At 56.9% G+C, this 57,671-nt stretch carries 49 protein-coding genes and 3 pseudogenes (1 of these 52 running past the window's edge); 19 read left to right on the forward strand and 33 right to left on the reverse strand.

The window, feature by feature from the left end; all coding sequences use genetic code 11:
• Positions 1-774: aconitase family protein (locus EGH24_RS12470; RefSeq protein ID WP_246057991.1), on the reverse strand; the 774-nt coding region annotated here is incomplete at its 3' end.
• 103 nt (positions 775-877) lie between these two features.
• A complete protein-coding gene (locus EGH24_RS12475) occupies positions 878-1,546 on the reverse strand; it encodes a S16 family serine protease (protein ID WP_185903323.1) in 669 nt (222 codons plus the stop codon).
• A 130-nt stretch (positions 1,547-1,676) separates the two neighbouring features.
• On the opposite strand from EGH24_RS12475, the gene EGH24_RS12480 reads away from it, so the two are divergent.
• The gene (locus EGH24_RS12480) at positions 1,677-2,291 is read left to right on the forward strand and encodes a hypothetical protein (RefSeq protein WP_246057993.1); all 615 of its coding nucleotides are present in this window, start codon (positions 1,677-1,679) and stop codon (positions 2,289-2,291) included.
• On the opposite strand, the gene EGH24_RS12485 is transcribed toward EGH24_RS12480, so the two are convergent.
• Both EGH24_RS12485 and EGH24_RS12490 read right to left on the reverse strand, forming a co-directional pair.
• Positions 2,284-2,709: a hypothetical protein gene (locus tag EGH24_RS12485; RefSeq protein ID WP_142980475.1), complete on the reverse strand. Its 426-nt coding sequence runs from the start codon at positions 2,707-2,709 to the stop codon at positions 2,284-2,286. The genes EGH24_RS12480 and EGH24_RS12485 overlap by 8 nt on opposite strands.
• Before the next feature lie 60 nt (positions 2,710-2,769).
• A complete protein-coding gene (locus tag EGH24_RS12490; protein WP_142980476.1) occupies positions 2,770-3,417 on the reverse strand; it encodes a plastocyanin/azurin family copper-binding protein in 648 nt (215 codons plus the stop codon).
• Between the two features lie 116 nt (positions 3,418-3,533).
• Between EGH24_RS12490 and EGH24_RS12495 the strand changes: the two genes are divergently transcribed.
• The 3 genes from EGH24_RS12495 to EGH24_RS12505 are packed head-to-tail and all read left to right on the forward strand — an operon-like array spanning position 3,534 to position 4,453.
• Positions 3,534-3,884 (forward strand): winged helix-turn-helix domain-containing protein, encoded by a 351-nt coding sequence (locus tag EGH24_RS12495; RefSeq protein WP_142980477.1) that lies wholly within the window; start codon positions 3,534-3,536, stop codon positions 3,882-3,884.
• Positions 3,885-3,886: 2 nt separating this feature from the next.
• A complete protein-coding gene (locus EGH24_RS12500) occupies positions 3,887-4,174 on the forward strand; it encodes a DUF7521 family protein (RefSeq protein ID WP_142980478.1) in 288 nt (95 codons plus the stop codon).
• A gap of 3 nt (positions 4,175-4,177) precedes the next feature.
• Entirely contained in the window at positions 4,178-4,453 is a 276-nt protein-coding gene (locus EGH24_RS12505; RefSeq protein WP_142980479.1) for a DUF7521 family protein, read from the forward strand.
• 12 nt (positions 4,454-4,465) lie between these two features.
• Here EGH24_RS12505 and EGH24_RS15640 read toward each other — a convergent pair whose 3' ends face one another.
• The 3 genes and pseudogenes from EGH24_RS15640 to EGH24_RS12520 all read right to left on the reverse strand — a co-directional run bounded on the left by EGH24_RS15640 (position 4,466) and on the right by EGH24_RS12520 (position 6,645).
• A complete protein-coding gene (locus tag EGH24_RS15640) occupies positions 4,466-4,606 on the reverse strand; it encodes a universal stress protein (RefSeq protein WP_394348377.1) in 141 nt (46 codons plus the stop codon).
• A gap of 204 nt (positions 4,607-4,810) precedes the next feature.
• A pseudogene (locus EGH24_RS12515) lies at positions 4,811-5,674 on the reverse strand (PLP-dependent transferase); the annotation flags it as partial.
• On the reverse strand, positions 5,671-6,645 hold the full coding sequence (locus EGH24_RS12520) for a PLP-dependent cysteine synthase family protein (protein WP_142980530.1): 975 nt from the start codon (positions 6,643-6,645) through the stop codon (positions 5,671-5,673). The gene EGH24_RS12520 and the pseudogene EGH24_RS12515, both read right to left, overlap by 4 nt.
• Positions 6,646-6,656: 11 nt before the next feature.
• On the opposite strand from EGH24_RS12520, the gene EGH24_RS12525 reads away from it, so the two are divergent.
• The 8 genes from EGH24_RS12525 (at position 6,657) to EGH24_RS12560 (ending at position 11,805) form a co-directional block, all read left to right on the forward strand.
• The gene (locus EGH24_RS12525; protein WP_246057994.1) at positions 6,657-7,001 is read left to right on the forward strand and encodes a DUF411 domain-containing protein; all 345 of its coding nucleotides are present in this window, start codon (positions 6,657-6,659) and stop codon (positions 6,999-7,001) included.
• A gap of 222 nt (positions 7,002-7,223) precedes the next feature.
• Positions 7,224-7,424 (forward strand): hypothetical protein, encoded by a 201-nt coding sequence (locus EGH24_RS15915; protein WP_394348376.1) that lies wholly within the window; start codon positions 7,224-7,226, stop codon positions 7,422-7,424.
• Positions 7,425-7,431: 7 nt separating this feature from the next.
• Positions 7,432-8,313, forward strand: a complete 882-nt coding sequence (locus tag EGH24_RS12535; protein WP_142980481.1) for a class I SAM-dependent methyltransferase — start codon at positions 7,432-7,434, stop codon at positions 8,311-8,313.
• Positions 8,314-8,659: 346 nt separating this feature from the next.
• Complete coding sequence (locus EGH24_RS12540; RefSeq protein ID WP_142980482.1) at positions 8,660-8,800, forward strand: YHS domain-containing protein; 141 nt, start codon at positions 8,660-8,662, stop codon at positions 8,798-8,800.
• Between the two features lie 83 nt (positions 8,801-8,883).
• Positions 8,884-9,486, forward strand: a complete 603-nt coding sequence (locus tag EGH24_RS12545) for a winged helix-turn-helix transcriptional regulator (RefSeq protein WP_142980483.1) — start codon at positions 8,884-8,886, stop codon at positions 9,484-9,486.
• Between the two features lie 216 nt (positions 9,487-9,702).
• Positions 9,703-10,326, forward strand: coding sequence for an ABC transporter ATP-binding protein (locus EGH24_RS12550; protein ID WP_142980484.1), 624 nt, complete (start codon positions 9,703-9,705; stop codon positions 10,324-10,326).
• 127 nt (positions 10,327-10,453) lie between these two features.
• Complete coding sequence (locus EGH24_RS12555; protein WP_241659229.1) at positions 10,454-11,056, forward strand: ABC transporter permease; 603 nt, start codon at positions 10,454-10,456, stop codon at positions 11,054-11,056.
• On the forward strand, positions 11,053-11,805 hold the full coding sequence (locus EGH24_RS12560; RefSeq protein WP_142980486.1) for an ABC transporter permease: 753 nt from the start codon (positions 11,053-11,055) through the stop codon (positions 11,803-11,805). The genes EGH24_RS12555 and EGH24_RS12560 overlap by 4 nt, the downstream gene beginning before the upstream one ends.
• 135 nt (positions 11,806-11,940) lie before the next feature.
• Here EGH24_RS12560 and EGH24_RS12565 read toward each other — a convergent pair whose 3' ends face one another.
• From EGH24_RS12565 to EGH24_RS12600, 8 genes are all read right to left on the reverse strand, one after another.
• The gene (locus tag EGH24_RS12565; protein WP_246057995.1) at positions 11,941-12,786 is read right to left on the reverse strand and encodes a plastocyanin/azurin family copper-binding protein; all 846 of its coding nucleotides are present in this window, start codon (positions 12,784-12,786) and stop codon (positions 11,941-11,943) included.
• A 134-nt stretch (positions 12,787-12,920) separates the two neighbouring features.
• Positions 12,921-13,274: an SHOCT domain-containing protein gene (locus EGH24_RS12570; protein ID WP_004048653.1), complete on the reverse strand. Its 354-nt coding sequence runs from the start codon at positions 13,272-13,274 to the stop codon at positions 12,921-12,923.
• A 6-nt stretch (positions 13,275-13,280) separates the two neighbouring features.
• Positions 13,281-13,697: a DUF302 domain-containing protein gene (locus EGH24_RS12575; RefSeq protein ID WP_142980487.1), complete on the reverse strand. Its 417-nt coding sequence runs from the start codon at positions 13,695-13,697 to the stop codon at positions 13,281-13,283.
• Between the two features lie 104 nt (positions 13,698-13,801).
• Complete coding sequence (locus tag EGH24_RS12580; protein ID WP_142980488.1) at positions 13,802-14,149, reverse strand: SHOCT domain-containing protein; 348 nt, start codon at positions 14,147-14,149, stop codon at positions 13,802-13,804.
• 63 nt (positions 14,150-14,212) lie between these two features.
• Positions 14,213-14,530 (reverse strand): hypothetical protein, encoded by a 318-nt coding sequence (locus EGH24_RS12585; protein ID WP_142980489.1) that lies wholly within the window; start codon positions 14,528-14,530, stop codon positions 14,213-14,215.
• A gap of 272 nt (positions 14,531-14,802) precedes the next feature.
• Positions 14,803-15,507 carry a DUF7546 family protein gene (locus EGH24_RS12590; RefSeq protein WP_142980490.1) on the reverse strand — a complete coding sequence of 235 codons (705 nt, stop codon included), beginning with the start codon at positions 15,505-15,507 and terminating at the stop codon, positions 14,803-14,805.
• 25 nt (positions 15,508-15,532) lie between these two features.
• On the reverse strand, positions 15,533-16,123 hold the full coding sequence (locus tag EGH24_RS12595) for a helix-turn-helix transcriptional regulator (RefSeq protein ID WP_142980491.1): 591 nt from the start codon (positions 16,121-16,123) through the stop codon (positions 15,533-15,535).
• A 125-nt stretch (positions 16,124-16,248) separates the two neighbouring features.
• On the reverse strand, positions 16,249-17,643 hold the full coding sequence (locus EGH24_RS12600) for a permease (protein ID WP_142980492.1): 1,395 nt from the start codon (positions 17,641-17,643) through the stop codon (positions 16,249-16,251).
• Between the two features lie 328 nt (positions 17,644-17,971).
• Between EGH24_RS12600 and EGH24_RS12605 the strand changes: the two genes are divergently transcribed.
• The gene (locus tag EGH24_RS12605; protein ID WP_142980493.1) at positions 17,972-19,438 is read left to right on the forward strand and encodes an amidohydrolase family protein; all 1,467 of its coding nucleotides are present in this window, start codon (positions 17,972-17,974) and stop codon (positions 19,436-19,438) included.
• Between the two features lie 374 nt (positions 19,439-19,812).
• Here EGH24_RS12605 and EGH24_RS12615 read toward each other — a convergent pair whose 3' ends face one another.
• The 4 genes and pseudogenes from EGH24_RS12615 to EGH24_RS12635 all read right to left on the reverse strand — a co-directional run.
• The gene (locus EGH24_RS12615) at positions 19,813-20,499 is read right to left on the reverse strand and encodes an NAD(P)-dependent oxidoreductase (RefSeq protein WP_142980494.1); all 687 of its coding nucleotides are present in this window, start codon (positions 20,497-20,499) and stop codon (positions 19,813-19,815) included.
• A complete protein-coding gene (locus tag EGH24_RS15645) occupies positions 20,496-20,807 on the reverse strand; it encodes a hypothetical protein (protein ID WP_241659241.1) in 312 nt (103 codons plus the stop codon). The genes EGH24_RS12615 and EGH24_RS15645 overlap by 4 nt, the downstream gene beginning before the upstream one ends.
• 659 nt (positions 20,808-21,466) lie before the next feature.
• Complete coding sequence (locus tag EGH24_RS12630; RefSeq protein WP_142980495.1) at positions 21,467-22,624, reverse strand: DUF63 family protein; 1,158 nt, start codon at positions 22,622-22,624, stop codon at positions 21,467-21,469.
• A 72-nt stretch (positions 22,625-22,696) separates the two neighbouring features.
• A pseudogene (locus EGH24_RS12635) lies at positions 22,697-22,918 on the reverse strand (Lrp/AsnC ligand binding domain-containing protein); the annotation flags it as partial.
• Between EGH24_RS12635 and EGH24_RS15855 the strand changes: the two are divergent.
• Positions 22,907-23,447 (forward strand): annotated as a pseudogene (locus EGH24_RS15855) (hypothetical protein); the annotation flags it as partial. The pseudogenes EGH24_RS12635 and EGH24_RS15855 overlap by 12 nt on opposite strands.
• Before the next feature lie 35 nt (positions 23,448-23,482).
• On the opposite strand, the gene EGH24_RS12645 reads toward EGH24_RS15855, so the two are convergent.
• The 13 genes from EGH24_RS12645 to EGH24_RS12705 form a co-directional block, all read right to left on the reverse strand.
• Positions 23,483-24,733 (reverse strand): tyrosine-type recombinase/integrase, encoded by a 1,251-nt coding sequence (locus tag EGH24_RS12645; protein WP_142980496.1) that lies wholly within the window; start codon positions 24,731-24,733, stop codon positions 23,483-23,485.
• A gap of 25 nt (positions 24,734-24,758) precedes the next feature.
• Positions 24,759-25,268, reverse strand: a complete 510-nt coding sequence (locus tag EGH24_RS12650) for a DNA-binding protein (RefSeq protein WP_185903324.1) — start codon at positions 25,266-25,268, stop codon at positions 24,759-24,761.
• Complete coding sequence (locus EGH24_RS12655; protein ID WP_246057999.1) at positions 25,261-25,758, reverse strand: nucleotidyltransferase domain-containing protein; 498 nt, start codon at positions 25,756-25,758, stop codon at positions 25,261-25,263. Before EGH24_RS12655 ends, EGH24_RS12650 begins: the two co-directional genes overlap by 8 nt.
• Before the next feature lie 298 nt (positions 25,759-26,056).
• The gene (locus tag EGH24_RS12660; protein ID WP_142980497.1) at positions 26,057-26,638 is read right to left on the reverse strand and encodes a DUF7342 family protein; all 582 of its coding nucleotides are present in this window, start codon (positions 26,636-26,638) and stop codon (positions 26,057-26,059) included.
• A 391-nt stretch (positions 26,639-27,029) separates the two neighbouring features.
• The gene (locus tag EGH24_RS12665; protein WP_142980498.1) at positions 27,030-27,431 is read right to left on the reverse strand and encodes a hypothetical protein; all 402 of its coding nucleotides are present in this window, start codon (positions 27,429-27,431) and stop codon (positions 27,030-27,032) included.
• Positions 27,424-28,362: a ParA family protein gene (locus tag EGH24_RS12670; protein ID WP_142980499.1), complete on the reverse strand. Its 939-nt coding sequence runs from the start codon at positions 28,360-28,362 to the stop codon at positions 27,424-27,426. The genes EGH24_RS12665 and EGH24_RS12670 overlap by 8 nt, the downstream gene beginning before the upstream one ends.
• A 136-nt stretch (positions 28,363-28,498) precedes the next feature.
• Positions 28,499-32,137: a UvrD-helicase domain-containing protein gene (locus EGH24_RS12675; protein WP_142980500.1), complete on the reverse strand. Its 3,639-nt coding sequence runs from the start codon at positions 32,135-32,137 to the stop codon at positions 28,499-28,501.
• Entirely contained in the window at positions 32,130-35,186 is a 3,057-nt protein-coding gene (locus EGH24_RS12680; protein WP_142980501.1) for a PD-(D/E)XK nuclease family protein, read from the reverse strand. Before EGH24_RS12680 ends, EGH24_RS12675 begins: the two co-directional genes overlap by 8 nt.
• A 573-nt stretch (positions 35,187-35,759) precedes the next feature.
• The gene (pglZ, locus tag EGH24_RS12685; RefSeq protein WP_142980502.1) at positions 35,760-37,913 is read right to left on the reverse strand and encodes a BREX-5 system phosphatase PglZ; all 2,154 of its coding nucleotides are present in this window, start codon (positions 37,911-37,913) and stop codon (positions 35,760-35,762) included.
• The gene (locus tag EGH24_RS12690) at positions 37,910-41,602 is read right to left on the reverse strand and encodes a hypothetical protein (RefSeq protein ID WP_142980503.1); all 3,693 of its coding nucleotides are present in this window, start codon (positions 41,600-41,602) and stop codon (positions 37,910-37,912) included. The genes pglZ and EGH24_RS12690 overlap by 4 nt, the downstream gene beginning before the upstream one ends.
• Positions 41,595-42,221 carry a BREX protein BrxB domain-containing protein gene (locus EGH24_RS12695; RefSeq protein ID WP_142980504.1) on the reverse strand — a complete coding sequence of 209 codons (627 nt, stop codon included), beginning with the start codon at positions 42,219-42,221 and terminating at the stop codon, positions 41,595-41,597. The genes EGH24_RS12690 and EGH24_RS12695 overlap by 8 nt, the downstream gene beginning before the upstream one ends.
• Complete coding sequence (locus EGH24_RS12700; RefSeq protein ID WP_221886744.1) at positions 42,218-45,910, reverse strand: hypothetical protein; 3,693 nt, start codon at positions 45,908-45,910, stop codon at positions 42,218-42,220. The genes EGH24_RS12695 and EGH24_RS12700 overlap by 4 nt, the downstream gene beginning before the upstream one ends.
• A 5-nt stretch (positions 45,911-45,915) precedes the next feature.
• A complete protein-coding gene (locus tag EGH24_RS12705) occupies positions 45,916-46,755 on the reverse strand; it encodes a BrxA family protein (RefSeq protein WP_321167813.1) in 840 nt (279 codons plus the stop codon).
• 120 nt (positions 46,756-46,875) lie between these two features.
• Here EGH24_RS12705 and pglX point away from each other — a divergent pair, with 120 nt between their 5' ends.
• From pglX to EGH24_RS12725, 4 genes are all read left to right on the forward strand, one after another.
• Positions 46,876-51,147 carry a BREX-5 system adenine-specific DNA-methyltransferase PglX gene (gene pglX, locus EGH24_RS12710; RefSeq protein WP_142980506.1) on the forward strand — a complete coding sequence of 1,424 codons (4,272 nt, stop codon included), beginning with the start codon at positions 46,876-46,878 and terminating at the stop codon, positions 51,145-51,147.
• A 9-nt stretch (positions 51,148-51,156) separates the two neighbouring features.
• Positions 51,157-54,066, forward strand: coding sequence for a helicase-related protein (locus tag EGH24_RS12715; protein WP_142980507.1), 2,910 nt, complete (start codon positions 51,157-51,159; stop codon positions 54,064-54,066).
• Positions 54,067-54,431: 365 nt separating this feature from the next.
• Entirely contained in the window at positions 54,432-55,460 is a 1,029-nt protein-coding gene (locus tag EGH24_RS12720) for a Cdc6/Cdc18 family protein (protein WP_142980508.1), read from the forward strand.
• An 89-nt stretch (positions 55,461-55,549) separates the two neighbouring features.
• On the forward strand, positions 55,550-56,347 hold the full coding sequence (locus EGH24_RS12725) for a hypothetical protein (protein WP_142980509.1): 798 nt from the start codon (positions 55,550-55,552) through the stop codon (positions 56,345-56,347).
• Positions 56,348-56,510: 163 nt separating this feature from the next.
• Here the strand turns inward: EGH24_RS12725 and EGH24_RS12730 are convergent, their stop codons facing one another.
• A complete protein-coding gene (locus EGH24_RS12730) occupies positions 56,511-57,128 on the reverse strand; it encodes a hypothetical protein (RefSeq protein WP_142980510.1) in 618 nt (205 codons plus the stop codon).
• A gap of 197 nt (positions 57,129-57,325) precedes the next feature.
• Between EGH24_RS12730 and EGH24_RS12735 the strand changes: the two genes are divergently transcribed.
• On the forward strand, positions 57,326-57,671 hold the 5' portion of the coding sequence (locus tag EGH24_RS12735; RefSeq protein ID WP_185903326.1) for a hypothetical protein. The gene runs 599 nt beyond the window's last position; 346 of the gene's 945 nt are visible here — the first part of the coding sequence; it begins with the start codon at positions 57,326-57,328; its stop codon lies beyond the right edge, outside the window.

Consider the following 57,671-nt stretch of genomic DNA (forward strand, 5'->3'; position numbering starts at 1 on the left):
GAGTTCNCCNGTAAGNCGNACNCCGACNACCTCGGGNAGCTTCATCGTGATGGGCTGGCCGAGCATGGCGGCCTCGGCTTCGATGCCGCCGACGCCCCAACCGACGACGCCGATGCCGCCGATCATCGGCGTGTGGCTGTCCGTGCCGACAAGCGTGTCGGGCAGGAGCCAGTTCTCACCGTTCCGCTCGCGGGCGTGAACGACCTGCCCGAGGTATTCGAGGTTCACCTGGTGAACGATACCGGTGCCCGGCGGGACGACGCGGAAGTCGTCGAAGGCCTGCTGAGCCCACTTGAGCGCGCGATAGCGTTCGCCGTTGCGCTCGTACTCCAGCTCGACGTTCTTCTCGTAGGCATCCTCGGAGCCGAAATAGTCGACCTGGACGCTGTGGTCGATCACGAGGTCAATTGGAATCTCTGGCTCGACGATCGCGGGCTCCTTGCCTTTCCGGTCAACCGCTGATCGGAGCGCAGCGAGGTCGACGACGGCAGGGACACCGGTGAGGTCCTGCAAGACGACCCGCGAGGGTGTGAACGGGAGTTCGACATCTGGGACGGCAGGTTGCCACGACGCGACGTTTCGAACGTCCTCGGCGGAGATCGTGTCACCGTCGACGTTCCGGAGGACGGATTCGAGGAGGACACGGATGCTGACCGGGAGACGGTCCAGTTCACAGAGTCCCGCCTCTTCGAGGGCGGTGAGGTCCGCCATCCGATAGGCATCTCCGTCGAACTCGAACTCGCGTATCGCGTCGAAAGGATCGGTTTCGGCCATACCCTGAGCTACGCCGACCCGACTCTTGAATCGTTTCCCGTAAGCCATCGGCTAGGCTGGACCGATTCGCTCCTTGGACCCAATCAGCAGTGAGACGCCCCGGTCACAGAATCCGGTCGAGTGCATCTGTAATCGAGGGAGATTCGACGATTCGGAGCCCTTGAACAGCCACGTCCGTCGGTTCGCTTGCCGGGATGATTAGCTCCCGTGCGCCGACTGCCCGCGCCGCGCGCGCTTTCGTCTCGATCCCGCCGACGGGGAGCAACGCGCCCTCGTCGTCGACGATTCCCGTCATGAGCGTCTCCTGTGAGAGCGACTGCTGGCGGAGGCTAGCAACGAGTGCGACGGTAAGCCCGGCCTCCCAGCTCTTCCCGCGGAGTGCAAGCACGCCGGACGAGGGGGGCTCGAACGTGATGTGCGTCGCCATGTTGGTGAGCGACTCTCCGGTGAGACGTGTGGCCGTCTCCCTCGCTTCTCGGAGCGAGAGCTGGAGGTCGTGACGGACTTCGATTCCGTTCAGGTTGACGAACAGCTCACCGTCCCCGTCGGTGAAATCGAACTCGAACGGGACGACGAGCCCGTCGCCCGAGCCGTCGACCGCTGGAAGATAGTAGCGTGTTGTCGCGGGAAGCGTGGCTCCACCCGCAAGCGTCGCCAGCGACTGAAATCCTTCTCCCGCTCGCGTGAGACCGAGAACCACCCCAGCGCCGCCGACGCCCCCCAGGCCGAGTCCTGCGAGGAACCCTCGCCGTGACAGAATCGTCTCTTCCACCCGTCCTACAACGTCTCTTTCCGTATCGGACGGGCGAGAGACGGACGCGGAGTCATCGGTGGGCATAGCAGTATGGTGCGTGGCTACGCTGGGGTTTGCGTGTTACTATGTAACACGGGTGCAGTAATAAATGCTCTTCGTGTACGCGTTTCGAACGGGTACGCCTATTTCGGTCGCGCACCGACGGATAGACACAGTCTCATCACCACTCATGACGCTCCAGTATCGGTCGTTGGTCGGGCTCGTGGGCGTGAGCAGCGTCGTGACCGGGGTCGGCGTGTGGATCGCCTACCAGTTCGAACTTCTCTTGCTCGGAGTGACGACCCTCGCGACCTGGACACTTCTGGTCGGACTCGTCGAGGAGGCATTCGTCCGGTTCGTCCCATTGATACTCGTCTTCTACGGCTGGAGTTACCGTCGGGGGACGCTCCTCTCGAAGACCGAGGGGTTGCTCGCGACCGTGGCCTCCGGGCTGACCGTTGCGCTCCTCGAACTCGTGCTCAAACTCGAGTACCTGTCGCGGCTGGAGGCGACAGTCCGGTTCGACTCGCTCGTGCTCCCGCTGGTGTTCGTCCACCTGCCGTTCGCGTTACTCGCCGGGCGGTTCGCGTACGCACTCGGCGAGCGGATTCACGGCTCCGACGACATCGGGTTCCCATCACTCTCTCGGCGAACCCTGGCGGCACTCGTGCTCGGGTATCTCGCACTTTCGCTCGCCCACGTCGGGTACAATCTTCTCATCTGAGAGCCGCTCGAACAGAGGGAAGAACTGAAAGACCGACAATCACCACACCCTGGATTAGGTGGGGATACTGCAACCGTTTCCCGAATCCGATGACGGCCCCTTCGACGAGGACCCAGACGACGAGCGCGACGCCGACGGCGATGGCCGCCGGCCACGCCCATCGTTTTCGACGGAAGAGGCCGTACACGACGACCAGCGGGAACACACCGAGGATACTGAAGAGGATGACCCCGGGAACCAGATAGCTATCGAACGGGGAACCAGCCAGAAGCGTCGGCGAGATTCCAATAAGACGCCCCGAGGGAGCGAGGATGAACTGGCCGCCGCCGGCGAGTCCCGACACGCCGAGCACACCAATCGTCGCGATGAGTGCCCAGAGCGCGAGTGGTCGATCTTGGTGCTGTGTTGAAATACCCATCCGTCGACGCTCCTCCGTCCTGATGAGAAGTGCTTGCTACGGTGGGAAAGCTATGTGGGTCTACTGGCTGTCCTCTTCGTGGTCGTCGCCGAGTGCCGTCCGAATCATCCCATTGAGTTCTTCGAGCTTCTCGCGGACGCGCTCGGGCTTGTCGGCCGGCGGCTCTTCGAGTGCGACCTGCTCGTGGGGGTCCGGCTCACCGACGATGACGCTACCGATCATCCCGAGGCTCTCGTGGGGCGTACAGTAGTAGTGGTAGACACCCTCGGTCTCGAAGGTGTGTTCGAACGTCGCACCCTGCTCGGAGACGATGCCGCTGTCCCAGGCCGCTGCGCCGTCGGGGACGAGCTGGGGCTGGTCGTTGTCGGGGTGGTAGGCGGTCGTCGAGTGACTCCCACTCTCGTTGTTCCAGGTGACCGTTCCCCCGACGTTCACCCGCACGACGTGGGGCTCGAAGTGGTAGCCACCGTCCTCGGTAATCATCCGCACCTCGGCCGTATCGGACGGTGCCCCGACTGCTTCGTCGTGGTCATCCTCGTCGTCGCTGTGACCGGACTCCGTGCCGCCGTCGTCGTGGCCAGTCTCAGTCGGCGTGCCGTTTGCCGCTCCGCCATCGTTGTTCTGCGTTCCAGTGCACCCGGCAAGCCCAACGACTGCCGCACCGCCAGTCAGCTGGAGCATCCGTCGACGCGTGAGTGAATCGGTCATGGCATCGGTCACCTTACAGGTGAACCTACACGGTCTGGGCATATAGTCCGGAAAGCAGATTTGCTGGGTCAGCAAATCGGCGTTCCTTTATATACCCACCCACAACAACACGGATTGTGAGTGAGGAGCGAGACATCTCGGGGATTCTCGAAATCCTTGACGACGACTATGCACGCGCCATCCTCGAGGCGACTCGCCCAAAACAGCTGTCCGCCAAGGAACTCAGCGAAGAGTGTGACATGTCAGTCTCGACAGTTTCCAGACGGGTCAACACGTTACTGGAGTACGATCTGCTTATCGAGCGAACGCACGTTGATCCCGACGGTCATCATTACAGCGAATACGAAGCCCAACTCGACCGCGTCGAGGTCCAGCTCCTCGAATCAGGATTCGACATCCGTATCGAACTTCGAGAAGACGCGCCCGACAGATTTGCTCGGTTGTGGAACACAATGAGGAACGAATAACCATGCACCCCGGACTCATCGTCGCAAAGCTCGTCACAATGGTTCTGGGATTCGTGATCGCCTATCAGGCCTATCGAGGGTACCGACGTAGCAACAGTCAATCGATGCTGTACCTCGCGGTCGGGTTCGCCATTATCAGCTTCGGCGCGATCGTCGAAGGAATCTTGTTCGACGTGGTTGGCCTGACCTTACATAATGCGGGAACGGTGGCAACAACCATCGTCGCGATTGGTATGCTCACGATCCTCTACGCTCTATACGGACGTGACCCGCAGAAACTGGAGAACTGACTAATGGTGGATACGACAACAGCCGTTCTCGTGGCCGTCCGCCTGGCTGTCCTTGCCCTCGGTATTCTGATCACGTACTACAGTTTCGAGGCTTATCGACGAACGGGGACGTACTATATGAGAAACGCTGCAATCGGATTCGGGATCATCACCCTCGGTGTGTTCATCGAAGGAGTACTGTTCGAGTTCGGGGGGCTCGATCTCGCTTTCGTCCATATCATCGAATCGGTCGCCATCGGTCTCGGATTCGTGGTGCTTCTCATCTCGCTTCGCCAGTAGCTCGAGCCACGGCTATACTCCTCGAATGGTTAAAATGAACTCATCTGAGTTCCGGAGATCCTGTTCGGTCACACTTCCGAGGAGCCGTCGTGAAAGGCCGGATCGTCCGTGTGTTCCCATCACGACGAGGTCGATTCCGTGTTGATCCAGTATTTCCTTATTGCCTGATGAGGAACAGCGTGAGTGATCTCAGCAACGACTGAAACATCGTCGGCAGCTGCCCGGGACTGGACATTTTCGACGACAGTCTCTCCGTTTTGCTCCAATACTTGCTGCAGTTTGTCCCACGTCCATTCCGGACGAGACGCGTAGGCACTCTATCCACAATGTAGGGGGCATGAGGTGTCGGATCGTACGTCCGAGCCAAATCAAGAGCGTGAGTGACTGATGATCGTCGAGCCACGCCGCAAGGTCGCGGGCGTTCCCACTGTGTCGGTCCATCCGGACGGGGAGCGTCTTCGTTCCGCGAAGGACGAGGAAGCACGCGAACGGGTCCGGTGTCGCTCCCACGCTGTTCTGGTAGAACCCCAACTGCTCGTCCAGACCTTCGTCGTCCGTGACCAGGGCGCCGCCGACGACATCGGAGTGTTCGCCGAGGTACTTCGTCAACGAATGAGCGACGATATCTGCGCCTAACTCTAATGGGCGCTGGAGATACGGTGTCGCGAATGTGTTGTCCACGGTACAGAGAGCGCCGTACTCGTGTACGATTTCGGCGGTCTCCGCGATATCGACGCCCTACATAAGTGGATTCGTCGGCGTCTCGAGCCACACGACTTCCGTCGCCGAGGAGACCGCCTCTCGGACTGCGTCGCGGTCGGTCGTGTCGACGAAGTCGAACGTGAGGTCGTAATCCTCGTAGACCTGCGTGAATAGCCGATGGGTCCCGCCGTAGACGTCTTCGCCGACCACGACGTGATCGCCTGCTTCGAGCAGATTCAGGACCGTGTTGATCGCGGCCATCCCGCTGGCGAACGCCCGCCTGTACGCTCCGTTTTCGAGGCTGGCGAGATTCGCTTCCAGTGCCGCTCACGTCGGGTTGTCGGTTCGCGAGTACTCGTAGCCACGGTGATCGCCGGGCGCGTCCTGGGCGAACGTCGAGGAGGCGTAGATGGGCGTCATGACTGCGCCGGTATCCGAGTCCGGGCGCTGGCCTGCGTGGATCGCCCGCGTGTCGAACCGGCCAGCATCGTGCGTCTCGTCTCTCTGGTCGTCGCTCATGCTTTCCCCTCCCAGGCCTCGAAGGAACCGTAGATGTTCTTCGAGAGGTACCGTTCGCTGCCATCGGGAAACACCGTAACGACAGCCGGTGCCGGGAGATCGAGTTCACCAGCCGCGGCCTCTTCGGCGACCTCGCGTGCAGCGACGCTCGCCGCACCAGAACTGGAGCCGACAAGATGCCCCTCTTCAGCGGCGAGACGAGTCACTCCGGCGTGTGCGTCCCGGTCGCTAACCGTCCGAATGTCGTCAATAGCGTCTGGATCGAGCAGCCCGGTCACGTCCGGGTCGTGTGTGCCGATGCCTTTGGTCTTGTATGGTGCCTCTTCGCGTTCTCGGTTCAGGAGTTCGCCAAACGTCGAACCGGAGGGCTCGACGGCTACGACGTGGACGTCGGGGACACGCTCACGCACGGCCCGGGTGACGCCCATCAGCGTCCCGCTGGAACCGACGCCCGCAACGATTGTGCCGACGTGCTCGCCGAGCGTATCGAGGATCTCCCAGCCCGTCGTCTCGTAGTGGGCCTCGACGTTCAACGGCGTCGCAAACTGCTGTGGGACGACGGCATCGTCGCGCCGGTCGGTAATCTCGTGGGGCGTTTCGGCAGCCTCCCCCATCCCCGCATCACCGGAGATGTGAACGATCTCCGCACCGAGCGCGGCCATCAGTCGTTCTTTCTCCTTGCTGAATCCGCGGGGAACGACGAAGACCGTCTCGAGGCCGAGTCGAGTGGCGGCGATCGCCATTCCGATGCCGGTGTTTCCGGCTGTCGGTTCGACAATCGTGCCGCCGGGAGAGATGTCGCCGCGTTCGAGGATGTGCTTGCCGATTCGGTCTTTCACGCTGCCGCCGGGGTTGAACATCTCCAGCTTCGCGTAGACGGACACGTCGCTGGGCGTCGCGTCGAGTTCGACGATCGGGGTGTTGCCGATTGTTTCGAGGAGCGATGCGTCGGAGTCGGTGTAACGAGTCAGGTCTCTGGGTCGTGTGGTGGGCAATCTGTGGACGGTACGCGTCGTATCTCCGTGACCATCTCGACACGTCGCTCGGGGAAACCGAAATCGAGGACGTGACGGATCTCAAGCGCCAACACGAGATTCCATCGGATCTACAGAGCTGTCACACACTCGTCCTCGATGAGTACGTCGTCGAAGGACATGTTCCTGCCGAGGTTATCGCGACGATGCTCGATGAAGAGCCGGCGATTGACGGCATCGCGTTGCCCGGTATGCCGTCCGGATCGCCGGGGATGGGCGGGACGAAGTCCAATACATTCACCGTCTACAAACTCGGCGGCGGAAAGACAGGTGACGTGTACACCGAAATCTGAACAGAGAAGACCTGGTCAAGATACTTTGGGACGGCAGTCCACACCCAGAACGATGATTCGACGACTCCTCCACGATCCCGGGTATGTGCTCGCGTACGTACTTTTCCTCGGTGCGAATACGCCAGAATCGGTCGTCACCCGTCTTCGCATTGCGTATCGCCTTGTCGGTGTCCGGATCGTCGAGACGCCACAGGTCGATTCGGTCGAGCGGACGATCTTCCTGTGCCGTACCGAAATCTGGGCACCACCTGGTACGGGGAGAAGTGGATCTGTCACGACATCCTCGACCGCGTCGACGACGGTTACGTGACGTATCTCCGACGGCACAAAGGAATCGACTACCAGCGTCCTCGCGGGTGTACCGACCTCGCGTACTGCGACGAATCCGAGTACTGCTATTCAGAGGTTTTCGAACTCGAGTAGGTGACCGATGGATCAGAGTACTCTACGCAACCGAGTCACCGACCAGTTCTCCTACCGCGGCGAGCGAGCCGATATCTGGCGGATCTTCGATCTCCTGCTCGACACTGACGAGTTCCTCAATCTCGGCTACTCGGAGTGGTACCAGCCACATATTGTCGGCTCGAGTCAGCGTCGCCTCGTCACGGAAGTCGGCTCGAGGGTCGTATCGCACCTACCTGCAACGGAGGGAGTACGACTTCTCGATGTCGGCTGCGGTCGGGGTGGTCCAGCGCTCCATCTCGCCGATCGGTTCGGCTTCAACGCCACTGGTGTCGACCTCGTTCCGTACAACATCCAGATGGCAACCGAGAACGCACGGGGTATGCACCTCGATTCCGAGTTCGTCGTTGGCGACGCGACACAACTCCCGTTCACCAGGGACTCGTTTACCGCGTGTACTGCAATCGACGCGCTTGTATACCTCCCCGACCGAAACCGCGTTTTCGCTACAGTCGCAGATACCCTCGTACCCGATGGGGTTTTCGTAGTCTCCGATCTCGTGACACAATCCGACGCGATTGAAACGGAACGGAGATTAGTCGATTCATTTTCGGATGCGTGGGATATGCCGCCGTTAGGTACTGTTGAAGGATACAAAGCCGCTCTCGACGATACCAGCTATGAGCTCAAAGCGGTCGAAGATATCACGAAACACAGCGTCGGACGCTTCCGAAAGTGGACGACGCTGTACCTCCAGCTACTCACGAGCCCGCTCCGGGCACTCATTGAACGACTGTTGGGAACGTATGATCTCGATCCCGCAGCGATTACTGAGCAGGTGAGGAAGGCTCACCACGCGCTGCCGTTCCTGCGGCACGTTATCTTCGTTGCGGAAATAGAGGCCACTTGACTGCTACTCACACGACGTGAAAGAATCGAATCGTCATGTCGACGCTTGAGCATCCTCCGGACTTGGATGGACCTGCGGGATCTTCATCGCCCGTGATTGTCGGTGTTGGATCGTGACCCATAGATTTAGAATTGGTCCAGACTCTAGTATTTATAAAAACACGGATAGGAATCCATTGGTATGCTCGGACGATAGTTCGGTATTGTGAGGTACTAATCCTTGATTCCGGGGTCGGACAAGCCAAACTATGCAGCACGGCTCAAATCGCTCAATATCTCGACTTTGGAGTACTAAGAACAAATTGCTTGATTTAGGCCCTCGTACGTATGATGTGGGGTGAAACCGAATGGCAACTGACCCAGTCTGTGGAATGGACATCGATGAAAAGGATGCGGCGGCCACAGCTGAGTACGACGGTCAAACGTACTACTTCTGTGCCGAGGGCTGCAAGGAGACGTTCACCTTGACACCGGAGGATTACGTCTAACCGTCACACCCCACACCTGCGTCGTAGCTCCCCCCACACCCACCCCCATTCACCCGATCCCCCCACCCCCATTCCGCCTTTCGATGACCCAACCAGAACTTGACGACACGGATCGCGAAATCCTCCGTCTTTTAGCGAAGAACGCGAGACGACCATACAGTACTATTGCTGAGGCAGTAAATCTTTCAGCCCCGTCGGTTTCAGCACGCGTCCGTCAACTGGAGCAAGAAGGTGTCATTCGTCGATTCACCGTTGATCTCGACCTCACACAGTACGAAAACCGGATACACGTCATGGTACGCCTCCAGCCTGAGTTCGGAAAGACGGATTCTCTTCGAGAATCGATCCTCGAGACCCCATCCGTAGAACACGTATTCACAACTGCGGAGGGCGAAATCGTAGCTGTTGCGACGCCGTCGCGGACTACAGTCGGAAACTGGGCACAGCAATATCTACCACTGACTGACGTGCGGCGATACGACGTACAACTGCTGTCGAGCACTGCTCACTCAGCGTATGCCGAGGGGACAGAATCCGCACTCAAATGTGCAAATTGCGGAACCACTGTCGGTGAAGACGGACTAGCCACCCGTGTCGGTGGTTCACTCCAGCAGTTTTGCAGTGAGAACTGTGAAACAACGTATAGGGAACAGTATACAGAAAGTCAAGAGAAATCTGATGCTTAGAGTCTAGCATTAGCTGTGTACTCAATCCCTGATTACTCACGAGTTTGCTGCTAATAGTTTGGATTTGAAACAGTAATCGTAGTGAATTAGGAGCGTGTGTATACACCTATGGAAGCGTCCACAACCACCACAGGAGAAGCTACAAGCAACAAGGTACTCGTCCGTGCTAATGAGATTGAAAAAACGTACGGATCGAGTTTTCCATTTACGCGGTCAGTGACCGTCCTCACCGATGCCGATCTCGAAATTCGGACGGGGGAAATCGTCGGGATCGTCGGCGCGAACGGGTCGGGCAAATCCACGCTCATGAACATCCTCGTCGGTGTCCTCGAACAGGATTCCGGAACAGTCGAACGGACGGGAACCGTTGGCTGGTGTCCACAGGAACCACTGCTTTACGACCGCTTGACGGTCGGAGAGACGTTCCGACTGTTCGGTTCCGGATACGGAATGACCGCCGAAGAAATCGACGAGGCCAAACACCGCTTGGCGTCGAAACTCGATTTCGAGCAGTACCTTGACTACCGAATCGACCAACTCAGCGGTGGTAACCGGCAGAAAATCAATCTCAGTATCGCCCTGATGCACAACCCGGACGTCCTCATGCTGGACGAGCCCTACACTGGATTCGACTGGGAGACGTATCTCACGTTCTGGGATCTCGCAGAGGAACTCGCTGCTGACGGAACAGCTGTCACGATGATTTCACACCTGATCGAGGAACAAAGTCGTCTCGACCGCATCTACGAGGTTCGTGACGGACAAGTCTACGACGTGACTGATCAAGAAGCCGAGACTGATGCAACGGCCAGTGAACGGGGGGAAGCGACCGATGAATAGGGTTCGAACAGGGATTCGATCGAACGTCTCCACCTTCCTCAGAACCCCCCTGGATGTCGTCTTAGCACTCCTACTTCCGGTTGTCGTTATCGAAGGCTGGGGACAAGCGATGGCGGGGTTGCCAACTATGCCGACAGTTGAGGCGATTCCGATCGATCTGGGTCGCCTCCTCGGAGCGATATTCGGGATCGCTATCATCGCCGGCCTGATGGGACTCACCCAGATGATCAGTGCGCGTACAGCCGATCGTCGGCTCGTCCAGACGGGCTATCCACCTCGGACATTGCTTGCGACTCGATTAGCGACGCTCGGAGGGGTCACGGTCGTCGTGGCTGCCGTGAACTACGGCGTGCTTTGGCTGACAATTTCACCGGAAGCCCCTGTCCTGACGTTCGTATTCCTCGTCCTTGCTGGCCTCGTCTATGCGTTTCTCGGCGCACTCGTCGGTGCGCTCCTTCCACGACTGTTCGAAGGCTCGCTCGTCGTGGTGTTCCTCGCGATGATGGATGCGTTCCTCAGTGGCGACAGCCCGCTGGCTGCTGACATTCCTGAGTTCGTGGAATACTTCCCGCTCTATCATCCGAAGGAACTCCTTCAGGAGGCGATGTTCCAGGGCACATATACGACAGGTAATCTCGGCTTCGTTGCCGGATACCTGTTGGTCTTGCTCGTACTCGTCACCGTAGTGTTCGGAATGACGATGCGCACCAGTGGGGGGTGGTCCGCATGAACCGCACGACAACGGCGTTCTCAATCGGTATCAAAGAACAGGTGCGAAACTACGTCCTCGTCGCTCTGCTGGTCGTCTTACCGGTCTCGTTCATCACGTTGGCGTTCGCAGTCACCCAAAATGTCGAGATGCCGGTTCGAACGCTCGTCGACGGTGAGACGGTGACGGTGATGCGGGGAATGCCGGAGGTCCACGGCGTGATTATGACGCCGATTACGAGTGCTCTCATCGCCGGACTCGCCGGGTTGTTCCTGATGCGAGAAGCCAAAGACACGGACGGTCGTCTGGCAGTCGCGGGCTATCGTGCACGACAGGTAATCGCTGCCCGGTTTGGGGTTCTCGCAGCAATTACTCTCATCGTCACCGGTGTCTCAGTTGGTGTGATGCGCGTCGATTTCCAGCCCGAGTATCTCTGGTGGTTCGTCGCAGCGATGCTCGTCGTCTCGCTCACGTATGGCCTCATCGGGATGCTCGTCGGGGCCGTCTTCAACCGCCTAGCCGGGATGTGGCTAATGCTGATTCTCCCGATGCTCGATATCGGACTGTTTCAGGATCCGCTGTTCATTCAATCTGAACCTGATTGGTGGATGAAACTCTTTCCGGGCTATTGGCCAGTCCGTGTAATGGTCGATACCGGACTCACAACCGACGTAGATACGGCTCTCTCGTTGGTGTGGGCTACTGGATATCTTCTCCTCGTAGCCGTGCTCGCAATTGGTATATATTACAGAGTCACGCAGGCGAGTTGATCACAAGAGAGATCAGTCATAAATAGAACAAAACAGGTCACGGGATCGTTCTGAAATCAAAGGTATCGGTGAGGACGGTATTCTCTAATCCCCGAATCACTTGACCCCGATCAGTTCACCCTCTCACGGTGGCAATCAGTTGGAGAAGTCCTCATCAGTAGCATCTAATCGCTCACGGCGGCGTCTATACTCCTCCTCGTCAATTTCGCCCCTGGCATAGCGGTTCTGGAGCGTTTTTCTGGCTGAGTCGTCGGTAGCCGATCGAGGAGAATTTTGGTTTCCAAGCCAGTAGAGCCCCCCACCGAGAACGCCCAGCATTCCGAGTACACCACCAACAGCTGGTAGCCCTCCAACTCCTCCGTTGCGGCCACTCATCATTCCAGAACCACCTCGTCCCATCATTCCACCACCAGTATTCCCGCTTCTATCGCTGCTTGAGCCGTAGGCGACTGTACCCTGGTCAACAATCGTCTCACTCGATGGGACCTCACCATCCGGGATTGGACCCTCCTCTGCCGGTCCGCTAGGACTGCCAACCACTATCCGTCCGACCATCCCAATCGACTTGTGCGGGATGCAGTAGTAATCATACGTCCCTGGCGTTTCGAACGTATATTCGAAGCTCCCGTCTGAGATCGTCCCACTATCGAAGGCGGAAGCGCCCTCCGGAATACGATCTGCGTACGCCGTAGCGGAATGTGCCCCCGCTGCGAGTTCAAATTGAACGGTTGTCCCGGGATCAACACGTAGGCCGATTGGGTCGAAATAATTGTTTCCCATCTCCACGATGGGCGTCTCCTGTGCGTTCGCTGACTGAGCAAAGCCGGTGCCGGCGACCGCGCTGGCACCGACAATGCCTAAGAATTGACGTCGGCTGTGATGTGTCATGTGGTCTGTATCATTCGTCAGGGGGTAGCTACGCGCGATACTGGTACGAAGACTTCGGACGTGACTCACTCCGAACTTGTCGCTTGTTCCCATTACTACTCATAACCATATGCTGAATCGAGCACACCATTTCGATGTAACGGAACGATGCTGCCGAACGGTTGGTTTCGATACCCTCGAGTCGATCCGCAGGTGTTCAAACGGGTGAAACGCGGTTTGGGTAGTGGTCACTCTGATTGTTCGAGCTTTTCTCGTCGGGCTTCGAACTCTTCGTCCGTGAGATCGCCACGAGCGTACGCCAGACGGAGCTCTTCCATCGCGGGATTATGAGACGTCTGTGTCTCGCTCATCTGCCGAAAGATAAGATATCCACCGCCCAGAAGCGCAAGGAGGAAGATGAGCGGGACGAGCATACCGATGAAGGGCCACCAACCACCTGTGGTACCGTACTGGCCCATCATTCCTCCGTATCCCATCATCCCTCCGAACCCCATACCCATTGTGAGCAAGGGAAGGAGGATGAACGCTCCGAGGACGATGAGCAGTATCGTCGTCGTATCCAGTTGATCCGATGATGCCATCAGAGATCAGGCCTCCGATACGGGTTCAAACTCGTCTGTTACGGCTGCCAGTACGCGGTCGAATCGTTCGCTGACCTCGGTCGCGATGGAGTCAAGTGCATCGTTGTCAGCAATCCCGACTAGCTGTTCCGGATCGACCGCACTCACCACGATGACGCCGTCATCAGTCTCATAGACGATGACGTTACAGGGCAAGAGCGCACCGAGTTCAGTTTCTGCACTCAACCCTTCGTATGCCAGCGGGGGATTGCACGCACCGAGGATGCGATACTGGCGGAACTCCTCGCCGAGTTTCTCCTTGAGCGTCGCCTGAATGTCGATGTCACAGAGAACACCGAATCCCTCGTTTTTGAGCGCGGCATTTGTTGCGTCGACGATATCGTCGAACTCTCCATCAATCTTGGTTTGTATTGTGTATTTCATGTAATACTGTATTCTTTTTACGGACTTAAGGGTTCGGTCCCGTCGCCCCAACTGGCAGACGAGAATTTTTCTCGACGATGCTCCTTCTATTTCGGTCATGGGCACTACTCGAGTTGCTTTCGTCGACGGTCGAACTCTTCATCGGAGAGTTCACCGCGAGCGTAACGCTCACGGAGAATCGCAAGCGGCCGACTATCACTCCTCTCAGAATCTCTGTTGAGGAGTGAGTAGACGAGATAGAGCGGGACGACGATCAGGAGCCCCATCCAAAGGAAGCTCCAGAGGCCCATTCCACCGCTGAAGACCCCCCAACCGCCGCTACCCATCATACCGCCGCCGTAGCCTCCACCACCGTGAGCTGCTGCGGTGCCCGTAACTGCAATCAACAGCGGAAGTGTAAGCATTGCGATTCGACGAATCGTCCGCCCGAGAGTGTTGGTGTAGTGTGTCATTGTGATCGGTGAGTCAGTAAGTCGAATATCGATCGTTTCAGACGAGGACCCGAACAGGGATCGTTAGCAGCCGTACCCCTGTCCGTTCATCCCCGTAGCGGTGTGATTGTCATCCGCCATATCCTGGGCCATCTCGTCGACGGTCACGCCCATGTGCGCTTCCATCTCGTCAACGGCATTCGGGCCCATGTAGTCGGTCATGTGACCTTCCATCCAGGCCGCCCAGTCTGCTGCACTACCACCGGCTGGCGTCCCTTCAGCTGCCGTCTCGTTCCCCTGGATCGGTTCGTCACCGTGTGCGCTAACTACCGGGGCGGCAAACGCGAGTCCGACAATCGCGAGCGCCACGAGCAGCCATCGTCCGAGGTTTCGGTTGGTCATTGTCTTTCGCCTCACGTAGTCATACGGTGGGTTCGGAGTTATCTTCGTGGGAGTGAACTCAAACAGGAGAGCGTTCAAGAACGTCTATAACGCCATCTAAACGTTTTCTACTGACGGGATCGTTCATACCTGCCGAATTCGAGGGGATCAGAGGAATGGTGAGAGCAAAGGGGATCCGTCGAGACTGTTCACCTCATTGCGGCGATCCAGACAATAACCACGGTTCAGGCGGCGAGGGAGGCTCGGGTATTGCTAACCACGAACGAGATGGGTCAGTTCCCTCGGAACTGGTGATACTGCCTCGTGAGTGCCTGACGATGGTAGAGGATTCCAATCGTCACGAGAAACAGAACGGTCGCAATCTCGTAGCCATACGCACCAAGCAATAGCATCGTTGAAGAACCACTTAGTCCGCCTGCAAGTAGAACAGCAAACAACGGACTAACGCAGGCAGGACACGCTACAATCCCGACAATTCCTCCGACCGCCGACTGCGAGAAATCAAGCAACGCATCATAGACGAGATACGCCAGCGCGAACAGGCCAACCGATTGGTAAGGAATGAGCGAGACCGTGATCAGGTCACCTGTATAGATGAAGACCGGACTCCACCCCAAAGATCGACCCCACATTATTCCGAAGCCGTTTGGTCCAGTGAGCTGTCCGAAATGAGAGGTGCTCGGTCCAAGTAATCCTGAAAAATAAAACATCACGATGAGGTATAGAGCAACGACAAGTGCGGCACCAAGACGATACACGCGACGTGTCGTCTCAGGTCGGGTGTGCCAGATCGCCCAGAGTGAGGCGGTGAACCAAATGAACGGAAGGACGAAATGGGTCCACCGACTCCCCATATCTCCTGTGAAAAATGCATACACCAGCCCGGCAATCAACTGTGCGGCGAGGAGGAGATTCAGCCACGTACTTGACTTGAGAAGTCGGCTCACATGATCGCTTTCGAGTGTTGCTTGTGGCATGATGGGGTAGTGTGTGTATGAAGTTCTAGGTTTGTTGGTTCTGTAGATCATCACTCGGATACACGCGATAGGTCCGACCCTGTCGTTCCCGATACAGCAGCCCGCGCTCCTCGAGTGAACTCACAGTCTGGCTCACTTTACTCTTCGAGAACTCAGATCGATCCCGAAGTTCGATCTGCGTTATTCCGGGGGAGTTCAAGACGGGTTCGAGAACGCGTCGTTCATCATCCGGTAAGAGATCGAGAACGCGTGCTTGTGGGTCCGATTCAGGATTGATAGACGTCGCCGGCGAGGCTTCATCGTCCATCGACGTAGCCGTTGCCGATATCTGTACGGAATCGACAGGCGTCGTTGTGTCAGCCACTTCTGGATCGGTGAGTTCTCCCCGGACCACGTAATAGACGCTACCGATAACGCCAGCGACCAGCAGGGTTCCAACCACGTACCAGAGGGGGTCTGTGCCGTGCATCGTCCCCATAGATGAACCCATCATCGACCCCATCGATTGCTCGATAGCCCGACGCTGTTGATAGGCTCGCCAACTGAGTACCCCGCCGGCCAGGAGAACGAACCCGACAAGTACACCGACGACAGTATCTGCTCGACGGCGATTCATATGACGGCCCCGAGTTGCGAGATTTGACTATTCATACCGTTTATTTGGGTACAGTAGTTGTGACAATTGCGGATTGAAACTGTGATGATGAACCCCTTCACAGCGGATGGGTCACAGTGCGATCATCAGTGGTCATGGTCATGATCGTGGCTCGATATCTGCGGGCTTTGATCAGCAAATTCCGTGGGTTCTTCTTCGAACGTACGCTTGCATTTCTTTGAGCAAAAATAGTACGTCGTCCCATCATGGGATGCACTCGGGGCCTCATCGTCGGTTCGCATCCCACACACTGGATCACGATACTGACCCGGTGCGCCGAGTCCGCGCCGNTANACGTANAGNAGNAANCCNGACAGCGCGAAGGCGATTACGTTGAGGTAGAACGTGTAGTCGAGCTCGAAGTACGTCTGCTCGGTCGCCGTCTCCCCACCCGCCAGATCCGGAACGATGCCGAAGGCGTCGAACAGCAGCTCCATGAGAAAGCCGGTGAACGCCATCGTGACGAAGAAGACGCCGAGGATGTACAGCATGACCGTCCAGCCGTAGTACTTCCGGTAGACATTCAACACGGGGANCGTGATGAGNTCGGCNTAGACGAANGCGATGANNCCGGCGAAGCTGANGCCNCCGCCCCANAGNGCGACGGCGAACGGGACGTTCCCCATACTGCCGACGAAACTGATGACGGCGATCGCGACGCCCATGATCGCGTTCTCGGCAGTCACGAGCAGGCCGTCACCCTGGATGAACAGCGTGTTCCACACCCACTGTGGGACGAAGACGATGACGAACCCGGAGATGAGAAAGCCGGCGATGACGTCCTTGTAGATCATCGACCACTCCTTGCGGTACTGATTCCCGACCTTGTACCAGCCACCCCACGACAGCAACTCCTCGCGCCAGCCACCACGGCTGGACGCCTCCTGNCGGTAGGTCTCCANACAGCCCTCNGAGCAGAANTNNAGCGTCTCACCGCCGTCAGTCGTGAGCGTGTACTCGTCTTTGCCTTCCATCCCGCAGGTCGGGTCTTCGGTGAGGCCCGCCTCACGGTCGCGCTCGTTGAGCGTGTCCCGAACCTCATCGAAGAGGTTCTCGGGAAGCGTGAGGTGAACGATACCCGCCATAACAACGATGAGGATGAGGCCNCCNAGCANNTCCGCGAGAAGGAANTCCCANCCNAGCAGGANCAGGATCATCAGCCCCAGTTCGACGATGAGGTTCGTCGACGCGAACATGAACGCTAGGAAGTTCACCGCGTGTGCCCCCTTCTTGAACAGCCCCTTGCCGATGGCGACGGCCCCGAAACTGCANCCGCTGCTNGCNGCNCCGAACNCNGTCGCCTTNGTNAGNCCNNTTAGATCNCCNTCNCCTAGCACCTGTGCCATCCGCTCCTTCGAGACGTAGACCTGGACCAGACTCGTAATCGTGAGGCCCATGATGATCGCCCACGCCGCCGTCCAGAGAAATCCGACACCGATACGGAGGGATTCAAGAACTCCGTCGATTATCGTCGCCTGCATAGGTGTATCATTGTAGGGATCATCTATTGCGGTTTTGATTAGAATATGCTGCCTATGAGGGTATCAGTACTATGGTATCGTAACCGTCGGCCATAGATGATCTATTGTGAAGAGGGAAAAACCTTGCAAACCTCCACAAGCTCCGCGGACTCCGACTTCAGATTCAAAAGGGGAATCTGATTAAATCACGCCGACGTATTAGAGGCTAATGGGACCAGTAGAGACCGATGATATCCCAAATGAGGGGAACATCACCTGGAAGAACAGCGTTCGCCGGCCTGCTCGGTTGTCCAGTACGGTAACTGTCACATCCACTTCCTAATTTACGATGGCTGTCGATCTGGCAATCCATGATGCACTCGTTCTCACAGCCGACGAGCGGAACCGCCTGTACGAGCGCGGCACAGTATGCATCACCGATGGCTGTATCGAAGAAGTCCGACCGTCACGTGCAGGAGACGGAGAATTAGAAGCGTCCACCGTTATCGACGGGAACGGGAAACTGGTGATGCCGGGGTTGGTGAACGCCCACACGCACCTGGAGATGACACCGCTCATCGGTGCGTTTAGCGAACTCGATCTGACGGAGATGCTCGGGAGTGGGACGGCCTTGTTTAACAGACTAGGGAACGGCGAATTCGAGTACCTCGTCGAGGCAGGCGTCGAGCTCGCAGCGCTCAATTTCCTCCTGGGCGGTGTCACGACCGTGAACTCGATGGACGCACGGCCTGCCGCAGGTGCAGAGGCGTTCGGGGAAGCAGGGCTCCGCGGATTTTTCGGCCCGGCGATCTCGGACCTCTTCTGGGACCAACCAGTCGATCAGCAGTTCTCCCGTGCTCGCGAGTTCGTCGAAACGTACCACGACACGTACGAGGGCCGAATCAGGGCGACGATCTGCCCGCACGACGACTGGTCGTGTACNNGNNANCTGTGGGANCGGACNGCNNNNCTCGCNGCNGAGTANCCNGANCTGCTCGTCCACACGCACTTGCTCGAACTCGAGGAGAGTAACACGATGGCACGAGCGAACGGTGGCGAGGACTCGGTGGGATTGCTCGACGACGTTGGACTCCTGGACGACCGACTGGTCGCTGCTCACTTCCGCCTCGCCGACGAAGAGGACATCCAGCGAACCGCCGAGGCGGACGCGGCTGTTGCGCACTGCCCGTCCGTCTTCTGTTACTGGAATCCGAACGGGGAGACGCAGTGGACGCCCGTTCCCGAGCTTCGAGCCGCCGGCGTCGACGTCGGAGTAGGGATTGACGACCACTACTGGCACGACTCGTACAGCATGTTCGGTGAAGCGCGGCAAGCTCGGCTGGCGGCAAATCTCAAGCGTTCAGCTGGGCAGTTCGACTCGATGGAACTGATACGAATGCTCACTATCGAGGGCGCACGCGCGCTGGGGATGGACGACGAGATCGGCAGTATCGAAGCGGGAAAGCGCGCGGATATTATCCTCCTCGACGTCGACAAACCGAAGTTCACGCCACTGACCAACGTTCCCGCACACGTCGTGAACAACGCGGTCCCGGCCGACGTAGAGACAGTGATCGTCGACGGCGACATCGTTCTTCGGGACGGCGCACCCGAGACGATGGATTCGGACGACGTGCGACAGCGAGCAAACCAGGCTGTCGAACGCTTCGTGGACGAGACTGGCTGGGAGCTACACGTAGGTGGCAGTGAACCTCCCACCAGCATCGAGACAGTACGGGACCTCCCAAAGCGTGGCCCTGCGCGACTCCTGACCCGCCTCGCGATTCAATCTGTGCGTGATCGATTCCCATTCTAAGCGGGTGGCAAAGAACAGTCCACACACCCTTCAGCGCGATAGACGGAGCAGCCGGTCTTGCAGTACACTCTTCAAGGAGACGCCGGCTATGTACAGCTATGCCCGGTAAACGGAGTGATTCCCCACTCGGTCGGGTGATTGGTCTCGGTGTCGCCGGCCTCGCTGTAGTGTTGCTGGTGTTGGATCAGACCACCGACCTGCCGGTTCCCTACGGATATGATGGAAGTGGCTTTAGCTTCCTAATCGGGGGTGTAGTGGCACTTCTGGTCGTTATTGTCCTGGGGTGGCAGTATCGTGATGTCCTGTTTGGGTAATTCGCTCGGGAAGCAACTCGCTTTTGCGCAATCAGTCGCGGGACTCGTACAGCTGTTGTCTCAGTTAGTTTTGAGTCGCTTCGCGATCGTCGCAATCTGATCCAGGAAAAATCCGAGATCGGCGTTCTCTTGGCTGGTGACTATCGGCGTCTCTCGAACGTATAGGTCCTCTTGAACGATTTGAAGCAGAAAATCGGCGACATCAGCCCGTGAAATCGGCCGAGCACTGGCATCAATATCGACACCGTGGACGTATTCTCCGGTTCGCGGTGTGTCCGTCAATCCACCGGGCCGTACGATCGTCCAGTCGAGGTCGCTTTGCATGACCAGTTCTTCTTGCCGGGCCTTGTCTGCCATCAGATCGTGGAGAGCGGTTGCGTTTGCAATTCGGACATACCACGGAACGGTTTCAGAGCTCGAACCGAGACCCATCGACGTTAACACGAGTAATCGGCTGACTGGCCGGTCATCCATCGCCTCGATGATGTTTCGAGTTCCCCGCGACACGACATCCGGTGGGTTGTTCGGCGTTCGTCCAAGGAGACAAACCACGGCGTCTGTATTCTCGACTGTTTCAGAGACTGCCCCTGGATCCAAGACATTTCCCTCGATAGCTGTGATCTGCTCACCTGGCGGGAGTTTAGCCTGGGATCGGGTGAGGGCCCGAACGTCATAATCGGCGGCCAGGGCCTGCGTTATCAAACGTCGTCCTGTCCCACCAGTCGCCCCGAACACAGCGAGTTTCATGAGAGTGAACCGGTAAAGCGGTTGTACAACTCAGCAAACAGGTAGGTGAATACACCTGTAATGACCACTGCTTCAAGGATTCCAGCGATAGTCCCAGCAGGTGTCGGCGTGAAGAACAAATGCCACTGCTCCATCATCTCGACCCCACCTTCGTAGATTCCGATCGCCCCGAAGAGGCCGAGTAAAAGCATAATCACAGCTGCGACAGTAGCTGCTGCCGCAGCAAATGGAAGCGGATCGAGACGCGGTGATTCCTGACTGGATTCCGGGATCTGACGAACGCCGGTTTGCTCGGGTGGAGTGCTCATATGAGATACTACGAGCGGGTAATTCACTGAGTTTGTGGATACGATTCGAAACCGGCTACATCAAACTGCTACCCGCCAAAATATGATGACAAAAAAGCACCACGGCACGGGGTTTGACCCATTACTGAACCCTTCTCTTAGCACGATCCAGCCCGATGAGTCAGCGTGACAGCGCGAAGGCTCCCAGAATGAGATTGGATTCGAACGCAGAACTGTTGCAAAGATGGGATGTCGAAAGTATTCCCGAGGTAGCCCACAAGAAGGTAAGACACAATCGCATTGAATAGGGAACTCGTATTGAGAACTGGAGACGCATTTCACGGAGGGAAAATATGTCTGACAAAACAGACGATACACGACTCATTACGATTGTTCTCATTATCATCGGTGCGTTCGTCCTCTTCCCGATGTTCTTCATGGGCTTCGGGATGATGGGAGTTGGCCCGATGATGGGTGGCACATGGGCGGCCATATGTGGGGAGACGGGACCATACCAACTTGGATGTTTATCGCCGGTATCATCATGCAGCTCCTTTTTTTAGCTGCCCTCGTCGGCGGTGCCTACCTCCTCTACCAGGCAATTACGGGAAGTGAGAGCGACTCAGACGACGTCACCGGTAGTAGCCAAATAAACGAACGACGGAACGAGAGTCCGGTACTTATACGCCGAACGTCGCGCGCAGCATGTCCCGCGTGCCCGGGCCGAGCCCGACCGCGAGCACCGTGATCAACAGCAGCAGCGTGTACCGCGGCGACTCCTCGTACATTTCCCCGTTGAACACCCAGACGACGAACGTCGCGGCCGCGAGCTTCACCAACAGAAACGGCCACGCGTCGCCGGTGACGGAGACGATTGACGCCGGCAGCAGCCGCCGCCCGGTCCAGTCGACGATCAGCGCGTTGACGACGTGTTTCGGCACGAGGTTCGCGGTGCCGGTCAGGGCGGGCATCCAGTTGAGCCCGATCACGTTCGCGACGCCGTCGATCGCGTGCCCCCAGATGATCACGATCCCCGCCGCGCCGGTCCCCTGTCGGATCGTCGGAATCTGCCGGGTCGCCAGCGCCCACGTGCCCGCGGTCGCGGCCGTCGCGATGACGAGCGTGGGAACGAGCACCTGCGGATAGAAGGTGACGTAACCGGTCGTGGCCGCGAGATAGGACAGATACCCGACCGCGAGCGCGAGCCCCGCGGCGCCCGACGCGAACAGCGGCCGCGCGTAGTCGTCGACGACGCCACGGCGTTCGAGCCCGAACGCGGCGAGCACGCACGCGAGCGTGAACAGGAACACCGTGAAGTAGATGAACGGGCTGATCAGCACCGCACTCGCCGGGAACGCGATCAGCGGTTCGACGCCGGCCGCGGTCGCGGCGACGCCCGCGTCCTCGACCGTCCGCATCGCCCCGCCGAACAGCATGAACGGGAACAGCGCGTAGAAGAAGCGGAGCTCCGTGGCGATGTCGAGCCGGCGGAGGAGGAAGACGACGCCGATCAGCATCGCCAGCAGGATCACCACGTAGCTCACCGTCGAGAAGGTGGTGTACCCCGGGGCGGCAACGACCTCCCCGGCGCCCCGAGCCGCCTGACACGCCGCGGTGCTGCCAAGCAGCTCCGTCCCGCCGGCGTCGCGGACCGCGCACTGCGCGCCCTCGCCGTCCGCGACCACCGGCCCCCAGAAGTAGCGCCAGAGGAACTGGTCGTAGACGACGCGCGGGAAGACGACCGATCCGACCGCCAACAACGCCGTGACGCCGCCGACGACCGCCGCCCACGCGCGCTCCGGCGACGGGTCGAACCCGTCCGCCACACCTGTGCTCATGGTCACCGTTCGGGGAGGTCCCGAGTTGAGCGTTCCGGTCCCGTAGCGCGGGCGGCGGCGCCACGCGCTCCGCTACAGCGGCGGCCCGGGCTGCTCGTAGTCGGTGCCGAGAATCACCATCGTCTGCGAGCGCGAGAACCCCTCGGTCTCCGCGATCCGCTCGAACATCAGCTCCCGGAGCCGGTCCGTGTCGGCCGCGACGACGCGGAGGATGATGTCCCACTCGCCGGTGGTGAGGTGGATCTCGCGCACGCCGTCGATGCCGCGGAGGCGTTCGAGCGCGTCCTCGAACCGGACGACCCGTTCGTCACCACCTATAGAAATGTAGTGGAAGAGGCGGGACACTCCTGTCCGACTGCCTCGAACGCCTATCGGATCGTCCGGTTCGGGCTCGACGCCCTGTATCCCGACGACTTTCCAGTTCGGAGCGAAACCGAGGTGCAGGCGGCCGGCCCGCAGGACGATGCTGCGTACGGCGTGATGAGCCGCATCATCTCGTACGTGACTGCGCGACCGACGATGACGGATTCAACGGGCTCGCCGGCGGCTACGGCGGCCGCCGCGACCTCCTCGTCTTCGACGCATTCGACCCGGACACGGCGGAGCTGACGTTCCGATTCCGGCGAACCGACACGGACGAGACCGTCGAAGTGGCCTACCACGTCAGCGACGTTCCTGGCGGTGACCCGCGATCGGGAACCTCCAGGGGATTCTCGACGGATCGGCAAGCGACCAGCAACGGGAGGCCTTCGCTGACGCCTGGCACCGCCGCGTGCAAGTCGTTCTCAGCGACGACTCGGTGTTCACCGTCGACGCGGTGTGAACGCGGCGGTGTATCCTTCGTACTCGAAATACGAGTTACCGGGGTATACTGTCGATCTCGTTGAGCGCCTCGGTGGCGACATCCCCCAGTTCGCCGGCCTCGATATGCGAGTACCGCTCACGGACCATTTCCTCCGAATTATCGAGATACCGGGCGGCGACAGTATATCCGAATGCTCGAACGAGAACTTCACCCATCCCACGCCGACCACCGTGCGGAGCAAGATAATCGTGTTTCGGATGGTCGATGTCGATCTCTGCAGCCTCTGAGAGTCGTTGGAGAATCGACCGTGCGCCATCCGTCGTGATCGACGGCGGCCGAATATCCTCCTCAAGCGCCAGGAGGAGGTCGCGAGCGTACTCCTCACGGCGTTCGGCGATTGCCTCCGGATGTTCCCCTCGTTCGGATAGCTCTTCCCGGACGAGCCCTGCAAGCGTCCGTTGGTCGAACGTCGGGAACACCGGCCAGCGCTCAGTTGGTGGGTCCATAAGCCGACGATAGCTCCGCAGCGGCGAGATCACCGGATCGGGGAGACTGGCGGTGTCCCACTGTTGTTTCTTCCGGTAGACGTCCATACTCCCCTCGTCAAGCGAGAGGTCCTCCCAGCGGACGCCACGTCGACGCGGATCGTTCGGGTCCCGGAGAAGTTCACCGACGCGTACGGCGGTGTACGCGAGGACGAACACCAAAGCCCGGTCACGAGCCGCCTTCAGCGCCGTGTAGCGCCCTCGCTGCTTGTCGAGGGGGTCAGTATCCTCTAGGAGTGTCGTGTACGCTTCGACGGCGTCGCGAGCCCGTTCGTCGACGTGGCGGGTGAGGGCGTGCCGCTGTTCGGACGTCCAGGCCTGCTGGTCGCCGGGCTTGCGGCCGTCGTCCTCCGGCAGCGGCGCCATCGCACTCGCTCGCTGCGCGTAGTGGGCCTCAAGATATCCCTCGTTGACGCACCAGCCACACCACGCAGAGATATAGCGGTAATAGGTTTGTACCGTGTTCTGCTTGAGTCCTCGATCTCCACTGAGATGTCGCGCGTACTCTCGGAACACGCGTTCGTCGAGATCGTCGAAGGTCGGCTCGCGGTCGACGTCGTCGGGGACGATCCCGGTCCAGTCGTCGTCGCCGCGGTCGCCAGCGGCCCACTCGGCGAAGCGTTCGAGTTCGCGGGCCGCGTTACGTCGATAGTTCCCACCGTCGCCGCCGCGGCCTTTCCCCTTGTCCAGGAGGTAGCGCTCGAAAGACTCGGAAAGTGAGGTTCTGGAGGCCCGTTCAGTCGGTGTATTCCGGTCCATGCTCTCTTGAAATGTTGAAACGTAGTCAGTCACACAGACAGACGCCGCCTTCCCGGATCTGGCTTACTGCAAACTGATGGACAGCGTTGGCGAGATCAGTCATTGCTTCCGCCTGTTCTTGGGTTGGGCGCCCGCCGCCATAATAACTCTCTGTCCGGTTTTCGCTGTAGAGGTCCTTCATTGCCTCTGCAGTCTCTCGCTCAAACAGTCCGATTTGGTGGGCACGCTCGTAACTGAACTGGTGGTCCTGAAAGTCCTGAAGCGTATCGTTTGTCATCGCGAGCGCGTACGCCTCGATCGACCGTTCAATTGCACCGAAACAGACCTCGATGACAGCCGTGTAGTACCCATCCTCTGACTGAAGCGTGTCAACAACCTCGAGGAGGCGACACGCTTTCGTCAGCTGTGTCTTCCAGTCTTCGTCAGCACTAATTCCATCCTCGAACGCTGTCCGACCGCGTCCGACTATCTCGAAGGCATCCTGTGCGCGGTTGAGTGCTGTGAGCACAGCAGCCGGGTCCGAGCCGTTACTCATCGGCGACCCCTTCCTCCAAGAGGAGATTCTCGACGGTTTCGAAGTCATTCGTCTTGTAGACCGGAATCCCCGAAACGACGATCTCTCGGATGTCTTCGGTGTACGTCGGGATCGCCTGGACGGTCTCGACATCGATATCGTAGGCATATCGGTCACCATCGAACTCCGTGTCTTCGAGGTCACGGGCAATGGTATTCGCTTCTCGTTGGCTTTCGGCCCGCCCAGACCGGGTTAGCACCCAGAGATCGATATCGCTTCGTCGGTCAGCCTCGCCCCGGGCCACACTCCCATAGAGGATGATGCCCACGACGTCGCTGATGTTTTCACGGAGCTCTGTAACCGCGGCTTTGACGGGTTGGTGATACTCTGGTTGGGGAATCCGGAGGATCGGGTCGTCCGGAATCGACAGACGCTGTCTGTTGATCTGGACGAGTCGCTGGTTGCTCTCGGGCGATTCGATGACCAAGTCGTTCGCGCTGAGAACGTTCACTGCCCGCCGGACGGACTGGTGTGAGTGACCGATCTGTGTTGCGAGTTCTCGCAGTGAGAAGTCACTGAATCGGTGGTTTGTTAAAAAGAGAAGGGCGTCGCTCGTCGCCTTGTGTTTGAATAAAGTCGGATCTGAAGGGGGTATTGAAAGCGAAATAGCGGCCCCAGACGAATTCGTACTATCCGTCTCGCGGTTCATATGCCGTATCACGGACCACTACTATAAAAACATTATACGTGAGTCGGAATCAGCCTAAATATTCATCTGCCTGCAACGGATGTGCGGAGAACGAGGTCCGTCACCTCCGGGTCTCATCACGTTCGGTCGCTGGGGCTAGAAAGTCCCACTCTCGGAGGGTAAAACCCACAATTTCGATTCGCCGTTGGATCTGTTCCCACTCACGCGCGATGTCTCGGCGACGATCCTCTTCGGTGACGTCGAGTACCTGGTCAGCGATCGTCCCGCGAAGTTGGTTCGGTGACTCGACATCAAACTCGTCCTTCCATCCTCGGATCTGAGCGTTCATCTCGGTGAGCCGGTCCGTGAGCTCCTCGACAGTGTGCCCGCTGTCCCGAAGCCGCATCGCCTCCTGCATCGCCTGACGGCGATAATCCGGGTAGTACGTCGTGTGGGTGCCGCTCTCGTCACGATGGAGNATNCCGTCGNCNACGAGCCGTTCNAGGACGCGNTTGGTTGGNTCGTGTGACCAGNCCGCTTCGGAGGCGATCCAGTTNNCNGTNCGCGGCTCCGACAGCTGNCGGGCGGTCATCCGAACCCGGTCTTCACCCGTAGTCTGGCGTTCCATCAGGCTCTCGGAGTTCGGCCCGTCTTCGGTCATACAACATCGTTCGAGTTTCGTCTTAATATAGATTGAGGCCATTAGTCCTATATTGAATTCTTTTCTTCGGTATCGTCTCGAGCTCAGCTGAGGAAACTCAGCGAAATCCCGAACCTCTGTCTTGGCGGCTCTACCCCGGGGGAAGCGGCATCGTGAGGCGGTTGCAGCATTCGTGCTTCACCGACAGCGGCGGGGTACTTCAAAGTGGTCGTGATTATTCGTGTAATCACGTCCAGATGCGTATTTGCCTGAAGTACCGAATTCCAGTAGTAGCAGTGTTAATAGCCAAGAAACCGGGATTATAAATTATATATCGCTATACCAAAACTGAGCCGGCGGTCTCAACTGAGTTCACCGTATAGAGCCGGAATCAGACTATTCTGAAGTTGCTGTTGGGGTATTGTAGAATAGCTTTCTATTTTGGAATAGTACGCTATTCAGTCGATTCTGAAGAAGCAGATTCGCGAGCTTGTTCGAATCGTTCGGCCACTTCGTCTACGAGATCTTCCTCCACGACGGTTCGGAGAAGAGCATCAGTCATCTCCCGAACGACGATGTTCTGGTAGCCCTGCTGGTTGAGCTCGCGTTCCAGTTCGTACTTCAACCAAGAATCGAAGTCCTCGATCGTAGCCTCCCGGGCGTAGAAAGGCCGCTGTTTGGCGGCCTCATAGCTGAACGCTGAATCGGTCATCGGGTTTCGTCGTTCGACGGGTTCCTGAGAGGGCGTCTCCTCGTCGCCTTCCGATTCAGACGCGTCATCCGTATCTTGGGGTTCGTCGTCCGGTTCATCTTCGAGTGTCTCCCCGAGGTCGGCAAACGGATCGTCGTCAGACATGGCGGACCACCTCACCTGCCTCGACGATGTGCGCCAACTCGTCGAAACACTGCAACTGGTCACAGTCAGGGTCGTAGTCCAGCAGGGGTTTGCGCTCGCCGTAGGCCTTCGTGATGCTGGTACGGTCACGGATGCCCGGTGAGGGTTTGAGATCGCCGGCGTCGACAGCCTCCCAGTCCGTGATCCGCGCGAAATTCGGGATGCGATCCTGAAGGTTATCGTGCGAGTTGAGACGTTCGAGGAGCTGTCGATCTTGAGTCTGCTGGTCGATACGGCCGCTCAACATGTTGGGAACCAGCGACAGGACGTCGACGTCCATATGCTGCCGAAGCGGGGAGATCTGTCGCTCGATGGTTCGCTCCAAGCCGGCCATCGCCTCGTTCCCCGGGGCGAGCGGAAGCACCAGATTCGCCGTCGCGACGAGCGCGTTGTCCGTGAGTCGGGAGCGGTACGCCGGCGAATCTGTGACGATGTAATCGTACGTATCACCGAGGAGTGGGTCGACAACTTCCCGTTTGAGCAGCGCAGAGGGTTGGAATACGTCGCCGACGACGATCTCCCGCTCGACCTGTTCTAAGTCCTCGCTGGACGGGAGGATATCGAACGCATAGCTGGTATCGTAGACAACTGAAGTCGGGTCAGCATCGTTGAAGAAGACGTCGCCGATGGTTTCCTCGGTGTTGTGGTACTGGTCGTCAAACCCCAGCCCCACGGACGCGTGGCCGTTCGGGTCAAGATCGATGAGGAGGACATCGTGTTCGTGTGCGGCCAGTTGTCGGGCGAGGTTGACCGCAATCGTCGATTTGCCGACGCCTCCCTTCAGCATACACACCGAAACAGCCCGAGAGTTCCCATCGGTCTGTACCGAATCATATGGGCTATTTGGGCTATTCGTTCTATCTATGCTATTCTTGCTATCTGAGCCACTCATACTATTCAGCAGTATCTACCCCTCTCAACTTAACTCTGTGGTGAATAGTCCGAATAGTATTCTATTCCAAAGCTACACGCTATTCCAGAATAGTTCGCTACTCTAGAATAGTTAGGATAGAATCAGTAAATGTGGCTCAGGAGACGAGCTCCAACATAGAGCGAAGTTCAGATTCGATATCAGTCAGTTCACTCCGTTGCCACTCAAACTGTTCTTCCACCCCAACATCGGTAAACCGGAGTGAAGCACGAACCTGACGGGCGGGATCGTGCTGGAAGAGCGCGAGAGCGTAGGCAAGCATTTGCGGCCGATAGTGGTCAGCGAGGGTATCAGTCGTCGTCGACGAAAGATCGTTCGTCTTGTAGTCGATGATATGATACGCATCAGGAGTGACCAGAAGACGGTCAATATCACCCACTATGCGGGAGTCATCAAGACGAGCGACAACTGAGTACTCGTCATAGGTCGCTTCGAGTGGGAGGTCAGCCTCAGTTTCATCGACGAACCGGATCGCATCCTGGGCATGGCTCACGGCCGCTTGGAGATCGTCATCCGTCGGTTCCTCGCTCCCCATACGACTCAATTGACGAATAAACGAGGGCCACTCTTCTCGTGGGGGACGGAGCTCATTGAGCCGATGGACAACAGTTCCAAAGGTGGTGGGACTCAATCCGACTGTCCCATCCCCCGACGTGTAGCTGTGTCCGTCTTCGGAGGCATCCGCAACAGCACTGACGAGGGTCGTCGCGGCAACGCGAACGGCAGCCTGACGTTCCGGCGGGGAAGGGACAGTAATCGCAGGGTCTAACTCTTCAGTCGGAGCCTCAGATTTCCATTCAACCGGCCGAGGTGGCGCCTGAATGGTGTGTGGGGCATCCCCAATTCGAGCGTCCGCAGCTCCCTCGTGAACCGCCTCAGCGACTAGCTCTTGGTCGTCAAACAGAATTGGCTGGAGCCAATCCCGCCATCGGCTGGCGTCGTCGAAATCATCTGGCTCACCGAGTTCGATGTGGCCAGACTCATCAACATCGATGTCGTGTGTTCCACACAGCAGCAGGTGGTCCCGAGTTCGAGTACAGGCCACGTAGAGCAGTCGTTTGGATTCCGCACGCTCTTGCGGGAGCGAGCGGCGATCGGCATATTCGTGGACTGCGGTCTTCTCGATTGCGAACGCATCGTCGGGGCGGGGAGCACCCACGGCAGGAATTGGTGGAGCATCAGTCGTCCCCTCGACGAGGCGGACATAACCGTGGTCGTCGACGGACCGCCCGAAATTGAGGTCACTTCCGAGATCGGGGACGGTGACGATCGGGAACTCAAGTCCCTTCGCGGCGTGAATCGTCATTATCCGGACGCCCTCCGCATCGCCGGGGATGTCAGCCTCCCCTTCTCTGGGGTCGATCTCGGCTTGGCGGTCGATCCGGTGGAGCAACCCGGCAGCCGTGTGAACACTGTTCTCGCTCCAAGTGCGGACCTGGTCCCGGAACTTCTCGACGTTCGCGACGGCCTGCTGACCGCGTTCGTCAGCACTCACACTCGCCAGATACCCCGTGTCGTCAATCACTCGAGACAACAGACGGTTCCACGGGAGCACGCCATCCTCAGACGGCATCGCACAGCCGCTAAGCGTCCGCCACGTCGTGAGGAGGTTAAACGCGTCCGCGAGCTGTGGATCGTCCGTCTCGGCCAGCGCGTCCAACACTGAATCAGCCTCGGCAACTGCCGGTGCGAGGCGGTCATCGGTGAAGCCAAACAGCGGCGATCGAAGTACCCCATAGAGAGAGACGTCGTCCTGCGGATCACCAAGTACCCGAAGCAGGTTCGTTAGCGCCTGGACCTCGGGCGTATCGTAGAATCCGACACCACCGACGACAGTATAGGGAATGTCGTACTCCTCGAGGGCCCGCTGATACCGATCCAGATGAGTTCGCCGGCGGAGGAGGATCGCCGTGTCGTCCGGCGTAGCGTCGCGATGAGCAACCGTGTCGGGGTCTTGGACTTGTGGCGGATCGTCGAACAGGTGGGTCAGTCGAGCAGCGAGCGCTTGCGCTTCGGCCTCGATGGTGTGGTCGAGCGCGCCTTCGGCGACCGGATGGTCGTCGCCGAAGAGCTCTGCCGCCGTGTCAGCGTCGTCAGGGACAGCGAGATACTCGACACTCCCGGTCAGTCCCTCGATGTCCTCGACACGGTCGCGTTGCGTGGTCAACTCCTGCGGTGGCGCTTCGTAGGGTTCGTGGCGGTCACCCTCCGGCTGGAACAGATACTCGAAGAGCTCGTTCAGGAACGACAGCGGCTCGTCCAGCGTCCGGAAGTTCCCGGAGAGTTCGAGCGCGGTCGGACTCTCGGCCTCGCTATCGGGGACGTCGTCAACCCCACGAGCCTCGTTGACGGTCTGGAGTTCTGTCCTCGCCGCCCCGAACGTCGTCACGTCGGCCCCACGGAAGCCGTAGATACTCTGTTTCTCGTCGCCAACCAAGAAGACGTTCGACGCCGTCTGCTCGTCAACGCCCGTGAGAAGCTTGACTAGCTCCCACTGGCGCGGGTCCGTGTCCTGGAACTCGTCGACCATCACGGCCGCAAACTGCTCTCGTAGCCGCTCCGTGACGGCATCGTTCGCTCGCAAGAACTCGAGGGTTGTCTCGATCACGTCGGGAAAGTCGAGCGTATCGCGGCGCTCCTTCTCGTCGGTGTAGGTTGCGAGGACGTCATCGAAGACCCGCATCAGAGCCAGCGCGTAATGGGCACTGTTTGCTTCGAGCTCACCGGGTGTCGTCTCGACTGCATCTGCGTGCGGTTCGACGGCCGCGATGACCGCGTCGATGGCGTCCTTCAGGTCATCGTAGACGTCGCCGTACTCATCCCACTCGTCCCGGTCGCCGACGACGTACCCCGAACTGCTGTACAGGCCGCCGTTCTTCTTCTCACAGGCCTCGTACAGCTCGAGAATTGCCCGCTGACAGTCGCGGGGATCGCTTTCCTCGGGGTCGTCCGAGAGTGTCGCCGCGACCTCGGTGAAGGTCCGGTAGGCCCGAAAACCGTCCTCGTCGCCGATAGCGCCCTCGCGGTCGACGCGGCCCGCGACTGTGTGTAGCCGCTCAAGGATTCCGTCCGCATATAGCGTCTGTCGGGCGTCGACGACGTCGAGATCACAAACGACCTCCCAGCAGATATCGACGTAGTCGTCGACCTCGGCGTCACGCCACTCCTTGAGGACGGACTCGCTCTGTGGGCGCTCATCGAGTAGTCCAGTGAGTACATCGACCAGCTGGTCACGACTCCAAAGCTGAGCAAGGAGCTCCACGTCGTCATCGTCCTGGTTGCGTTCGAGGAACTCCGTCACGACTTCGCGTTGGAGTGTCGCGGCGCCGTCTTCGTCGAGCACGTCGAAGCCGAGCGGGACCGGAGCCTCGACGGCCCGTTCTCGCAAGAGCCGCGTACAGAACGCGTGAATGGTGTGGACGTAGCCGTCTTCCAGGTCGTCGAGAACGTTTCGCCAGCGGTGGTAGGCCTCTGGTGAGTCAACAGCCTCGAGCCGGTCGTACACCTCCTCTCGAACGCGCTCAGTCAGTTCGGCAGCAGCCTTTCGCGTGAAGGTGATCGTGACGATGTTCTCCGGTGTGAGTGACGGGTTCTCGGCCAGTATCGTCACGTACCGCTCGGTGAGCGTTGTCGTCTTCCCCGTCCCGGCGCCGGCAGTGATCGCGACGTTCCGGCCCTGGACGAGCGCGTCCTCCTGTTCCCCCGTGAGCTGAATCTCCTCGGGGTCCTCAGTCATCGCTCATCACCGCCTCGATGTCCTCGTCGTCACGAACACGGAGCGGAACGTACGCAGCGTCGTCCTCGTGAACCTCGTCGACAAACTCCCGCTTGCGGTGATGGCGGACATCGCACGCCCGACGGTAGTCACAGTATCGGCAGTTCGCACCCCGAGCGGACAGGAGGGTCGTGTGGAACCGACCGTTGCCGATCGCCTCGTCGAGCTGGCCCAACCACTCCGGAACGACATCGTTCAGGAACCGGCGGAGTTCGGCCTCTGAATCGAACTTCGATTCGACGCCGCGTGGAACCTTGAGGTCGTTTGGCGGTCGAACCTGATAGTACGTCGCTGAAAGCGATCCCTGCTCGAATAGGTCACCGTCGACGACCTCGGCGGCAGCGAGCAGATAGATGGGGAGTTGGAACTTCGTGCCGCCGGTCGTCTTCGTCATATACGGTGCTCGACCAGTCTTGTAGTCGTAGAGCGTGAGCGTCGGTTGTTCTCCATCCCGGTTCACGTCAACGCGGTCGATGTAACCCCGAATCGAGACAGTCGAGCCGTCCGGCCGCTCAACCGTGAACGGTCCAGCATCCGAGTCAGGAAGCCCCTCACCGAACGGGGCTTCGAACAGGTGTGGGCGGCCGGCGCCGTCACGCAAGAGTTCGTTGTCGAGGAAGGTAGCGAACAACCCCAGTTCCGGTGCGTCGTGGGGTTTGCTCCCAGCCTCGTACGGAGCGCTCACGCCGTCACCCAGACCCGCGAACAGCTCCGCCTTCCACCGTTCGTAGAACAGGCCGTCGTACTCGAAGTCAGCATCCCGGAGTTCGTCAACGGCGATCTCGCGAAGGTGCGTCGCCAGGTCGTCCCGGTCGAAGTCTGTGAGATCGACACCATCCTCGGTCTCGTCCTGCAGATCCGCGAAAAATCGTTCGAGTACGTCGTGAACGTACGACCCGGTTTCGAGGGGCGTAGGGACGACCTCGACGTCATCCGGATCCTCGATTCCGAGCACTTTCTCGGCGTAGAACTTGAACCCACACTCGACGTATCGCTCGATCCGACTCGCGCTGTAGGGTTCCCGTTCCGACGGAGGGTAGACCTCATCGACTGTCTCGGGATCCAACACACCATCGTGTTCAGAGAGGCCAGCCGTTCCCCTGTTGTCCGCACAGTGGAGACCTCGATCCGTGCGCTTGGTCTGCTCGGGGGAGAGATCACCTCGGTCGCCGGCGTGGCTGACTGCCGCACGCCGGTCGGCCGTTGCAGCGACGTGGCGCTGGAGATCTTCGCGAGAGCCCACGCGGTCGTCGACGCCATCTTCGGGTTCGATGCCGGTCACGCGCTGGAGTTCGTCGAGGACTGGCGACCGGACGATGGCGGATTCGTCGTCGCCCGTCTCTGGTGTGGTGATCGTAAGTTCGTCGACATTCGCGAGCAGCGTCGCGAAGAGATAGCGGCCACGGAGTCGTTCGTCGCCGGTGTCGAATCGCGGATGGGCGTCGGTCATCTCCTCGAAGAAGGCCGGGCGTTCCGGCGTCACCGGGAAATGCTCGCTCGTCAGTCCCACGAGAAACACCTTCTCGAACGAGCGCATCCGGGCGTCGAGCAACCCCATCACTTCGACGTGACCGCCAGCAGCGCGCTGCGGAACCCGGATCGGAACACCATCGAACGCACGAGTGAACAGTGCCAACGGAGAGAGATCGCTATTGACCGCCGCCAGCGACTCGAACGAGGAGAGGACCTCGTCTACGAGGTCGTAGGCTCGCTGTTCGACGGCTTGCTCGGCGCCGCTGGCGTAGTCATCTGTCGCCGCCTCTAGGTCGAACCGGTCGTCCAACAGTCGTCGGAGCGTCTCAGTTGCTCCCTCGATGTCCTCTGTTCTGAGCGACTCCAGCGTGACCAGCAGCTCCTCGATTAGTGCCGCCGGGTCGTCGTCGAGGTCCTTGAGCAGTGGTGACACAGAAACTGTGTCACGCCGGCGAGCAGCTGCCGTGACGGCGTTGGCTTGATCGGTATCGACGACGTCGACCAGTGGATTCGCTAACAGGGACGTGAGGTTCTCCGCCCGCGGATTCGGTTCGGCGAGGCTCAGGAGATCGTGGACAACGCTCCCGGTGAACGTCCGGTTCAGCTGTGAGGCGGCGGTCGTGACGTGCGGAATGTCGAACGTATCGAACGTGTCCTGGACGTACCCCGAATAGGCCTCGGTTCCCGGGACGACGACGGCCAGGTCGTCGGGGTCACGGCCATCGGCCAACTCGGTTCGGAGTTCGCGAGCAACAAAGCGGATCTCGCGCTCGGGCGTCGGGAGTTCACGCCACTGGAGGGCGTCTGGAACAGGGACAGCATCCGGGTCCGGGCGGTAGAGCGACTCGGTGATCGTTCCAAAGGCCCGCCCTGACTCGTCGACGGGCTCGAGTTCTACTGCCTCAAAGTCAAGTGCGTCGTAGACATCCAAGGCGTCTTCCGCAACGGCGTCGACTCCGCTCCGACCATCTTGGTGAAGCGGCAGCAGTGCGATCATCGGAAGTTCGTCGACGAGGCGTTCGATGAGGCGGCGTTCGACAGGACGGAACTCGTGATACCCGGAAAGGATGATGACATCCAGTTCCGGCGAGAACGCCGATAATGACTGCTCCGCCGTCGCGACGGCGTTGAACATTTCTCCCCGAGTACAGACCCACTCGTCGACATAGTCGCCGTGGAGATCCCGGTAGTGTCGGTACGCGTCGACAGTGGCTTTCGCGATACGGTTATCGAGGTCTGAGCCCTCGAACTCCGCTACGAGCGCGTCAGCGGTCCCGACGTCGGCGTCGTCGAAGAGTGAGAAGCGGCTACTGAACGAATCAGCGAGGGCGGCCGAGGCGGGTTCGCCGGCGAGAGCGCCATCTGTTTCGGCTGTCGTTCTGTCAAGCGCGTACTCCGCGAGCCGACGGTTCAGCTGCCCGGAGAGAGGTTGAACCGGACCGTGGAGATGCTCGTACCACTCCCGAACGACCGCGTCAAGCGTCTCGGTACGAAGGCGAAGAGGCTCGTGCGAAGCGGCCCAGCTGTCCTCAACCATACTCCGGCGAGCGTCGTTCCGGGTTATATACAGGATTGAACCAAGAAGGTCATCAGCCACCTGATCCGCACGTTCAAAAGCAGCTTGTTCCAAACGTGAATGTTGAGAACCAGTTAGAAGCGTATTATTCATCGAATACTACTCACCAAGAGGTCCGTCTCACTTCACTTTTGCCGAGACAATCTCATGAGAGATAGATTCCATAGGGATGCGGAATTTTACAAGAGAAGCTGCTATGATTAGTTTTATAGACGTTCCGCGGAGGCTGGGTCCATCATTTATATCGAGCCCGAGTCTACAACCACTCGCAGGTCGCGGACTCGTTCGACCGCAACGGTTGGACCACCAGCAAGCTCTGGAACGTCGGTAACTACTACTCCCGCCGGAGATGGGAGAAACTGGGAGATTCCAGACTACGAGGAGCTCAGGCACGAGATGAAGTCTCATAACAAGTATAAGGGACTACATAGTCAGTCCAGTTAGCGGGTCCGGAGGAACTCGCTGAAGCCTTCAAACCGTTGTATAACGGAGATCATAACCGGGATAGTTCGCCCGGCTATCGTAAACAGAACTCTATTCCTTCTCAATCCGGATGAAGTTCAGCATACATTCCTGCGGAAGGATCCCACCGTGATAATAGCGGGCGTCGGTAAGCCCACTTTTACTGTTGTACTGTCGGGGGTGGGCGAGCAGTCGAACTGATGTTTTTAGATATTCTGTTCCGGGTGTCTGACCCGTAACTCGGACGCCCGTTCCGGCGTCCTCGACGTCGTCTCCAGCGATTCGCCGATATTTGACCTCTCCATCTCCGTCGTAGCTAGAAATCGATTCCATCGTAGTCCCCTTCGGGAGCAGGACGAATCCGTGATCCGTCACCACGTAGATTCGATCCCAGTTTTCGTTCTCTAGCTTCTCTGTAATCAGATCGTAGAGCTCATCGATGTAACTGGTGAAATGACTCTCTGGATTGTCGAGTTCATTCTCACCGATATCGTCGATGTCCTTGTCGTAGTAGGCGATTTGGTGATGTTGCCACCCGGAATCGCGATCGTCCGGCACGTCCCATCCCTCTCGTTCAAGCACTTTCACTCGGTTTCCTTTGTTGTCGAGACGCTGACCACCTCGTTCGACAGAGAGCTTCCCGTTCCGGAATTTGACGCGGAATCTGTGGGCTCGCCCCGGTGTGAGTGCAGCCATCCCGAATTTGGTCTCTGATGGAAGTGTGCTAACTCTGGTCTCTTCGGCTATCGAATAGTCTTCTCGAAGGCGGTTGGCCAGCTCCCGAGCGAGGTCTAATCGCAGCGCATCAATCAGAAACAGGGCGACTGTTTCCCCTGTTGCGAGATCCTGTTCGTTGTCAGTCCACCACTCGTAGGCAGCGTCCTTCCCCGCCAGAGGCGATCCAGTACTGAACGAACTGACTACTGCCTCGCTCATCTCCTCAAGATAGTCCATATACCGCGTCTCTAAGAGCTCGGCACGAATCTCAGGGAGCGATTCCGTCGCCGGGTGAGAGTCGAGGAGCCTCTCTTGCTCGGGTTCACCTGTGATCTCGAGTTCCAACACCCCATAGTCGATCTTCCAAGTTCCGTCTTCCTGATCGGCATACTGGTCGAAGGGGTCGAACGACTGGGACCGCTCTTCCCAGGCTGCAAACCGCAATTCCAACTCGGCTACCTGTTCGGCTTGTTCCCAGAGCGTGGTCCAGGGAATATCGTCCGGATACACCCCGAGGGCTTGTTGGCGTTCGTTCGCTCTTTCGATACATTCCGTGTACCTCCCCTCTTCTAATGATTCGAGCCAAGCATCCCACAGAGCTGCATCAAGCGCCCCATCAACCGGACAGGCCACGAGCTCCCACACATCGTCAGATGCTTCGATTACATCCCCCCAGTAGCTCTCGCTCAGATACCGCTCTGCCAACCGCTTGCTCTGTCGGGAATCGACAATCCGTTTTAGTGGGTTGATATCGCCAAGGGTGCTACCCACTTTTCCATATCCCTCGGGGAAGGCGTCGACATCCATTCCCTCGGCGACTAGCCAACGGGCAACGGCCCACTTCCAGACGACGTCCTCGATCTCCTCTGGTGTTTCAGCACTGTCTGCAGGAGCGACGTGCCTGTCTTTCAGTGATTCTTGCACTCGGGCGATTGTCTCGTCATCCCGGTCAATTTCTGGCCATCCTCCTTCGAGGAGATGCTCTAAAATCTGCCCCTCCCCTTTGGTGATGATCTCACCGATTAGATCTCCGTAGCGTGGGATTCCACCGCTCCCAAACTGATTCTTGATTACCTTCGCCGCAGTTTCGCGATCAGATTCCGTTCCTCGTTCAATATCGTAGATATCCCAGGGGTTTACCTCATACAACTCGGCAGTCAGCTGTTCGATTGTGAGTTCGATTTCACCGCCTGTTTCACGGATGTCTCTGAACCAGTCCCGCTCAATCATCCCCTCTTCTGAATCTTTGATTGTTTTCGCTTCCGGGATGTACCAGACGTGGGGCGATTCCGGTTCTTTCACTGCGGTTCTCCTCAGTTCGAGAGGGAACCGTTCTGCCTCCGAGAACCTCACTCCAATCTGGTCTGCAGCAGCACGGACAACCTCCCGGAGATGGCCCCCCTCGTCCCACCAGACGACCCGAACTGCCGTTGCGTGTTCATCAGGAAACTCATCCTCGAGATGGGCTTTCGCTTGGTTTTCGAGTGTCGTAGTTGGTTGCGACTTCATCGGTCTCCCTCCTCTGTATCGATAACCACAATTGTTCCGTCACCTGGTTCTGTTACCTCTGCCCAGAGCTCGTCGGCAGAAGGCCCATCGTCATCTTGGTCATCATCGTCTTCATCATCCTTATCATCATCCTCTGACTCGAGCTTTGCATCGGCCTGTTTCACCAACGCTTCTGCTCGAGACGGTGTGACGAGGTCTGGTCCACTTAGCGCACGCTTCACCTGCTTCGTGATGAACGCATCAGAATGTTCTGAGTTGAGTTCCTCGTACCGAGATTCGAGCTGATTGTAGAGAGGACCATTTGGTTGATCCTCGAGTAGTCCCCGTGCCTTCTCAAGCTGGCTAGCTTCGCTGACTGCGTTCCCGGATGCGATATCGGATTCGGAGATGTCATCCGCGGATGCAGCGATCTCATCGAGTTCTCTGAGTGACTCGAAATTCACTCCTGAAATTGTCTCGGTGACGGTATCGATTTCTACGATTATGTCTTGATCCAGTAACGCTTGCTCGACCACTGAACAGAGCTCCGAGATTGAATCCCCATCGGGTGTGGTTCCCGTGAGAAGGTGGTAGAGCTCACTAATCTGGGAGGTACGGAAGTCCTGAGCCTCTGTCTGGAGCTTAGTGAGACTCTCTTTGGAAGGGATGCGTGACCCATCGACGGCGTCCTCCATCTTGTAGGTAATCGCAGCATCTGGGTACAGTGATCGCATCGTCTCGAGTGTGCTGTTGAACTCATCCCAGAGCGGCTCCTCACCCTCGAATAATGGTTCAGCTTTGTGGAACCACTCTGCCTGCGTTGGTACTGGCGATTCAGTCAGTACTGCATCGTCAAGTTCGCCACCTGCCATCCCTGGTTCTAACGCGTCACGGAGCGCATCCAGCGTGATTTCTTCGTCAAACTCGAGATCCACACGAGCACAGATGTTCCGAATACCCGAACTATTCTTTTCTGCCCATGAAGCGAGATTGGAGAGCCAAGCGGTCGGATCGTTCCCTTGTGGAGCGAATCCTCGGAGAGACTGATAGACCGCTTTTAGATTGCTACTTCCCTCAATGTCTACGGGATCGAATCCAATATCGATGTCACGGATATCGGAAATACGTCGCATCACGCGACCGATTTCGCCCGGGTCTTCGATACGGACCCCATCACGTCTGATCTCGATTTTGTTTGCTGCGGCAAGCGTGATCAGAAGCGCCGCCAGTGCCTCGCGTGGCGTTCCGAGATATTTCCCCCGTCGACCAGCGATTTCTTCGAGGACAGTCTCTCCACTCACTAATTCCTCTCCAGCGTAATCGTTGAGGAACTCTTCAGCCCACCCGTCACTAATCTCTCTCGGAACTGTCTTGACCCCGAGCATCTCTGCGTCGTCGCTTGAGAACGGCCACGTACCATTCCCGTTGAAAAACTCGAAGAGGGTCCGAGCGTCGTCAACCTCCTGCAGCCGTGTATCGAGTGTTTTCCTGTTCTCGAATTTCTCTCTGACAGCATCAGCGAGCACACTATCGATGTTGCTTAGATACGTCCCTCGCGTCGTGTTATGGTCCGGCGTATAGAGCTTCGCTCCATAGAGGAGTTCCTCGATCTCGTCTTCGACGGTCTCCTCCTCCTGTTGTTGCTCGATACGGAGTTCTGCGCTAGCCCCCGGCTCCAATAACTTATCCAACGCAATCAGATGCCGAATACTCTCGCGAAGGCCCTCTGAAAGCTCAATAACGATGAGGACGTCTTCAACGCCTTGGTCACCAGCGTTCGCCTCCTGCCATCTCGTTCGTGACTCTTCTATTGTATCCGGGTCAGCCGCTAGTACCCTGGCAACTACACCATCGAAACGAGGTTCCGGTGATGAGTCGACTTGGTCTAATACAGTATAGCGGAACGTATACGGGGCGTCGGAGATCCCGTCGATATTCCGCGTTCGGAGTGAATCATCTGCGGTCAACCGACCACGATCTGCCTCCCGGAGAAGGTCCTCAATATTGTACCGAACTTGATGTTGAGGAAGCCCTGCTGCCTCCCGGTGAATCTGATCCCAGAACTCGACGATCTCCTTCGACAGGATTCTATACGTCTGCGGTTGGACACTCTCGTCGGTTCGAACGAAGTTGTCCTCCATCAGCGCTTTGAGGGCTTCCTCAACATCGTTTTCGAGCTGATCGATGTCAGTATCTACTGAGCTAACCAGCAGCCGTGTGATGTTCTCCTTCGTTGTTGGGACGGCCTCGACCTGGCCAAGGAGATAGAGAACTTTCGCGACACTCACCCCCATCTCGTCAGTCGTGTTCTCAACTTTCTGGATCTGGTCCTTTGCCCACCCCGGAATGTCCGTTGTTTCGCGCTCAATCAAGTCATAGATTTCATCCCACGCAACGACCGCTCCAGGCTCTTTCTGGGACCAATCAAAGCTGGTGAAGAGAGAACGAACGAGAATCAGCAGCGCTCGTCCTTGAACATACTCTCTGTCCACTTCCAAGTCTTCTTTCTTGAGACTCTGCATGACCTCGCGGAGCAACCAGAGGTCGTGTTCACGGAAGGGATACGCCTCTACGGGCTCACCGACGTCGGTGTATTCTGAAGCGTCGGCAAGTTCTAACTCGAAGTCAGGAGCCCGTTCGAGCAGGTCGTGTACCGTGTTCGCCCCGGAATCTGACTTTCGGAGCCACCGCTTCCTGACTATGATCTCGGTATCGGCACCCCGGAGCGGAATTTCGTTCGTGTACCACGCCTCAGGATCGACCTCTCCCATGAAATCCTGCTGCATGTCCCGCAGCGACCACTGTCCTGTTCCCAAAATTGGGGGATTAATGTCGGCGATGAGTGTGTCGACCGTCTCCAGGAACTCTCGATAGCGGTGTTGCTGGTCACCGACGTAAATGGCGACTTCGTCGAGCCCGATGAGGAACTCGTACGTTTCGCCTGATTCCTGTAGGTAGCGCTTCGTTCGGTCCAGCCGTTCTACGAGTTCATTGGGTGTGAACGCCTCAGTACTGATCCGTCTCGTGGCTTGCTCGATTGATTCCCTGACGCCATCTTTCGTTGCATAGGGCGTGCCGTCAGTCTCGTGCATCTCAGGAAGTGCTTCATAGAGCCATGGACGGAGCGCAGCCTTGTCTTGTGCTGCTTCCTCTATCGACATTCCATCGTGTTCTACAGAGCGTACGGGTTCCCAGAGCCCATGCTCGATCTCTAGTGTCCACGCCCACTCGAGTAGCCAGAGTGGGTCAGTCGGGTAGTTGAGCTGATTCCCCAGCTCCTCGTAGATCAGGAGCGAGAGCGTTGAGTCACGGACCTTGTCCCGGTCGAGGAGGTTCATAAACAGGGGGACCAGGTGATCGATGTGGGACGAATTGAGCCGGTCTCTGAATTCCTTGAACCCAGAGAATTGGCTCGACAGCTTCGGAGCAACCGTTTCGAGCCCCTCGATCTCGCCGGTCGCGATTCCGATCAGCTTCAGAAGGTGCGTTTTCCCGGATCCGAAGGTGGCATGGACATACCGGAAGCGTGGCTGTGATCCTGTACTGTTGACGACTTCTCCAAGTTCTGTGAGTACCTTTCGAGCGCTATCAGTCTCGTAGAACTCGTCTATGTCGCGTTCGGCTTGGCCGACTTCGTTGACTTTCTGTACTTCTTCGAGTTCTCGCGTCGGCGAGCGAGCAAACAGTGATTCAAGTGTCGTATCAGTCATCGAGATACACCTCAGTGATTTTCTCGTCAATTCGGTGGGCTGGGTAGTAGTGGCGTGCGTCCTCGTTGAAGAAGCTCAATTTCCCGCCTCTAATCGAACCAGGGAACGGGATTCCGATTGTAGTATTCACGTTTCGGCGGTCCATCTCATCGAGCAGCTCTGAGGCGCGGGTGAACGGATAGAGGCTTCCGAGGTTCACCAGCAGAAGGATATGCTGCTGCGCATTCTCGCCTTTGAGTTGTCCTTCGACGAGTTTCCCGATGAGTTCGTCAGCTAGACTCGTTTCGAGCGTCTCCGTTACTGCATTCGTGGTGGTCCGCTCAAGAGGCCCGAGATCGAGTGTGGTTTCGAAAACACGCGTCTCGGGCATCAGGTGGTCAAGCCGAACACACTCGACTGTGAGTTCGTTGCCGGCCTGGTTCTCGATGCCAGCCCAGTTCGTCAGTGTATCTGGTGTCTCGGGGTCTGCCCACTGAATCAACCGTTCCGTCACTCGGTGTTCAACAGATGGTTCGACTGGCACCATGACGAAGGGATTTCGAATTCCCCGCCGTTCGCCACTTGCGAAGTCGACCAATTCCTCGGTAAATCTCTTGAGCGGGTTTCGCGTCGACGTCATTTGATAATCACACCTCCATCGATCTGTTCTATCGTCGGCTTCCTCGACTTCACGAGACGCTCAAATTGGCCCTTGAGTGCAGACTCATCGCCGAATAGCACACCTACACCTTCGATTTCCTCGGGTCGAGTCCCACCAACCAGTTGCTCTACAGTCTCGTACTTCTCACGATACGTGTCGACTCGGTCCTCAGTGAGGCTTTCCCAATCCGTTGTTGAGGATACCGTCCCGAGCGCTCGTTTCAATGTGCGCTCGTCGTGAGTTCCTGGTTCCCGGTTCGTTAACGCACTAATACAGACTTGGATGCTTTCGTGGGTATCTCTGAAGTGCCGAAGTGGGCGGAGATATCCGGATTGGAATCCATCGTGAATGCTGTGTTCAGGGAGCTGTAGGGGCGGGATCAGCCATTGATGTCCCTCGAGTTCTGTCACTAGTGATTTCGCGTTGGTCTCTGCCACTTGAGCCGACCAATCCTCTTCAAGCGCTGAAATTGCAGTCAACCGGGCATCCAGTGACTGATCAAAGGACTGCCAGCCCTCCTGCGTCCACCACTCCCGACCAGACTCGTTTTCGAGCTGTTGGCTCAGCTGGTCCAGTGCGTCGTAGAACGATTGGCTAAGCCAGTCAATCTCCAGCTCTCTGAATCGCAGTAGCCCGTCGAGTTGTAATAGATAGGATTCTCTGGAGTCCCATCGATCCTCAACCGCAGTCAACCACTCTTCGTCACTCGCCACTTGATCGATTATCTCTTCCCAGTCCGTATCGTCGGCAGCGATTGCGTCGGCGCGTGATTCTGCGCTATCCGCCAGTTCAGAGAGCGCATTGCTGAATGACGCAACCAGAGAGACGAGTGCATCGCTCTCTAATTCCGTCTCTGTACTGACTTCTGTCGTCTCTGCAAGCGTGCGCGCTTGCCTCTTAACCGACTCATTCAGTTCTTCGAGGGCAACGATTCCCTCGTCGACCGTTTGAATCGGGTCGATGATTCCAGCATCGATGAACTGTTCCTTGAGCGACGTCGAAGACGGCGCAGTACGCAGCTTGATCTCCATCTGCTGAGAGAGCGTCAGCAGTTCATCCGCGGCGAGAGCCTCTCCGTCCTCTGCAACGGGACGGAACTCTCCCGCGCGACACAGCCCCCAGAGTACCGCCGTTACTGCCGGCTTGACCTCTCCGTAGAACGGCGTCTCCTCGGTGATTTTCTCGAAGAGTGCTGGCAGACCCATCTCGTTGTCATGGTCAACCAGCGTTCGACCGACGGCGCCTCGAATCTCTTTCGCAATCGTCCCCATCGTGGACACCTCCGCATCTGGTGTTGGGACATCGATTTTCTGTGCCCACTCTGGGTACTCCTCGTCGTCGATGAGCCGCTTTAGCTCCGAGAGGTAGCTCTGGTCCACCTCGAGCATGACGGGATGGAAGAACGAGGGATAGGCACGGTTGATACACTCTTTGACCGCAGACTCGAGACCACGTGGTTCCTGAGATTCAACCTTGTACGAGCCATCTTTGAGTGCGCTCGCGAGCTTACTTTTCACCCTGTCCGCTGCATCGTCGACGTCTCGGGCTATCGTGTCGGGTGTCTCCGTCTCGGCAGTCGCTTCGTGGAACGACCACCACTCGATGAGCTGGCTTCGGAGATCATCCAATCCATCCTCCTTGACCGACCAGTAGATCGTTCCCTCGTTGACTTTCTTAGAGTCGACATCAGGTCGCACGCCCCGGATAACCACTGTGGCTTCGAGCGCACTCTCGTGCTCGTCTTCCTCTTCCAGTGGTTGCCCGTCGATGGAGAAGTTGTACGAGATGGGGTAGTTGTCGCCGTCCCCACCGTAGGGAACCGACGTTGGGAGATTCAGACGAGGGCTGATGTCCGCCCAGAGTTCAGTGTCGAAAGCGGCGATAATCTCGTCCCAATCTGGGTTCTTGCGGTTCTTGCGTGCCTCTTCGATGATCTCTCGTTCCTCTCGATCCGTGATTCGAAGGAGAGGACCGTCCTCAGCAGTGTTCGGCCTGATGTACTTGTCGAGGTTCTCCAGTGAATTCTGGACCTGGTTTCGGACGGTCGTCCGCGGCTGCCCGTTAAGGTCGTCCATCACCGCAACCGCGATGTTTGCGTCGTTCTGTGGGACTGAGTCGGGCACGTACGAGAGGAGTAAGACCGCTTTTGCGACCTTGAGATCGAAGTCAGTCGTGTCTTCGTCGGCTTCGATCTCTTCCAGGACTTCGATCTCGTTGGGGATGATGTCCTCGAGCTCGTACCGAATCAGGTCATAGAAGTCGACGAGGCTGATTAGGGACAGCTCGTCTTTGCTTTCGTCGCGCATCCATCGATCCCGGAGTCCGGCGACGATGGCGAGAATCGCTCTCGCTGTCCCTGAGAAGATCGACTTCGTCGAGTCGGCCAACTCGTTCCGAAGGTTCGAGAGTATCTCTAGGAAGAGCGCCGGCTGGTAGGGCAGGAGCGGATAGAACTGCACGAACTCCTTTTCTTTGACTCGATTGAGAGGTGGCTCTGTGTTCTGCCCGACCTCTGAGTAGACGAACGTAGATGTCGGATGTACCCGCGCCGTCAGTGCTTCTGACTCAACCCAATCTGTTCCTGCTTCGGTCTTCTTGAGGAGGCGACGTTGAACGATTTCCCCGACGTGATGACTTGGCAAGTGGTACTGGTGGGGGAACCGGTCTTTGAGAATCCCGAAGTCGAGTTGCTTCGCGGCAAGTCCTGGTCGGACGTCCTCGATTTGAGACTGCGCCGTCGCGACCATCTGGATGTTCCCCTCGCCGATCGTATCGATACTCTCCGCGAGCGCGTTGAGTTCCGAGAGACGCTGGTAGTCCCCACCGATGAAGAGCGTCACCTCATCGACGAGGAGGACGATCTTTACCGGCTTCTCAGACTCCGCCTCAAGGTCTTGCCGATACGACTCGACGGCTTCGACAGCCATCCGCTGCCCGATATCCTGGCGTTGGATATCTGCCAACCCATCTGCAGTTCCTGTCTCTCGTTCGACGAGCTCCTCCAATACAAGATCAGAGAGGGTTCGGTACTGTTGGACGTCGTCCCACGAGTACTGATCCGCGTTTGGAACGCCTTCGTTTTTGAGGACCTCTTTCGTGAGTTCGTCACGCTGATCCCACGTTCCCTGATTCTGGTACCACTCCTCGAAGAAGGCGACATCGAGTCGGTTCGAGAGGCCTCGCGCCTGGTAGACTGCTTGGAGGATGATCTCACTGAAGCTCTGTTCCCGGACGCTCTGGTACTTCAGGAGGTTGATTGGAAGGGGGACGAGATGGTGCTCGTCGAGCATCGAGGACCATGTCTCGTAGAGGTCGCTGTAGGCGCTATCTGAATCCAGCCGATTCCAGACCTCTTCTCTGTCTTCCTCTTCGAGGTCTGCAGACGCAGTGAGGAGGTTGAGGACGGTCAGCAGGTGACTCTTCCCGCTGCCGTAGTACCCGTAGAGCCAGTGATTGGCCCCCTTCCGCATCTCCTCGTCGTGGCCGTGAATTCGAGTAAAGAAGTCACGGAGGAAGTTCTCTGAGGCATCTGTGATGTGGTAGGTGTCGAGGTAGTGGCGGTAGAGCTGATCGCGATGAGCGGCTTTGTCTTCGTCTTCTTCGAACTTCCGGTCGATGCGGATCGACTCCTCGAAGGTTGCGTCCTGCTTCTCGAAGAGGTCCTCCATGGGCGTCATGCCGACCCCTCCGCGAGCATCGTGTAGAAGTCGTCGACGGGCTCGAACCAGACGCGACTCCGGGCTTCGTGGTGTGTCCAGCCCTCATATCCAGCCAGACGCTTACTCTGGGGTTCCCAGTACTCCTTGGACTGGAACAGGTAGAGCCAGCCGATCGGCTTCGTGAGCCATTCGTCGCCGTTCTGTGCCCAAGAGTAGTAGGCCGCGACCTGGAGAGGTACATCACCAACCTTCGGCGGTTGACCAGATGTCTCGGTTTTCCCTTCGAGCACACCAATATCACGAAGGGCAGACCTGAGTCCCTGTACCCACCGTTTCTGTGTTGATTCCGAGTACTCTAGCGGTTCGCCAGCCTTGTCGCGGAACTCGTCGAGGATGTTGAGAACAGTATCCGTCTCGAAGTCGAGTGCGGAGGGCCCTTGTTTCATCAGTCGGCGAAGGTACTCGTGGACGACATAACGAGCCAGCCCGTCGTGGTTGACGAGATAGAGGAAGAGGACCTGTGCCTGATCGCGTTCGTTTCGACATTGGTCCAAGACCTCTGGGAGCAACGGGATTGATGGAAACCCTTCACCCGCTGACTGAAGCCGTGCTCGAATCGCAATGAGCAAGGATTTCGAACTGTTTCGACTACTCCTGTTCGCGACTCGTTCGTCGTACCAGATGTCTTTCACTGAGGTCCAGTCGAGTTCGTCCGCGTAGAGAGAGGAGATTTCGTGTGTTCTCTTGGTCTGGAGACCACACCGAGTTAGAGCCATCGTGATTTTCGATTCGGGGAGCGTCCCGATGAGAGATGGGACCCATGAATCTAAATCCCCGTTTCGACCTGTAGCCATACTATGACGAGACCGTGGTATCTACTTAGAAGTTCTTGTGAGGACTTCAGGAAAATCGACGGACCTCAAGGGAACTTTGATGTGGGCTCATTATGAGGTAGGAGACAAGAGCGGTACATCATGTCTGGACAATCTTCTCTTGAGACGAAAGCCCAACTGGACAAATCAGAACGTGAGCATCTTGAAAAAGTTGTTAGGAAACTCCGGAAAACTGTAGAGTCAGACGTTGATTACCAGCTAGAACATTCGTACGACCTCAAAAAGAAAGGTGGCGGCGATGACCTATCTGGCGAAAAAGCAAGAGATAGGTCAAAATTAGCTGACGCAGTTGAACACGAGGATGAAGATCGAGACTGGTCCGAAAAATATCAACTCTACGTTACCGGGGTTGGATTTACGCTTGTTAACCGCATCACTGCATTGCGATGTATGGAGGTTCGAGACTTCATTGAAAGGCCGGTAACTCAGTTCGGAAACTCTGATACCACGCCTGCTGCTGAGAAACTTGAAAATGAAGAGTACCTAGCTCCCGATGAAGCGATAATCGAGGCCTTCAATCGTGAGTGCCTCGAGCTCGCCGACGAAATTGAGATCCTTTTCAATCCAGATTCCCCGTATTCGATTATCGACCTCGATGTAGATGTTTATAAAGAACTCTGTGAAATCATAGACGAAATCCCGGAGAATGTTTGGCTGGCCGATGATGTCCTTGGGTGGGTCTATGAATATTACAATCGTCCAATCGTTGAAGAATTAGAAGACAAAAACACTCTGGAACCGGATGAGGTTCCTGCTGCGAATCAGTTCTATACGCCTCACTGGGTCGTTCGACTGCTCACTGACAATAGTTTGGGGAAGCTATATTTAGAACAGAAGGATGAATTGCTGGATGCGGTTGATACTCAGTCGGAGATCTCTACTGAGCATAGAAAATCAAGGCCAACCACTCTGGAGCAAGCACCCACTGTACAGGATTTCTGCACGTACCTCTTACCGAGCGAGAAGGAAGGTAAGGCAACAGATTTTGACCATCCAGAGGAAATACGTGTTATTGACCCCGCTTGTGGCAGTGGTCATTTCCTGTTGTACGCTTTCGATGTGCTTGAACGTATTTGGCGGCGCGAGTGTCCTGAATTAGATCCTGGAGAGATTCCTGGGAAAATTCTGGAACATAACCTTCACGGGGTTGATCTCGACCTCCGGTCATGCCAGCTTGCTACTTTCAACCTCTATCTCAAGGCGAGAACACAAGCGGAGGCTGCCGGTAACGATCAGTTCACGCTTCCGAAAGTTGGGATTGTTTGCGCTGATGCTCGTATCGCAGATATGGAGTCCGTCAACGAGATTCTGGAAGGTATGTCTACTAGTGATTCAGAACTTGAAACTGCACTCCAGAAAATCTTGGACTCATTCGAAAATACTCCTGCGTTAGGGACTTTGCTCGACGTCAAAGGAACTCTAGAGGATGTATTTGACACAGATGATCAGGTGACAATACAGCAAGCAGTCAATGGTACTGGGAGCCTGAGTACTTTCTTACGCTCCCTTCAGGAAAAGATGGAGGAACGCTACGGAGATAATGAGGAGTTTGCTGCTCAGGATCTCCGGAGTTTCATCAAGCTTCTAGTTATTCTTACTCAGGACTACGATGTCTCACTGATGAATCCGCCTTACGGTGCTCGTGGGCGGATGCCTGATGAAGTCCGTGACTACATTAACGAGAACAAGAATTACAAGTATACTCCTGAATATTACATCAACTTCTTTGAGGCCTGCGAACGACTCTCGAAGAAAAACGGCCGCGTTGGAATGTTGGTCAAGCGTGAGTTCATGTTTAAAAACAGCTTGGCAGATTTCCGTGAGGATTTCATCGGGGAACGCGGTTCGTTTGATTTCCTCGCCGAATTTGGTGAGGGTATCCTTGACAAAGCAAAGGTCCGTGGAGCAGGGACCGTTGTGAGGACAAAAAGTGAGGATGACTCAGCATCTGCGGGTACGTTCATCCGATTACATGACGTACCTAAAGAACAAAAAGAGGGGAAATTACTGGAAGCTGCATATGACGCTCCGGTAGATGAGGATGGTATTCAGCGTCTCTACCGGCGAGAATTATCTGAGTTTTCATTGATTCCAGGAAGCCCAATGTCTTATTGGGCACCGATTGAGCTACGAGAAGTATTTGATTCGGAGATAGTATTTGATGCCGACAATGGGGGTGTGAATAAAAGAAGTCTCGGGGTGGTTAAACAGGGTCTCGCAACTGCTGATGATGATCGGTTCACCCGACGCTTCTGGGAAACAGACTCTGACGACTGGGTACCATTCGCTAAAGGAGGAGAAGATGCGTGGACATTACCCCGAATTAATCTGATGCTCTATTGGGGAGATAACGGTGTTGAATTAAAATCGTTTGACAGGTCCTATCTCAGGAATACTCACCACTACTTTTCGGAAGCTCTGACCTACACATACATGAAAAGTAGTGGCAGAAGGTTCGGCTATCTGCACCCTCACTCGATATTTGGTCATGCTGGGAACGTGTTTATCCCTGATTCATCATCTTGGTCGGTCATGGCATATGGGAATAGTCATGTTGTAACCTATCTGATGGCTTGTCTCGACCCTGGTCGCCACTGGGAGGTAGGGAACGTGTCAAAGTTGCCGTGGTATAGCAAATTAGCAGACACCAGTGAACTTAGAGAAATCACGGAAGAAATTGCGGGCCTCTTGCTGTATCAGCGAATGTCCGATTTCAATTCTCCGTATTTTGTTGCACCACGGATTCTACAGTTAATTGGCGAAGATGAGCCTATAGACATCTTTGAGGACCACCCTCATCGTGACCTCTTGGAAAAAACCAAGTTGCCAACGTTCGACCCTGGATGTGATTCCGCTTGGGAAATCGAGGACCTAGCAGTAGAAACAACCCGGATTCAGAAGCAGGTTGAACACCAACTTAGACAGTTAGCACGTGATACTGATACTGCTGTCTTCGACTCTTTCGAGTTTGATGAAGACCTGCGAACTGAGATCAAACGAGAAATTTCACTGCGCACTAATCAGAACCCGTTAGAACCACTTCCATCGGAACCCGATGAAGTATCTGAGCCGCAGAATTACGAATCTCAAGTACAGGACATTGTACTATATCTTGCCATAAAGGCGGTGACAAACAGTGAAGACGGGATTGCACCTCTCACCAAAGAAAGCGGTGAGTTCGAAACGCTGTTCGATATAGTCGTCACTGAAGCTGAGAGTGTATTCGGGGAGTATGTCGATGAGCGACTAAATGAAATTGACTCTGCCCTCGGAGACAAACGTACCTCAGAGATTGCCTATCCGAACCTCAAGGATTGGCTCAAAAACAATCTGTTTGATTATCAGCTGGGCCGATTAGAGAATACCCCGATACTCTGGAGGTTTACTACAGAAAGGCTAGTTGCTGATCCTGAGAGTGAGGGCTTTGGTTGTTTTGTCGATTATCACCGCTTCAGCCCATCCACATTTGACCAACTCCAGACGAACTATCTCGAACCCCGAAAGGAAGCACTCCGAGATCTCAGAGCAACTGCGAATCAACGTCGAGACGATAGCTCCCTATCGAGTTCTGACCGGGCTGAAGCTGCTGAGGCGTTCAATAAATATGAGAATGCTCTGCGGCAAATCAACGAATTTGAAGAGGCTCTGCTTGAACTCTCGGAGGTACAGAGTCGAGGGGGGAGTAAAGAATCTCAGGAATTGGCCGCGGACTTGCAGTCAGATATTGAGCGGTTCCAGAACAGGATGGAGGAACGGCTTGATGCGTTCAGGGATCTCGTAGATATGTCTGATGATGATTGGCTCGGTGAGACGTTCACTGATACCTTTAGTCCGTACGTCCTTGAACAAGAAGAGGAATGGCGAACTGCATTCGATTGCGGAATTGAGGCTTGTGGGGCGTACTCGAAAAACGAAAGTTCACCAGTGGAACCCCATTACTATGATTACTTACTGAATTGCCAGGACAACATCGGTACGACGTCCTACCACAGGAATGGAATCCTCTTTTTACATCACTACTTCGGGAAGAAGGATTTCCGAAGCCTGCTCGACGATGGAGAGCCACGTGAAGGAATGGCAAAGCGGGAAACGCTGCTTGCGAAGCTGGCAGCAGGTATCGATAAAGATGCAGAGCTGGGTGAAGATATCAAAAAGAAATGTGAACAGCTTCTGGGGGAAATCGAAGTGAATTGGAGCGGTTCATACTCCTCGGATTGGGAAGGTCGAGCATTGGACGAAATTATGACGGGTGGGTATCATCCGGTTAAAAAGCACGGCGTGGCAGTCAATATTCGGCCCCTCTCAGAAAAGAAACTAGTTCCAAAATCGGTCAACGATGACGTCGTACTCTAAGGGACCCACATGAGTATTGAATTCGACCCTGGCGATCACATTATACTCAACGGTGACCCAGCAGAGGTCATCCGTACGTATGAGGTCGGGAACCTCCCATATCTCCGGGTTTACGTCGAAGGTGATGGCGCGAAGACGGTCTGTCTTGACCACGTCTCCGTCGAACCAAGCAGTGATGCACTCGATACCCTCGAAAATCAAGTAGCAGACCTCCACCCTCGACACGAAGCAGTCTCGTCGGAGTGGTTTGACCTCCGGACCGAGGCCCTCCAGCTTAAGATGGCCCACGAGCAGGGGCAGCTCCTGAGCATCTCGAACTCGCTCGTCCGCCTCGAACCCTACCAGCTCGCCTGTGTGAATCAGGTGATGCAGAAGCTCCGCCAGCGAGCACTCATAGCCGACGACGTCGGTCTCGGGAAGACCATCGAAGCAGGCCTCATCCTCAAAGAACTTGAAGCCCGAAATCGGGCCAACAGCGTCCTCTTCCTTGTTCCCGCACACCTCCAGAAGAAGTGGATCCGGGATATGGAGCGCTTCTTCGACATCGACCTCACGGTTGCGGACCGCCAGTGGGTCGACGCCGAGCGGCGACGACTCGGCGAGGAGGCGAACATCTGGGACCAGGAGGGCCAGCGTCTAGTCACCAGCATGGCGTTCCTCCGTCAAGACGAGTTCCAGTCTGAGATCGAGAACGCCTTCTGGGACGTCGCCGTCATCGACGAAGCGCACAAGGCCAGCAAGCGGGGCGAGTCCCCCAGCAAGACCTCGCTTATGGCCGAACGCGTCGCCAATCACTGTGAATCCCTGCTGTTGCTAAGTGCGACGCCGCACGACGGGAAGGGGGAGGCGTTCCGATCCCTTATCAGCTACATCGATCCATTCCTCGTCGCCGAGGACCAGGACCTCACTCGGGAGACGGTGAACCGTGTCATGATCCGGCGCGGGAAGGAGACCATCTACGACGACAACGGCGAGCGCATCTTCCCCGAGCGAGACGTCCAGACGGCCACCGTCTCGATGTCGCCTGCAGAGGAGCAACTGTACGAGCGCGTGACTGAGTACGTCCGTGAGGTCTACAACCGATCTGACCAATTGAACGAGCCCGCCGTCGGCTTCGCGATGGCGCTCATGCAAAAGCGGCTTGTGAGCAGCGTAGGCGCGATTCGAGAGACACTCCGACGTCGCCTTCACGGGCTGCTCGAACCCGACGAGCGGGATCTCTCGACCGATGCGACGGCCTACCTCGAAGGCGAGGACCTGGAGGACTCTGACCGTGAACAGGCGGAGCAGGAACTCGAACGGCTCACGGTCGCTCAGGGTGATGAAGCACTCCAGAAGGAGATCGACACCTTGCGGGAGCTCGTCGCCATGGCAGAGGACCTCCCAGTCGACACCAAAGCCCGGAAGGTCAAACGCTACATCGAGCAGCTCTTCGAGGAGCATCCGGACGAGAAGCTCATCCTGTTCACTGAGTACCGCGATACGTTGGACTATCTCCTCGATCTCTTCGCCGACGAACCATGGGCAGACGAGATTCTGACCATCCACGGGGATGTGAGCAAAGACGAACGAACCCGGATTGAGGACGAATTCAACTACGGGAAGTCCCGATTACTGATGGCGACCGATGCAGCCAGTGAGGGGATCGACCTCCAGCACAGCTGCCACATTATGGTCAACTACGAACTCCCGTGGAATCCGAACCGCCTCGAACAGCGTATCGGTCGGATCCATCGCTACGGCCAGGATAAGGAAGTCAAGGTGTGGAACTTCCAGTTCGATGGCACTCGGGAATCCGAGATCTTCGAGCTCCTCCAGGACAAGGTCGAGGAGATTAGATCGAAAGTCGGCGCGACGGCGGACGTCCTCGGGATGCTGGACGACGTTAACATCGACTCCCTCCTGATGAAATCCGTCCAGAATCAGGAACCAGCCTCAGCCACGAAAGAGGAACTCGAGGAGTTGATGGAAGAGCGTGAACAGACGCTCCTCGAGTGGTACGAGCGGAGTCTCATAGACTGCAGTACGTTCGACGCTGAGAGTCGGAAAGAGATTCAGTCGATCGTCGACGACTCAGAGGACGTCTTCGGAAGTGAACAGGAAATCCGGGAGTTTTTCATTCGAGCTATTGAGGCGTTCGAGGGCTCAGTCGAGAAGCGCGGAAACCAGCTGTATGAGGCAGAAGTCCCATCTGCATTGACTGACAGCGGTCAGCCTGAGACGATGGGTCCGTTCACCTTCAGTCGCGATTTCGCCATCGATCACGACGGAATCGAGTACCTCTCCCCGGACGCGGATATTCTTCAGGCCCTCCGTGATTTGGTTCTCCAGCAGGAACAACACGCAGGGAAGGCCGGAATGAAGCTGCTGCCGTTCGTGGACCAACCCGGCATCACATTTGTCTACAAAGTCGCCTTCGAAGATGCAACCGGCAAGACGATTCGCGAGCAACTCATCCCCGTCTACGTCGACCTTGCTGGACTTGACGCTCAACGTTCACTCGGCCAGCGCGTCCTTGATGCAGAGACGGTTCACGCTCGTCCGGATGAGAGTACGGTATCTCGGCTACTCAAGCAACGAGGCGACCTGGAGGACGCTGCCGAGAGGTACATCAGTAGTATGGTCGCCGACATCCGGGAAGATCTGCTCGAAAACCGTCAGCAGGACGTTCAGAAAGAACTCTCCGACTTGGAAGCCTATGAGCAAGCAGAACGCGATCGGATCCAGTCGTTCATCGATTCATACGAGCAAAAAGCGACAACGGGATCGGATATGCGCATCGCGATTCGGAACCAAAAACAACGTCTTGAGCAGCTGGAAACCCGGATCGAGTCACGAAAGGCAGAGCTACGGAAGCGAGAACAGGTGATATCACTTGCACCAGACATTGAGGCGTACTGTCTTACACTTCCAGTATAGTTTGGCTATGTTTTCAGCTGGGAGGTGTAATACCTCCTTGGGATTCAACAGCGTAGCACAAAGACCCAGCTCCCACGTTGGATTCAATCAGTCTGATAGACTACTCTTACTGCCGTCAGAGGTTCAATATAGCCGATGCACACTCATTTGACGATGGAAATATGGGTAGCAACTGGTTCTACGAGAAAGAGTTGTTTTCGTCAATAGACCAATTCCGGAAGTTCCCTGAAATTTGGAGTTTCGTGAAATAGGAATCGCAGTACCTCGCGTGAATTTGGATAGGTGCAAATAGCCATAATGGTCTTTTTCCGGAAGTTACCCGGTCACGCTTTTATAACTAGACAGAAAATCAGTCTAACACATAGATGATCCGCGATGCTCGCGTTCTCCGCGCCGGGTTCGTTCCTCGGGAAGTTGAGCATCGCGACGCCGAAGTCAACCACCTCTCTAGCGTCCTCGAGCCAATCACGAATGGCGAACCCGCCGACACCGCTATCGTCACCGGACCCAGCGGCGCTGGCAAGACCTGCATCTCCAAGTTCGTCACCGAACGGCTCCGTGAAGAGGTCCTGGACGTCGAGACCACCTACGTCAACTGCTGGCGCAACTATACCCGATTCCGGACGCTCTACCAGATCCTCGACGACCTCGGCGCCACTATCGATATCCACCGGCAGTCGACGCCGCACGACGAACTGGTCGACCGCCTTCAGCAACACGACGGTCCGCGAACGGTCGTTATCCTCGACGAAGTCGACCAACTTGAGGATCCCAGCGTCATCTACGACCTCCACAGTCTCCCACAGTTCGCGATTATCTGCATCGCGAACAAGGAAGAGGAGCTGTTCGGCCGCGTCGACGATCGCCTCGTGAGTCGCCTCCGCTCCAGCGAACACGTCCGGATGGACAAGTACCACGACGACCAGCTGTACGACATCCTGAGCGCTCGCGCGAAATGGGGGCTCGACGAGGACGTCATCACCGACGACCAACTCTACCGCATTGCCGACGCGGCCGCCGGCGACGCCCGCCTTGCAATCGGTATCCTTCGAACAGCGGCCAGCAAGGCCGATCGCGAGAACCACGAGCGCATCACCGACGACATTCTCCTGGACGCCGCCGAGGATGCTCGGGCCCAGATCAAGCAGAAGAGCCTCGACTCGCTCACCCCCCATCAACGGGTTGTCTACGACATCGTTCGCGAGCACGGCCCGGTCGGGCCGAGCGAGATCCACGAGCGCTATACCGAGGACGTCGATGACCCACGGACGAAGCGGACTGTCCGCACGTACCTCTCGAAGATGGAGCAGTACAACCTCCTTGAGGCGAAAGGGACGAGTCGGGACCGAGAGTACTCACTCGTCGATTCGGCAGCTGCGTCGCCGATGCAGTGAATTGTTCGCTGTTCGATCAGGCGTCTCTGAATTGGTGTCTCAGCGGATCTCCACATCAGCTTTTTCCACCGCCCACAGAACCGAGGTATATGGCGCAGGTCAACTGGGAGTTCTCTGAAACAGAGATCAGTAACGTTCGAAGGATTATCGATGAACAAGAGAACAACCCGTTCGTCCAGAAACGGCGTGACCAGAACGTTGTAGAAGCGGAAGTCAGTATTACTGCAGATCACTTCTGGAACGTTCATCTGGCTGCATTGCTAACCTCTCAGCAGCGGTCAGGACCAGAAAGCCATGTTTCGCAGTTTCTGAAAGAAGAAATTCAGTCAGTGAGTCTTGACCAGTGTCGGGACGTCGAGAGGATCGGCGAATACGTCTCCGGGATCCTCGAAGAGCACGGTGGGATTCGATACTACAACAATATCGGCGAAGCCTGTGAGAGAAATTTCGAACGATTGGATACAGATGGTTGGGACGAACTGTGGGGTGAACTTGAAAAGCTAATTGAGATACGGAAGCGTAAACCAAGAGACAGCGACTACGCGGTGGAGAGAGAAGTATCGACGTATCTGTCTGAAGGGTTTGCTGGTGAAGGATTCCACAGAGTTGGCTCAAAGCAGGCACGGAATATCCTCCAGATTCTCGGGTTGACACGGTTCGAGATCCCTCTCGATTCCCGTATCACGAAATGGCTAAACACCAATCTTGATCTGCCTTATCGCGTCTCCGGCTCCGGGCTCAGCAACCGCGAGTACTACCACTTTATTTCCGATATCGTCCAAGAGAGCTGTTCAACGGCCGGGGTTCTCCCATGTATTTTCGATGCCGCAGTCTTCTCAAGCTACGATACGAATTGGACACAAAGCAACGCTGACGCGATTTTCTGACTGGCCAAAAAATTCGTGAGCGAGCAAGCAAGTGTATCGATTCGAGCGAGCATTAACCAACACCGCGAGTTTTGGAAGGCCGTGTGTTGGTTAACAGATTGGTTTTCATGAACCAAATTCGTGTACTCCTCATAGAACCAGCGGGAGTGCGAATCCGAGGAGACTAATCGACCTGAACTGCGAGGTATCGAAAGTTCGGGCTACCAGATACTTCAATATCGTCTCGGTACGAGAAATCGCTCCATTCAATCTGGTACTTTCCGTCAAGGTCAATCGGCTGATCTCTATTGCGGCTTTCCATCCAGGGTCGATAGTCTTTCCAATCTAATTCCCCCTCAAGCGTTCTTCCTTCATAGATTCGGAATTCATCATGGAGAGCACTGCGGCTGGGTTCGCTCCAGTAATTCGGAATATTACTTAACAGAATGAAATATCCATAACCCCCGTTCTCTGCTACGACGTTTTCTAAACGTTTTATGTCCTTTATATTATCATAGTGAGATCTGTTCGCGTCATGATTCCCTCCAATCTGAAATGACTGATCAAATCTATGATCCCTCACTCGTGATTTGGCAGTCAGGTATTTCAGCTCAATCGGAACGATGCTATCCTCCGTCCGAACGCCGATATCGGTTCGATTTCCGTCGACCGCTTCCCACTCAACTGTTACCTGCTCTTCTCCATATCTCTGCAGAAGTTGAACCGCAAGTGAAAACCGAAATTGCTCTTCAACAGTGAATACCTGGTCAATACTGTTCATCGCTCCGTCAACATCGATCATAACTCCGAGCAAGACTCTCCATCACATAAATCAGGATGCCGAACTTCGATAAGCTCATTCTGGAAACGTTCCCTGAAACCGCCTATCTACACAGAAATCTTGCCGACTGAGTACACGTAACCAACAGTCTGGCTCCTTCCCTGAAACTCGGAAGCGCCACGCCGCGGCTTATCGGGAATGTGGACCTCTAGTCGAGTATGAGAGAACGCGCAACGTCGAACCGATTGGCGGTGGACCAACCGACACGGGGCGCTGACCGCAATCAGGCCCTTGCTGACCAAGCCGATCCGACCACGGACGCGATGTTGTTGCCGTCACTCGATGACGGCATCACGTTGCTCGACGTCGAGGAAAGTCGCGGCGTCCCAATCCTGCAGTCGCTCGTGCTTGACCGTCTCCTCCTGCACGACGGGGCCGCCTTCTGGGTCGACGCAAACGGCCACGCGACGACGACGACACTCGCTCAGATCGCGCCCAGCCAACGGTTGCTCAACCGAATCCACGTGGCACGCGGATTTACCGCCTACCAGCACTACGGCGCCG

The sequence above is a fragment of the Halonotius terrestris genome, from assembly GCF_006861665.1.
Classification (GTDB): domain Archaea; phylum Halobacteriota; class Halobacteria; order Halobacteriales; family Haloferacaceae; genus Halonotius; species Halonotius terrestris.

Coding starts and splice junctions, on each gene's coding strand:
- EGH24_RS12690 (WP_142980503.1), bottom strand. CDS start 41,602: ATGACTGATACGACACTTGAATCACTGTTTGCTCGCTCGCCGACGCGA.
- EGH24_RS12720 (WP_142980508.1), top strand. CDS start 54,432: ATGATCCGCGATGCTCGCGTTCTCCGCGCCGGGTTCGTTCCTCGGGAA.
- EGH24_RS12585 (WP_142980489.1), bottom strand. CDS start 14,530: ATGACCAACCGAAACCTCGGACGATGGCTGCTCGTGGCGCTCGCGATT.
- EGH24_RS12580 (WP_142980488.1), bottom strand. CDS start 14,149: ATGACACACTACACCAACACTCTCGGGCGGACGATTCGTCGAATCGCA.
- EGH24_RS12725 (WP_142980509.1), top strand. CDS start 55,550: ATGGCGCAGGTCAACTGGGAGTTCTCTGAAACAGAGATCAGTAACGTT.
- EGH24_RS12570 (WP_004048653.1), bottom strand. CDS start 13,274: ATGGCATCATCGGATCAACTGGATACGACGACGATACTGCTCATCGTC.
- EGH24_RS12555 (WP_241659229.1), top strand. CDS start 10,454: ATGCCGACAGTTGAGGCGATTCCGATCGATCTGGGTCGCCTCCTCGGA.
- EGH24_RS12560 (WP_142980486.1), top strand. CDS start 11,053: ATGAACCGCACGACAACGGCGTTCTCAATCGGTATCAAAGAACAGGTG.
- EGH24_RS12650 (WP_185903324.1), bottom strand. CDS start 25,268: ATGAGTAACGGCTCGGACCCGGCTGCTGTGCTCACAGCACTCAACCGC.
- EGH24_RS12730 (WP_142980510.1), bottom strand. CDS start 57,128: ATGATCGATGTTGACGGAGCGATGAACAGTATTGACCAGGTATTCACT.
- pglX (WP_142980506.1), top strand. CDS start 46,876: ATGTCTGGACAATCTTCTCTTGAGACGAAAGCCCAACTGGACAAATCA.
- EGH24_RS12680 (WP_142980501.1), bottom strand. CDS start 35,186: ATGGTTGAGGACAGCTGGGCCGCTTCGCACGAGCCTCTTCGCCTTCGT.
- EGH24_RS12490 (WP_142980476.1), bottom strand. CDS start 3,417: ATGACCGATTCACTCACGCGTCGACGGATGCTCCAGCTGACTGGCGGT.
- EGH24_RS12535 (WP_142980481.1), top strand. CDS start 7,432: ATGGATCAGAGTACTCTACGCAACCGAGTCACCGACCAGTTCTCCTAC.
- EGH24_RS12545 (WP_142980483.1), top strand. CDS start 8,884: ATGACCCAACCAGAACTTGACGACACGGATCGCGAAATCCTCCGTCTT.
- EGH24_RS12715 (WP_142980507.1), top strand. CDS start 51,157: ATGAGTATTGAATTCGACCCTGGCGATCACATTATACTCAACGGTGAC.
- EGH24_RS12590 (WP_142980490.1), bottom strand. CDS start 15,507: ATGCCACAAGCAACACTCGAAAGCGATCATGTGAGCCGACTTCTCAAG.
- EGH24_RS12665 (WP_142980498.1), bottom strand. CDS start 27,431: ATGTCTGACGACGATCCGTTTGCCGACCTCGGGGAGACACTCGAAGAT.
- EGH24_RS12485 (WP_142980475.1), bottom strand. CDS start 2,709: ATGGGTATTTCAACACAGCACCAAGATCGACCACTCGCGCTCTGGGCA.
- EGH24_RS12505 (WP_142980479.1), top strand. CDS start 4,178: ATGGTGGATACGACAACAGCCGTTCTCGTGGCCGTCCGCCTGGCTGTC.
- EGH24_RS12565 (WP_246057995.1), bottom strand. CDS start 12,786: ATGGGAACAAGCGACAAGTTCGGAGTGAGTCACGTCCGAAGTCTTCGT.
- EGH24_RS12675 (WP_142980500.1), bottom strand. CDS start 32,137: ATGACTGAGGACCCCGAGGAGATTCAGCTCACGGGGGAACAGGAGGAC.
- EGH24_RS12700 (WP_221886744.1), bottom strand. CDS start 45,910: ATGGAGGACCTCTTCGAGAAGCAGGACGCAACCTTCGAGGAGTCGATC.
- EGH24_RS12480 (WP_246057993.1), top strand. CDS start 1,677: ATGCTCTTCGTGTACGCGTTTCGAACGGGTACGCCTATTTCGGTCGCG.
- EGH24_RS12575 (WP_142980487.1), bottom strand. CDS start 13,697: ATGAAATACACAATACAAACCAAGATTGATGGAGAGTTCGACGATATC.
- EGH24_RS12615 (WP_142980494.1), bottom strand. CDS start 20,499: ATGAAACTCGCTGTGTTCGGGGCGACTGGTGGGACAGGACGACGTTTG.
- EGH24_RS12630 (WP_142980495.1), bottom strand. CDS start 22,624: ATGAGCACAGGTGTGGCGGACGGGTTCGACCCGTCGCCGGAGCGCGCG.
- EGH24_RS12695 (WP_142980504.1), bottom strand. CDS start 42,221: ATGACGTCGACGCGAAACCCGCTCAAGAGATTTACCGAGGAATTGGTC.
- EGH24_RS12540 (WP_142980482.1), top strand. CDS start 8,660: ATGGCAACTGACCCAGTCTGTGGAATGGACATCGATGAAAAGGATGCG.
- EGH24_RS12670 (WP_142980499.1), bottom strand. CDS start 28,362: ATGAGTGGCTCAGATAGCAAGAATAGCATAGATAGAACGAATAGCCCA.
- EGH24_RS12595 (WP_142980491.1), bottom strand. CDS start 16,123: ATGAATCGCCGTCGAGCAGATACTGTCGTCGGTGTACTTGTCGGGTTC.
- EGH24_RS12500 (WP_142980478.1), top strand. CDS start 3,887: ATGCACCCCGGACTCATCGTCGCAAAGCTCGTCACAATGGTTCTGGGA.
- EGH24_RS12705 (WP_321167813.1), bottom strand. CDS start 46,755: ATGGCTACAGGTCGAAACGGGGATTTAGATTCATGGGTCCCATCTCTC.
- EGH24_RS15645 (WP_241659241.1), bottom strand. CDS start 20,807: ATGAGCACTCCACCCGAGCAAACCGGCGTTCGTCAGATCCCGGAATCC.
- pglZ (WP_142980502.1), bottom strand. CDS start 37,913: ATGAAGTCGCAACCAACTACGACACTCGAAAACCAAGCGAAAGCCCAT.
- EGH24_RS12645 (WP_142980496.1), bottom strand. CDS start 24,733: ATGGACCGGAATACACCGACTGAACGGGCCTCCAGAACCTCACTTTCC.